Here is a 52,612-nt window from a genome sequence, read left to right on the forward strand (position 1 = left end):
CACCCTCCCTATCCCCCGATGTGCATCGTGAACGCCGGTCCGCTGTTGAGCACGCATTGGCCGCTGCCCAACGTGGCCGAGTTCATCGTGTACTGGCAACTCAGGTTGCCGCCGCGGCTGCCGGTGGCATTCGCCACGCCGGTGCCTCGCGAGCCTGCGACCCGGGTTGCCTCTCCCTGAAACTGTTCGCCGCCGATCTGTGCGTTGAAGTGGCCGCGGCCGTTCATGTCGTTCGTGACCGTGCCGGCGACGGCGCCGTAGCGCGCGGCTTCGGCGTTCGACGGGTACAGCCGCGCGTTGAAGGTCTGTGCGACCGGGCCCGGTGCCACGGCGTACGCCTGCGAGGGCGGTGCTGCGGGAGCGGGTTGTCCGAGCGGGACCACGTAGCAGCCGCTGAGGGCGATGCCCGCGAGCGCGGCGACGAGGGTGAGACGAACGAAAGTGACGGAACGCGGAATGGTCATACGCTTTTCAGTGGCCCGGGCTGATGCCCGTGCGGCGAAATGTGCCGCGTGGCGCTCGCGTGCCGTGCGCTTTTCGGGGGGGAGTACCGTCCGGCGCGCCCGGCGGTAGCCATGGTCGCTACTGCGGGCGGCGACAATGCGCGCCATGAATTTCAAGAAATTTCTGGTGCCCGTCGGTGCCGTCCTTCTCCTCGGGCTGGCGTGGCGCAGCGGCGGATGGGGCGGCGTGGCCCTGGCCGGTGGCGCGATCGTGATGTTCCTGCTGTTGCACTTCAACCGCGCGATGCAGGTGCTCAAGCGAGCCGCCGAGCGGCCGGTGGGCTATGTGGCAAGTGCCGTGATGCTCAATGCCAAGCTCAAGCCTGGGGTCACGCTGATGCACGTGATCGCGATGACGCGCGCCCTCGGCGAGCTGCGCTCGCCCAAGGACGAGCAGCCCGAGCACTACCGCTGGACCGACGGCGGCGGCTCGTACGTAGACGCCGTGTTCAATGGCGGCAAGCTGCAGAGCTGGACGATGACGCGGCCCGAAACCCCGGAAGAAGACCCGCCGGCGGCCTGAGCCACGCCTGTTGGAAGACGCGTCAGAACGGCGCGTCTTCTTCCTCGGGCGCGTCGGCCGGGGTCGTCATTGTGGGCGCGGCTGCTGCTGCGGCGGGCTTCGCCGCTTCGTCCGGCACGGCCGCCGAGAATGCCGCCTCGCCGCCGAGCGCATCGAGCAGCGCCGGCACCAGCTGGCCCAGTTCGCCCGTGGCAATGGCCACATCGGCGTCGAAGTTGTCTTCCTTCTTGCCGCCCGCGGCGCCGTCGCCCGTGCCTTCGAGGAAGGTGATCTTGCGGATCAGCAGGCCATGCGTCAGCTCGAACGACACGCGGTCGTCCCAGGTGAGCGCCAGGCGCGTCGGGCGCTTGCCGTCCGTGATGTGCTTCTGCACTTCCTCGATGTCCAGCGGATGCTTGGCGTAGCGCACCACGGCCTTGGAGTCGTCCGAGGCCTTGAGCTCGCACTCGCGGTCGATGGTGAAGCCGGCTGGCGGCTCCTGCGTCAGCAGCCAGTTGGCCATGGCGGCGGCGGGCTCGATCTGCGTGTTGATGAGGGCCACCGCGAAACCGTCGAGCGACTTCACGAGGCTGGTGACCACTTCGTCGGCGCGCGATGCGTTGCCGCTGTTGATCACGAGGCGGTTCTCGGCCTTGTCGATCCACACCGTCACGCGCGCACTGCGGGTGAAGGCCATCGGCAGCAGCTCCAGGGTGATGTCTTCCTTGAGTTCCTTCTTTTCCTTCTTGCCGGGCTTGCGGCCGGTGGTGGCTTCGATCTGAGCGCAGCGTTCGTCGAGCTTGCGGCGCACCACCGAGCCGGGGACCTGCTTGCTCTCGATCATGTATTCGACCAACCACTGGCCGTCGATGGATTCGACCAGCGGGCCATTGGCTTCGCCGCGGGGCTCGACCCAGCCGGCGGACTTTTCCTGCGAGGGGCCACAAGGCACGAAGCGCTGCTTGCCGAGCCCTTCTTCTGCCTCGGTCAGTGTCTGGGACCAGGCAGGTTCGATGCGATAGACGATGACGTTCTTGAATACGGACACGGAAACCCTTTTCCACTGGTTTGCACAACCGGGCATTGTCGGGCACCCCGCCAATCCCGCCGCCGTAAAATCGAAAGCTTTTGCGACTTCCCACCTCGCTCCCAACACCGCTTCCAAAGGAATCAGGAAATGAGCTCGATCCCCCCCTCGCTGGACGACCGTGACGGCAAGATCTGGATGGACGGCGAACTCGTGGACTGGCGCGACGCCAAGATCCACGTGCTGAGCCACACGCTGCACTACGGCTGCGGCGCCTTCGAGGGCGTGCGCGCCTACAAGACGCCCGAGGGCACCGCGATCTTCCGCCTGGCCGAGCACACCGAGCGCCTGTTCAACAGCGCCAAGATCCTGCGCATGAAGATCCCGTTCACGCAAGAACAGCTGAACGAGGCCCAGAAACAGGTGGTGCGCGAGAACAAGCTCGAAAGCTGCTACCTGCGCCCGCTGATCTGGATCGGCTCCGAGAAGCTCGGCGTGAGCCCCAAGGGCAATCGCGTCCACGCCATGGTCGCGGCCTGGTCGTGGGGCGCCTACCTCGGTGAAGAAGGCATGAAGCGCGGCATCCGCGTGAAGACTTCGAGCTATACCCGCCACCACGTCAACATCACGATGACGCAGGCCAAGACGGTGAGCAACTACACCAACTCGATCCTCGCCAACATGGAAGCGCTGGACGACGGCTACGACGAGGCGCTGCTGCTCGACGCGAGCGGCTTCGTCTCCGAAGGCGCGGGCGAGAACATCTTCGTGGTCAAGGGCGGCGTGGTCTACACGCCCGACCTGTCGGCCGGCGCGCTCAACGGCATCACGCGCAACACCATCCTGCACGTGTGCAAGGACCTGGGCCTGGAGCTGGTGCAGAAGCGCATCACGCGCGACGAGGTCTACATTGCCGACGAAGCCTTCTTCACCGGCACCGCCGCTGAAGTGACGCCCATCCGCGAACTCGACCGCGTCGAGATCGGCAACCGCGGCGACGGCGGCGCCCGTGGCCCGATCACCGAGAAAATCCAGTCTGCCTTCTTCGACATCGTGAACGGCAAGAATCCCAAGTACGCCCACTGGCTCACGAAAGTCTGAGAAAACCCATGTCCACCAATGCAGTCGTCGAACTCCTGGCCAAGGAGCTCAATCATCAAGGCGGCGTGTTCTGCCCCAGCCCCAAGGCCGACATGAAGCTCTGGAACAGCCACCCGAAGGTCTACCTCGACGTGGCGCGCACCGGCGAGGCCAAGTGCCCGTATTGCGGCACGGTGTACCGGCTGAAGGCCGGCGAGACGGTGTCGTCGCGGCACTGAGCCGCCGGCCGCCGAGCCATCCGGCCCCGGCCGTCCGATGCCTCTTCAGGCAGCCGGGCGGGTGGGGTCTTTTTCCGGGTTTTCCAGGCTCTTCAAGCGCGAGGACAGCAGTCCGCGCCATGGATCCGGGTCGTTCTTCTCCTGCGCGAGCCGCAGGTAGACCATCGAGACGAACAGCAGCGCCAGGCCGATCTGCGCGTCGCGCATGGCCGAATTCACGCTCGATGCGATCAGCGCGATCAGCGTCGCGGCCAGCGCATAGCGGCCCGCGATGTCGGGCCGCTTCCATGCCTGCCAGACGGCGGCGACCATGATGATGAGCAGGCTCAGCAGGGCAGGCAGCCCGCCTTGCGCGCCGGCCCACAGGAAGTCGTTGTGCGGCATGTTCGAGTCGGCGAGCAGCGCCGGGCCGCGCTTGTGCCACTGGTCGGTCCAGCCACCGATGCCCCAGCCGGTGAACGGTCGATCGGCGATCATGAGGCCGGTGTCGCGGTACATGTAGTAGCGGATGACCCAGCTGCCCTTGAAGACCGCGCCGGCCTGCGCCTCCTCGAGTTCCTGCACGCCGGTCTCGACCTTGTGCTGCAGCTGCGGCACCTGATAGAGCGCCGCCCCGAGCACCACAGCCCCCAGCACCAGCGCGCCCACCAGCATCTTCAGGTGATTGCGCCACTGATGGACGCAGACCACCGGAATCACCAGCAGCAGCGCGAGCACCGAGGTGCGCGAGGTCAGCGGCAGCGCCACCACCAGGCCCAGTCCGAGCATCAGCACGAAGGCGGGAATGGAGCGCAGCGGCCTGTGCGCGGCGATCTGCGCGATGCCCCATACGGCGGCCGTGGACGCCACCACGCTGAACAGCAGTGCGTTGCTGATCGACTTGTTGCCCACTTCCATCACCACCGCGCGCAGCGGCAACCAGATGTTGAAGCCGCCGACCGCGTAGAAGAAGCTGACCAGCAGGATGTTCAGCACGGCGACCAGCAGGAAGCCGCGCAGCGCCCAGATGGCCTCTTCGCGCGTGAGCGCCATCGCCATGAGCATGGTGAGGCCGATGCGGATGCCGTGGAACAGGTTGGAGCCGGTCTCGGGATAGTGCTGCCCGATGGCCAGCACGATGAAGGTCCAGGCCAGGTAGGCCATCACCGGCCACCACAGCGGGTTGGCGCGCAGCCGCGCATAGCGCTTGTCCAGGCCGCCGGCCACCAGCATGGTGAGCAGCAGCAGGATGGCCGAAAGATAGGTGACGCCGACCGGCATGAACACCACCAGCCCCCAGAACATGGCCGCGGGCCGAACGATGTGCGATCTCTGCATAGGGGCGGGATTTTAGGTGGACTGGCTTGGTACTCCCCCAGGCTTCGCGCACTTCGTGTCGCTTCTCCTTCCCCCTCGCCGGGGGCGACGCCTGCGGCCCGGCGAAGCCGGTTCCGCGGCGTCCCGCGAACGGGACCGGGACGTGCGCGACCGGGACGGGGATGTGTCAGTGACTGCGCGCGGCCACCGGCAGGCGGATCACGAAGCTCGCGCCGCCGCCCGGGCGGTCTTCGCAGCGCACCGTGCCGCCATGGCGCTCGGCGATCGACTTCACCAGCGCCAGCCCCAGGCCGACGCCGCCGTTGCGCTCGCTGGCGCCGGGCAGCCGGTAGAAGGGCTCGAAGATGCGTTCGCGCAGGGCCGTGGGCACGCCCGGGCCGCGGTCGTTGACGCGCACGGTGGCGTAGCCGTTGGCGCTGCCCAGCTCCACGGCGATCTCGCCGGCACCGTAGCGGCGGGCGTTCTCCAGCAGGTTGCGGATCGCGCGGCGCAGCAGGCGCGACACACCCGGCACGGTCAGCGTGGCGTTGTCGGTGCCTGCGGCCAGGTCGAGTTCGGCGTTCACCTGCGAGCATTCCTCGGCCGCGAGGCCGGTCAGGTCCACGGCCTCGATGGTGCCCATGTCGGCCTCGCTGGCGTCGAGGCGGCTGGCCAGCAGGATCTCGTCGATGAGCTGGTCGAGCTCGCCGATGTTGCGCGAGATCTCTTCGCGCGCCTTCGGGCTGGGGTGGTCGCCCATCAGCTCCAGGCCCATGCGGATGCGTGTGAGCGGCGAACGCAGCTCGTGCGAGGCGTTGGCCAGCAGCGACTTGTGCGAACGCACCAGCTGCTCGATGCGTTCGGCCGACGCGTTGAATCGTTTGGAGAGATCGGTCACTTCGTCCTGCCCTTCTTCGGTCACGCGCACCGAGAGATCGCCTTCGCCCCATCGCTGCACGCCGCGCTGCAGCGATTCCAGCCGCTGCGTGATGCGCCGCACGATCGGATACACGCCCAGTGCCACCGCTACCCCCACCAGCGCGATCATCCATCCCAGCCCGAACGGCGTGCGCCATGGCGCGAAGCCGGCTGAGCCCGGGAGCCGTTCGCGCGGCGCCACGCGCAGCGTGAGCGCCTTGCCGTCGCTCAGCGTCACGTCGAACTCCAGGCCCTGGCCCGGCACGCGCAGCGCGGTGCCTGCGCCGATGGGCTTGTCCTGCGCGTCGAGCACCACCACGTGGCGCGGCACCGGCGCCAGGCGCTCGCGCTCGGCCTCCGCCGCTTCGCGCACGATCCAGTTGGCCATCAGCGTGAGGATGACGACGCCACCCACCACCGCGAGCCAGATGCGGACGTAGAGGTGGCGGGAATAGAGGTTGCGCAGCATCGGGCCGGGGTCGGGTCAATCTTGCTGCTTGGCAAAGACGTAGCCCACGCCGCGCACCGTGAGGATGCGCTTCGGGTTCTTCGCGTCGACCTCGATGGCCGCGCGAATGCGGCCCATGTGCACGTCGATGGAGCGGTCGAAGGCCTCGAGTTCGCGGCCGCGCACGGCTTCCATGATCTGGTCGCGCGTGAGCACGCGGCCCGCGCGTTCGGCCATCGCCACCAGCAGGTCGAACTGGTAGGAGGTGAGGTCGGCCAGCGCGCCGGCCACCGACACGGTGCGCGCGTTGCGGTCGATCTCCAGCGTGCCGAAGCGCATCACGGTGGAGGCTTCGGCCTCGGTGGCGTTCTCGCTGCGGCGGCGCAGCACGGCGCGGATGCGCGCCAGCAGCTCGCGCGGCTCGAAGGGCTTGGGCAGGTAGTCGTCGGCGCCGATCTCCAGGCCGATGATGCGGTCCATCGGGTCGCCCTTGGCCGTCAGCATCAGCACCGACACCTTCGACAGCGGAGCAGGCAGCGCGCGGATGCGGCGGCACACTTCGAGCCCGTCGGTGTCGGGCAGCATCAGGTCGAGGATCACGAGGTCGGGCGCGTGCTGCTGCAGCTGCTCGAGTCCGCTCGCGCCGTCGCCGGCATGGTTGAACGCGAAGCCCGACTGCGTCAGGTACTCGCCCACCATCTGCGCCAGGCGGGCGTCGTCTTCGATCATCAGGAGTTGGGGGGTGCTCATGCGCTTCATGGTCGTCCAAAGGGAGCAAGCGGGCTTGAACGCTCCGTAAAGTTGGGTAAACCTCGAACACCCCTGTCAACCGGCGATGCTGCGAAAAGCATAGCGCCGACTCCAGAGGGCGTGGGCTCAGCCCCGCTCGAGCGGCCGCAACTGCAGCCGCAGCGACAGGGACGAGGACAGCGGCAGGTCAACCGGCGTGCCCGCGCCGTTTCCCGAGTGCGCCAGGTGCGCCAGCGATTCGAACAGCGCCAGCGCCTGGGCCATGGGGTTGATCTCGGCCAGCGATTTCGCCGCTTCCGAGCTCGGTGGCGTGGCTGCGGGCGCCGTGCCGCCCTCGCCGGCCAGCGACCAGTCGAGCGCCGCCACGGTGCGCTGCGTCGGCTCGTGGGCGATCACCAGCGCCACCGCCAGCAGGCCGCGGCTGTCGGTGACCGAAGCCAGTGCGCCCACCGTGGGCGTGTCGCAGCCCACCAGCAGCACCGGCTCCTGGTCGCAGGCGCACTGCACCGCCGCTTCGAGCAGGCCCGAGGCAAAGCTGTGCTCGTAGGCCGAAATCGCGTTGCTGGCCGCCATGCAGCCGGTGCCGATGGTCCAGTAGCCCACGGCCGCGTTGTGCACCGAGTTGTGGAACTTGGTGGGCGACAGCATCTTCGGATCGCTCGCGAGCGTGCTGCACATGTAGTCGTTGATCGACAGGTCGCCGTGCGCCGACGTGAACACGCAGGGCACGTCGGCCGCGTTGCGGCCCGAAGCGGCCATGGCGGCGGCCGCCACTTCGAGCGCCAGCGCCACGGTGTCGGGCGCGCGGCGGCGCTCGGCCGGGGCCAGCACCTGCGGCGAGGGGCGCTTCGCGGGCGGGTCGGCCAGCGCGCCTTCGCCGCGGAAGGCGGCGCGCGCGGCGTCCCAGCCGGGCAGCGTGGGCGTCCAGAAGGCGGGGCCTTCGATGTAGAGGGTCGGGCGGGTAGGGACGCTTGTCGTGGTTGTCATTGGATTGCCTTCTCGCGGAACACCGTGGAACCGGCTTTGCCGGGCCACTGGTGTTGCCCCCGGTCGGGGGGAGGAGAAGCGACACGAAGTGCGCGCAGCCTGGGGGCGAGCCTCATGATTCCGCCTTGCCGAAAACGAGGGAGCAGTTGTTGCCACCGAAGCCGAACGAATTGGACAGTGCATAGCGCACCTCGCCGTGCGCCGGTTCGAGCTTGATCTGCGGGCCGAAGCCTTCGTCCAGCGTGCGGGTGTTGACCGTGCCCGGCATCAGGCCGCGCTCGATGGCCAGCAGGCTGATGACAGCCTCGACGATGCCCGCCGCGCCCAGCGTGTGGCCCATGAAGCCCTTGGTCGAGCTGGCGTGCGTGCGCGCCGGGAAGCGGCGCGCCACCAGCGCGCCTTCGACCTCGTCGTTCTTCTGGCTCGCGGTGCCGTGCATGTTGATGTAGTCGATCGCTTCGGGTGGCAGGCCGGCGCGCGCCAGCGCTTCGTCGAGCGCGCGCTCGGCGCCCAGGCCCTCGGGGTGGGGCGTCGACATGTGGTGCGCGTCGCTGGCCTCGCCGTAGCCCAGCAGGTGCAGCGGTGCGGCATCGGCGCCGGCCTGCACGCGCTCGACCAGCGCGAAGCCCGCGGCCTCGCCCAGGCTGATGCCCTTGCGGGAGGCGTCGAAAGGCCGGCACGGCTCGCTCGACACCAGTTCGAGCGAGTTGAAGCCGAACAGCACGCTGCCGCACAGCGTGTCGGCCCCGCCGACCACGGCCGCGTCGGCCAGGCCCAGCCGGATCAGCCGCTCGGCCGAGGCGAACACCTTGGCGCTCGACGAGCAGGCGGTGGAAATGGTTTCGCTCGGGCCGCTGATGCCCAGCAGCTGCTGCGTGAACATGGCCAGCGAATGCGGCGTGTGCACCCTGGCGCGGCGCTGGTTGGGCGGGAACATGCCCTGTTCGTCGAGCTGCGTGTAGGCCAGTTCGGTTTCGCCGATGCTGGCGGTCGAGGTGCCCAGGATCAGCGCGACGCGCGAAGCACCGTACTTCTCGCGCGCCGCAGCCACCGCCTCGAGGAAGCCATCGGCCTGCAGGCCCAGCCACGCGAGCCGGTTGTTGCGGCAGTCCCAGTGGGCCAGCGATTCGGGCAGGCGCACTTCTTCGAGTCCATCGACGCGGCCGATCCAGGTGGGCAGCGGCGCATCGCCGAAGTCGTTGGCGCGCAGCCCGCTGCGCGACTGCGCAAGCGCGTCGGCCAGCACTTCCTTGCCGACGCCGACGGCGGAAGTCGCCGTGTAGGCGCTGATTTGGAGAGGAGAAATTCGGGACGGCACGATCTTGTAGGGGCTTGCTGGCAGACGGGTGCGCGGGAAGTGGCGCAGGAAGGGAAAAGAAAACGAATGTATAGCGCCCGCAGCCTACCAGTTGCGCGGTGCGCGCAATGTCGGCTGTTTCCTATAAGGCCCAGGCCCTATTGACGGTCCGCGGGCCTTGTGGTCGTCGTCAGCCGCGAGGCCAAAGCCACCAGCACCAGCACCGGCAGGCCGAGCATCGCGGTGGCGACGAAGAAGGTGCTGTATCCATAGGCATCGACGAAGGCGCCCGAATAGCCGGCGATGAACTTCGGCAGCAGCAGCATCAGCGAGCTGAACAGGGCGTACTGCGTGGCCGAGTAGCTGATGTTGGTGAGGCTCGACAGGTAGGCGATGAAGGCCGCCGAGGCGATGCCGCCGGCCAGGTTGTCGGCCGAGACCACCGCGATCAGCGCCGTCAGGTCGTGCCCGCGCGAGGCCAGCCAGGCGAACAGCAGGTTGCTGGCCGCGCTCAGCACCGCGCCCAGCATCAGCACCCGCATCACGCCCAGGCGCATCGACAGCACGCCGCCGACGAAGGCGCCCACCAGCGTCATGATCACGCCGTAGATCTTGCTGACCGTGGCCACCTGATCCTTGGTGAAGCCCATGTCCACGTAAAAAGGGTTGGCCATGATGCCCATCACCACGTCGCTGATGCGGTAGATGGCGATCAGCGAGAGGATCAGCGCGGCCTGCCACCTGTAGCGGCGGATGAAGTCGGCGAAGGGCTCGATGAGCACGCTGCGCAGCCACTCGGCGGCATTCTTTGCCTTGGGCAGCACGCGCGGCACCGGTTCGGGCGACAGCAGCACCGTCAGCACCCCCACCGCCATCGAAGCGGCCATCACCAGGTACGCCGTCTTCCACGCCCCGTTCTGGTACGCCGCCGCACCCGTGACCGCGGCCGCCGGCGCCACCTCGGCCCAGGCCGCGACCCACAGCACGCCCGCACCGGCCCAGATCATCGCGAGCCGGTAGCCCGTCTGGTAGGCGGCGGCCAGCGCGGCCTGCTTGCGTGTCTCGGCCGATTCGATGCGGAAGGCGTCGAGCGCGATGTCCTGCGTGGCCGAGCCGAAGGCCACCAGCAGCGCGCACCAGATCAGCGGCGTGAGCCCCTGGCGCGGGTCGTTCAGCGCCATGCCGATCAGGCCGGCGATCACCACGCACTGCGCCAGCAGCAGCCAGCCGCGCCGGCGTCCGAGCAGCGTGGTCAACGGCGGCAGCGGCAGCCGGTCGACCAGCGGCGCCCAGACCCACTTGAAGCCGTAGGCCAGCCCGACCCAGCTCAGGTAGCCGATGGTGGTGCGGTCGATGCCCGCTTCGCGCAGGCGAAAACTCAGGGTGCCCAGCACCAGCAGCAGCGGCAGCCCGGCCGAGAAGCCCAGCGCCAGCATGCGCAGGGTGGCGGGCTCCAGGTAGACCTTCAGCGCATCGCGCCAGGGCGGGGAAGAGGCGGTGGGGGTTTCTGCGGAAGGTACGGACATGAGCCTCGGATTGTCCATGAGTGCCGGGGGGGGCCTCGCCCCGGCCCTTTGTCTTCATTTGTTCCTATGATCCGGCTCCTATGTGCACACGATGCGATCGCCCTGTTTCCGCCATCTCCACAGCCTCCGCATGGAATCCCCGGCGGGCCTTCCTGCTGGCGGCCGCCGGCGCCGCCCTCAGCGGTAGGGCGCTGGCGCAGGTCAATGTCGGCAATGCCTCGGTGGCGCGCAACCTCGTGCCGGCCGACAGGATCGAGGCGGCCGGCGTGCAGCAGTACGGCCAGCTGCTCGAACAGGCGCGCGCCAAGAACGCGCTCGCGGGCGACGGCAACCCGCAGCTGCAGCGCCTGCGCGCCATCGCGAAGCGCCTCATTCCCTTCGCCACGCCCTGGAATTCGCGCGCCCGCGACTGGAAGTGGGAGGTCAACCTGATCGGCAGCAAGCAGATCAACGCCTTCTGCATGCCCGGCGGCAAGATCGCCTTCTTCACCGGCATCCTCGAACAGCTCAAGCTCACGGACGACGAGGTCGCGATGGTCATGGGCCACGAGATGGCCCACGCGCTGCGCGAGCATGCGCGTGCCCGAATGGCCAAGAGCGCGGGCACGGGCGCGGCGCTCTCCATCGGTGCGCAGCTGCTCGGGCTGGGGCAGATGGGCGACCTGGCGGCGCGCGCCGGCACGCAGCTCCTCACGCTCAAGTTCAGCCGCAGCGACGAGTCGGAGGCCGACCTCGTGGGGCTCGAACTCGCGGCACGTGCGGGCTATGACCCGAAGGCATCGGTGTCGCTGTGGCAGAAGATGGCCACGGCGTCGAAGAACCAGGGCGGGTTGAGCTTCCTCTCGACGCATCCGAGCGGGCCGGACCGCATCGCGAAGCTGGAGGCGAACCTGCCGAAGGTGGAGACGCTCTACCGCGACGCGAAGAAGAGCTGACCAAGGCTTGCCTGCATCCCCCAGCGGCGACCGGGGCGGGCCTTCAGAGCTTGAAGTCGTACTCGACCGTGATCGGCGCGTGATCGCTGAACTTGACGGTCTTGTAGATCGCCTCGGTGCGCGCCAGCGCGCCCATGGCCGGCGTGGCCAGGTGGTAGTCGAGCCGCCATCCCACGTTGTTCGCGTAGGCCTGGCCGCGGTTGCTCCACCAGGTGTAGGCCTCGGCGGTGGTGTCGGGCTTGAGCATGCGGTACACGTCCACCAGGCCCGCGCCGTCGGCGCCGGCGTCGAGCAGCTTCGTCATCCAGGCGCGCTCCTCGGGCAGGAAGCCGCTGTTCTTCTGGTTGCCGCGCCAGTTCTTCAGGTCGATCTCCTTGTGGGCGATGTTGATGTCGCCGCACAGCACGAACTCGCGCTCCTTCTTCAGCGCCACCAGGTGCGGGAAGAAGCCCTTGAGGAAGCGGAACTTGGCTTCCTGGCGCTCCTCGCCCGAGCTGCCGCTCGGGAAGTAGCAGCTGATGACGGAGAACTTGCGCTTGGGTGTGTCGAAGCGCAGTTCGAGATACCGGCCCTCGGCGTCGAACTCGGCGTCGCCCCAGCCCACCACGACCTGGCTCGGAGCGTGCTTGGTGTACACGGCGGTACCGGCGTAGCCCTTCTTCTCGGCGAAGTGGAAATGGCCCTTGAGGCCGGCCATTTCCTCGAACCGGCCCTCGACGTCGCTGGCCTGGACGCGTATCTCCTGCATGCAAATACAATCCGGCGCAAGTTCGGCCACCCAGTCGGCCACGCCTTTGGTAGCGGCCGAACGCAGGCCATTGAGATTGAGACTGGTCAGTTTGAACACAAGGAATTCCCGATGGCTGTAGATGGTGAGAAAAGCAGCGCGGTTGCACAGGACTTCGTCCAGTTCGCCCTGGATGCCGGCGTGCTGCGCTTTGGCGAATTCAAGACCAAGGCCGGCCGGATGAGCCCGTATTTCTTCAATTCGGGACTCTTCGACGACGGCGGCAAGATCGCCCGGCTCGCCGGATTCTATGCAGACCGGCTGATCGAGAGCGGGCTCGAATTCGACATGATCTTCGGCCCCGCCTACAAGGGCATCCCGCTGGGCGCCACGGTGGCCGCGGAACTCGCGCGGCGCGGACGCAACTACCCCTTTGCCTACAACCGCAAGGAAGCCAAGGCGCACGGCGAGGGCGGCAACCTCGTGGGCGCCCCGCTCAAGGGCCGCGTGCTGATCGTCGACGACGTGATGTCGGCCGGCACCGCGGTGCGCGAGTCGATTGCGGCGATCCAGGCGGCCGGCGCCACGCCGCATGCTGTGGCCATCGCGCTCGACCGGCAGGAGAAGGCGACCGAGAACGGCGTCGACGTGGACCACAGCGCCGTGCAGTACGTGCGCAACCAGCTCGGCCTGTCGGTGATCGCCATCGCCACGCTGGACGACCTGCTGAGCTACCTCTCGGGCAATGCCGCGGCCGACCTGGGCGCGCACCGCGAGCGCGTGCTGGCCTACCGCACGCGCTACGGCGCCAGCTGAGGCAAGGCCGCCCGATGCACGACGCAAGCGCCCCTGGCCTGCCGATCCGCCGGTTGGTGTCGGCCTCCCTGTTCCTGGTTGTTTCTTCGTTCTGCGGCGCGCTGCAGGCGCAGTCCCCGAAAGTGGAGGGCGCCTCCCCCGGCATCTACACCTGCACCGACGCCCGCGGCCGCACGCTGACCGCCGACCGGCCGATTGCCGAGTGCAGCGACCGCGAGCAGCGCGAGCTGAACCCGAGCGGCTCCACCCGCCGCAAGGTCGAGCCGACCTATACCGCGCGCGAACTGCAGGAGCGCGAAGACCGCGCCCGCGAGGCCGCCATCCAGGCCGCGCGCCAGACCGACGAGCGCCGCCGCGAGCGGGCCCTGCTGGTGCGCTACCCCAATGCCGCCACGCACGACCGCGAACGCGCCGAGGCGCTGTCACAGATCGACGCAGTGACGCAGGCCGCGAAGAAGCGCATCGCCGAACTCGGCGAAGACCGCAAGAAGATCGACGAGGAGCTCGAGTTCTACAAGCAGGACACGAGCAAGGCGCCGGGCGCGGTGCGCCGCAAGCTCGAAGACAACACGCAGAGCGTGGCGGTGCAGAATCGCTTCATCGGCGAGCAGGAAGAAGAGAAGAAGCGGGTGAATGCGCGCTTCGATGAAGAGCGCACGCGCTTGAAAACGCTGTGGTCGCCGCAGAACGGCGGGAATCCCAGGTAACCCCCCAGGCTTCGCGCACTTCGTGTCGCTTCGCCCGCCCCCCTTGCCGGGGCAACACCGGCGGCCCGGCGAAGCCGGTTCTGCGGTGTTCCCCGAAGGGCCTTAGCCGAGCTTCGCCTTGAGCAACTCGGTGACTTGCGCCGGATTGGCCTTGCCGCCGCTGGCCTTCATGACCTGGCCCACGAGGGCGTTGAGCGCCTTCTCCTTGCCGCCGCGGTATTCCTCGACGTTCTTGGCGTTCTTCGCGATCACCTCGTCGAGGATCCTGTCGAGCGCGCCGGTGTCGGCCATCGGCTTCAGGTCCTTGGCCTCGATGATCGCGTCGACATCGCTGCCTTCGCCGGTCCACAGCGCGTCGAACACCTGGCGCGCGGCGTTGTTCGGCAGTGTGCCGTCGGCGATGCGCTTCACCAGTTGGGCCAGCTGCTGCGCCTTCACCGGCGCGGCCTCGATGCCGATCTCGGCGGCGTTCAGGCGGCGCGCCATCTCGCCGGTGATCCAGTTGCTCGCGAGCTTGGGCGTGGCGCCCGCGTTCACGGCTTCGTCGAAGTAGGCGGCCAGCGCAGCGCTCTGCGTGAGCTGGGCGGCGTCGTATGCCGACAGGCCGTGCTCGCGCACATAGCGCTCGGCCATCGCGCGCGGCAGCTCGGGCATGGTGGCCTTCACGCGCTCGATCCAGTCGGCAGCGATGACCAGCGGCGGCAGGTCCGGGTCGGGGAAGTAACGGTAGTCGGCCGAGTCTTCCTTGGCGCGCATCGCACGCGTCTCGCCGGTGTCGGGGTTGAACAGCACGGTGGCCTGTTCGATCTTGCGGCCGTCCTCGATCTCCTCGATCTGCCAGCGGATCTCGTAGTCGATCGCCTGTTGCATGAACTTGAAGCTGTTCAGGTTCTTGATCTCGCGCCGCGTGCCTAGCTTGTCGCCGGGCTTGCGCACCGACACGTTGGCGTCGCAGCGGAAGCTGCCTTCCTGCATGTTGCCGTCGCAGATGCCGATCCAGGTGACGATCTTGTGCAGTTCCTTCGCATAGGCCACGGCCTCGGCGGTGGAGCGCATGTCGGGCTCGGTCACGATTTCAAGCAGCGGCGTGCCGGCGCGGTTCAGGTCGATGCCGCTCTGGCCGATGAAGTCCTCGTGCAGCGACTTGCCCGCGTCTTCCTCGAGGTGGGCGCGCACGAGGCGCACGGTCTTCTGCTCTTCGCCGAGGAAGAACGACACCGTGCCGCCCTGTACCACGGGAATCTCGAACTGGCTGATCTGGTAGCCCTTGGGCAGGTCGGGGTAGAAGTAGTTCTTGCGCGCAAACACGCTGCGCGGCGCGATGTGCGAGCCCAGCGCGAGGCCGAGCTTGATGGCGCGTTCGACCGCGCCCTTGTTCATCACGGGCAGCGTGCCGGGCAGCGCGAGGTCGACCGCGCAGGCCTGCGTGTTGGGCTCGGCGCCGAAGGCGGTGGAGGCGCGGCTGAAGATCTTGCTCGCGGTCGACAGCTGCGCGTGCGTTTCGAAGCCGATGATGACTTCATAGCCGCGCACCAGCGGGCCGGTCGGGCGGCCCTGTTGTTGTGCTTCGAATGTGTTCACGGTTTCGCTCATCTCAAAAGCCCTCCGGCGTGCGTGCGTGCCAGTCCGTGGCCTGCTGGAAGCGGTGCGCCGCGTTCAGCAGCTTCGCTTCGCCGAAGTAGTTGCCGATCAGCTGCAGGCCCACGGGCATGCCGCCGTCGAAGCCCGCGGGCACGCTCATGCCGGGCAGGCCGGCCAGCGATGCGGGCAGCGTGAAGATGTCGGCGAGGTAGTCGGCCACGGGGTCGCCGCCGTGCTCGCCGATCTTCCAGGCGGTGGTGGGCGCGGCGGGGCCGGCGATCACGTCGCACTGCTTGAAGGCCTGCTGGAAGTCGTCGGCGATCATGCGGCGCACTTTCTGCGCCTGCAGGTAGTAGGCGTCGTAGTAGCCGTGCGAGAGCACGTAGGTGCCGATCATGATGCGGCGCTTCACTTCGTCGCCAAAGCCTTCGGCGCGCGTCTTCTCATACATGTCGGCGAGGTCCTTGTACTGCTTCGCGCGATGGCCGAACTTCACGCCGTCGAAGCGGCTCAGGTTGCTCGAGGCCTCGGCCGCGGCCAGGATGTAGTACACGGGAATCGACAGCTCGGTGCGCGGCAGCGTGACTTCGACGCGCTTCGCTCCGAGCTTCTCGTACTGCGAGAGCGCCGCATCGATGGCCGCGCGCACGCCGGGCGCCACGCCTTCGCCGAAGAACTCCTTCGGCACACCGATGCGCAGGCCGTCGAGCGAGTCGTTCAGCGAGCGGCCGAAGTTCTCGGCGGGCTTGTCGAGCGAGGTCGAATCGCGGTCGAGATCGGGGCCGCAGAAGGCCGACAGCAGCAGCGCGCAGTCTTCGGCCGAGCGGGCCATCGGGCCGGCCTGGTCGAGGCTCGATGCGAAGGCCACCATGCCGTAGCGCGAGGCGCGGCCGTAGGTCGGCTTGATGCCGGTCACGCCGCAGAACGACGCGGGCTGGCGGATCGAGCCGCCGGTGTCGGTGCCCGTGGCCGCGGGGGCCAGGCGTGCCGCGACGGCCGCCGCGCTGGCGCCGGACGAGCCGCCCGGAATGCGCTCGCGGTTCCACGGGTTCTGCACCGGCACGGCGGTGTCGTGGCCGACGGCGGGCACGGCGACGTTCTCGTTGGCCGAGCCCATCGCGAACTCGTCGCAGCTGAGCTTGCCGAGCGTGACTGCACCAGCTTCGGCCAGGCGGCGCACCACGGTCGCGTCGAAGGGCGAGCGGTAGCCCGCGAGCATCTTCGAGCCGGCGGTGGTGGCGAAATCGGTGGTGACGAAGATGTCCTTGTGCGCGATCGGCACGCCGGCCAGTGCGGGGGCATTGCCCTTGGCGATCAGTGTGTCGGCGGCGCGGGCCTGGGCCAGCGTGACTTCTTCATTGATGTCGACAAAAGTGCCCAGCGATTCGTGCGCCTTCATGCGGCCCAGGAACGCCTGCGAGGCTTCGACGGCCGAGACCTTGCGTTCGGCCAGGGCGCGGGCCAGGGCGACCACGCCCATCTGGTGCAATTGTTCGCCACTCATTATTCGATCACCTTCGGCACGAGGAACAGGCCGGCTTCGACGGCCGGGGCGCTCTTCTGGTTGGCTTCGCGGTTGTCCGGTTCGCTCACCACGTCGTCGCGCAGGCGCAGCGTGATGTCTTCGAGCGCGGCCACGGGATGGGCCAGGGGCTCGACGCCGGTGGTGTCCACGGAACGCATACGTTCGACTAAATCGAAGAAGCCGTTGATCTGGCTGAGCATGCGCTCGCTTTCACCGGAAGCAAGCTGCAGCCTCGCCAGCGAGGCAATGCGCGCAATATCTGAAGCGGAGAGTGACATAGGTCGGGACGGCCCAAAAAAGCGGGGGTAATCGCACGCCGAAACGGGTGCTAATACAGGAATCAGAGGGGATTCGGTTATTATCCCGCCTTTGCCGCAACCCCCGCGAACACGCCGGCTTTTGCGCCAAAAACGATCAATTCACCCCGTCACACGACCCAAAAAATAGAGCGACGACCTGCCGATGCGCAGGCCGTGCTCAGAGGATTCCGCACATGTTTGGAGCTTTTCGTCGGTACTTTTCCACCGACCTTGCGATCGACCTCGGCACCGCCAACACCCTGATATTCGCTCGCAACAAGGGCATCGTGCTGGACGAACCCTCGGTTGTCGCGATCCGCCACGAAGGCGGCCCCCACGGCAAGAAGGTGATCCAGGCCGTCGGCCGCGAAGCCAAGGCCATGCTGGGCAAGGTGCCCGGCAACATCGAGGCGATCCGCCCGATGAAGGACGGCGTGATCGCCGACTTCGTGATCACCGAGCAGATGATCAAGCAGTTCATCAAGATGGTGCACCCGCGCACGCTGCTCACGCCGAGCCCGCGCATCATCATCTGCGTGCCCTGCGGCTCCACCCAGGTCGAGCGCCGCGCCATCAAGGACGCGGCCGAGGCGGCAGGCGCCACCTCCGTCTACCTCATCGAGGAACCCATGGCTGCAGCCATCGGCGCTGGCCTGCCCGTCAGCGAAGCCTCGGGCTCGATGGTGGTGGACATCGGCGGCGGTACCACCGAGGTGGGCGTCATCAGCCTGGGCGGCATGGTCTACAAGGGCTCCGTGCGCGTGGGCGGCGACCGCTTCGACGAAGCCATCATCAACTACATCCGCCGCAACTACGGCATGCTGATCGGCGAGCCGACGGCCGAAGTCATCAAGAAGAACATCGGCTCGGCCTTCCCGGGCTCCGAAGTCAAGGAGATGGAAGTCAAGGGCCGCAACCTGTCCGAAGGCGTGCCACGCAGCTTCACCATCAGCAGCAACGAAGTGCTGGAAGCCCTGACCGATCCGCTCAACAACATCGTCTCGGCCGTGAAGAACGCGCTGGAACAGACGCCGCCCGAGCTGGGCGCCGACATCGCCGAGCGCGGCATGATGCTGACCGGCGGCGGCGCGCTGCTGCGCGACCTCGACCGCCTGCTGGCCGAGGAAACCGGCCTGCCGGTGCTGGTGGCCGAAGACCCGCTGACCTGCGTGGTGCGCGGCTGCGGCATCGCGCTGGAACGCATGGACCGTCTCGGCAGCATCTTCACGAGCGAGTAAAACGCGAAAGCCATCATCGGCCGGCCTCTGCTTGCGCAGGCCGGCTTTTTGTTATTTGATTCCGCACCACCGCCGGGTCTGAATTCATGCCTCTGGGCACGCTCGATCGCACAGCGCCACCCCTGTTCAACCAGGGGCAGTCGGCACTCAGCAAGCTGATCTTCTTCGGCGCGCTCGCCCTGTTCCTCATGGTGGCCGATTCACGCTTCCGCATCGTGCAGCCGATCCGTGCAGGTATCGGCGCGGTGCTCTACCCGGTGCAATGGGTGGCGATGAAGCCGGTGCAGGCCGTGCTCGGCGGCGGGCGCTACCTCGAAGACTTGCAGACCGCCCAGCGCAACGAGGAAGACGCGCGCAAGGCGCTGATGATGCAGGCCGAACGCGCCGCCCAGGCCGACACGCTGACGCAGGACAACGCCCGCCTGCGCGAACTGCTCGAACTGCGCCAGACCACCACGACGCCGGGCCGCGCGGCGGAGGTGCTCTACGACGCGGCCGACCCCTACACCCGCAAGATCGTCATCGACCAGGGCATGACCCAGGGCGTGGCGCCCGGCTCGCCGGTGATCGACGCGCGCGGCGTGCTCGGCCAGGTCACGCAGGTGCTGCCCTTCACGAGCGAGGTCACGCTGGTGATCGACCGCGACCTTTCCATTCCCGTGCAGAACACCCGTACCGGCGTGCGCAGCGTGGCCTTCGGCGACGCCTCGGCCCACGGTGGCGGGCTGGAGCTGCGCTTCATGGCCGCCAACGCCGACCTGCAGGAGGGCGACCTGCTCTCCACCAGCGGCGTCGACGGCATCTACCCGGCCGGCCTGCCGGTGGCGAAGATCGAGCGCATCGAGCGCCGCGCCGACTCCGCCTTCGCCCGCATCTACTGCGTGCCGCTGGCCCACGTGACGGCCGCGCGCTACGTGCTGGTGCTCGAACCCACCGGTGCCCCGATGGCGCCGCCGCCCGCGCCCGCGGCGGCCACGCAGCGCAAGCGGCCTGAAGGCAAGCCCGGCGCGGGCAAGAACGAGAAGAAGCCGGGAGCGCGCCAATGATCAAGCGTCCCGGCCAGCAGCAGCTCCTGCTGCCCGTCAGCCCCGTCTTCATGTGGTCGAGCCTCATCGTGGCGCTGCTCGTCAACATGATTCCCATTGGCCGCGCCGTCTGGATGCCCGACCTGCTGGCGCTGGTGATCGTGTTCTGGGGCGTGCACCAGCCCGCACGCGTGGGCGTCGGCGCGGCCTTCGTGTTCGGGCTGTGCATGGACGTGCACCAGGCCTCGATGCTGGGCCAGCACGCGCTGGCCTATACGACGCTGGGCTTCTTTGCGATCACCATCCACCGGCGCCTGCTCTGGTACCCGGTGGCGTCGCAGGCGCTGCAGGTGCTGCCGCTGTTCGCGCTGTCGCAGCTGATCGAGGTCATCACGCGGATGGTCGGCGGCGGCGTGTTCCCGGGCTGGACGGTGCTGGTCTCGCCTGCCATCGAGGCTGCGCTCTGGCCACTGGTCACCGCCTTGCTGCTCGCACCACAGCGCCGCACCCCGGAACCCGACGAGAACCGTCCGCTATGAGCTCTCCCCCAGGCTTCGCGCACTTCGTGTCGCTTCGCCAACCCCCTCGCCGGGGGCAACACCAGCGGCCGGGCAAAGCCCGTTCCGCGGTGTTTCGCGATGAATCCGCGCCGCTTCCGTTCGGCTCGGGAGGCGCATTTGCCATCGCACCTGTGCGCGCCTAAGCTCCCTCCGCCATGACCGAAATCCGCAACGTAGCCGCCGACCTTGCGCGCTTCAAGCGCCGCGTGATCGTCATCGGTCTTGCAGTGCTGTTTGCCTTCGGCCTGCTGTGCGCGCGGCTGGTGTACCTGCAGGTCGTGCGCCACGAAGACCTGGCCGAGCAGGCCGAGAGCAACCGCACGGCCATCGTGCCGGTGGTGCCCAACCGGGGGCTGATCCTCGACCGCAACGGCATCGTGCTGGCCTCCAACTACTCGGCCTACACGCTGGAGATCACGCCCTCGAAGGTGGGCGACGTCGAGGAGACCATCGACAGCCTGACGCAGGTGCTCGAAGTCTCGCCGCGCGACCGCCGCCGCTTCAAGCGCCTGCGCGAGGATTCGCGCAGCTTCGACTCCATTCCGATCCGCACCCGCCTGAGCGACGAGGAAGTCGCGCGCTTCGCGGCGCAGCGCTACCGCTTTCCGGGCGTGGAGATCAAGGCGCGCCTGTTCCGCAACTACCCGCAGGGGGAGCTGGCCTCGCACGTGCTCGGCTACATCGGCCGCATCAACCAGCGCGAGAAGACCGCGATGGAAGACTGGGACGAGGAAGACCAGGCCAACTACAAGGGCACCGACTACATCGGCAAGCTCGGCATCGAGCAGAGCTACGAGAAGACGCTGCACGGCCAGACCGGCGTGGAGCAAATGGAAACCTCGGCCGGTGGGCGCGCCGTGCGCCGGCTCGCGAGCCACCCCGCCACGCCGGGCAACACGGTGATGCTGTCGCTCGACATCAAGCTGCAGAAGCTGGTGGAAGACATGTTCGGCGACCGCCGCGGCGCGCTGGTGGCCATCGACCCCAAGACCGGCGAGGTGCTGGCCTTCGTAAGCAAGCCCACCTTCGACCCGAACCTGTTCGTCGAAGGCATCGACAACGAAAGCTGGGCGGCGCTGACCGAGTCCATCGACAAGCCGCTGCTGAACCGCGCGCTGCGCGGCACCTACCCGCCCGGCTCGACCTACAAGCCCTTCATGGCGCTCGCCGCGCTGCAGACGGGCAAGCGCGGGCCCAGCGTGGTGATCAACGACCCGGGCTATTTCAACTTCGGCGGCCACCGCTTCGGCAGCCCTGAAGGCAACATCGGGGGCGTCGACATGCGCCGCTCGATCCAGCTGTCGAGCAACATCTACTACTACTCGTTGGCCAACGAGATGGGCGTGGACCTGATCCACGACTTCATGAAGCCGCTGGGCTTCGGCCAGATCACCGGCATCGACCTGGGCGGCGAAGTGCGCGGTGTGCTGCCGAGCACCGAGTGGAAGCGCAACACCTACAAGCGGCCCGAGCAGAAAAAATGGTACGCGGGAGAGACCATCTCGCTGGGCATCGGCCAGGGCTACAACGCCTTCACGATGCTGCAGCTCGCGCAGGCCACGTCCATCGTGGCCGACGGGGGCATGAAGCACAAGCCGCACCTCGTGCTGGCCACGCGCAACACGGTGAGCGGGCAGGTGGTTCCGCTGCCCCAGCCCCCGGCGGAAAACCTCGGCTTCGCGGCAGCCAACGTGGCGGTGGTCCGTGAGGGCCTGACCAGCGTGGTCACCAGCGGCACCGCGCGCGGTGTGTTCGCGGGCGCGGGCTACCAGGCGGCCGGCAAGACAGGCACGGCGCAGGCGGTGACGCAGGCGCAGAACACCAAGTACAACGCGCGCGCACTCGAAGAGCATCAGCGCGACCATGCGCTGTTCATGGCCTTCGCACCGGTGAACGATCCGAAGATCGCGGTCGCGGTGATCGTGGAAAACGCGGGTTGGGGCGCCGGCGCCGCGGCGCCCATTGCGCGCCGCGTGTTCGACTACTGGTTGATGGACCAATACCCGAGCGAAGCCGACATGGCCGCGATCAAGATCGGCAAGGCCGCCGCGCCGATGGGCAAGCCGCGCGTGGCGAGCGAAGTGGCATGGCCTGCCGCTGCGGCGACTCCCGCAGCCGCGCCCTGATCTCCTGCTCCCTCTCCCCTTGGGGAGAGGGTTGGGGTGAGGGTGAGCGGCAATGAAGCCCGCACGATGTTGCAAGGCCGGCTGCCCTCACCCTGGCCCTCTCCCAGAGGGAGAGGGGACAAGACGTCAGACCACGGTGCCGGTGACTTCACCCAGGCCGATGCGCACCGCACCGTCACGTTCGCACCAGCCACGCATCACCAGCGTATCCCCGTCCTCCAGGAACGTGCGCTTCTCGCCGTTCGGCAGCGTGATCGGTTGCTTGCCGCCCAGCGTCAGCTCGATCAGCGAGCCGGCTTCGTCGGCCTTGGGGCCCGACAGCGTGCCCGATCCCAGCAGGTCGCCCGGTTGCAGGTTGCAGCCGTTCACCGTGTGGTGCGCGACCAGCTGCGCGGCTGTCCAGTAGGCGGCCTCCGTGGTGTTGCCGCGCGTGAGGCGCACGGGCGCGACGCCCTCGGCGTGCATCTTCGCGGTCTGCAGCAGCACTTCGAGCGTGATGTCGAGCGCGCCGCTCTCGCGGTTCGACGCCGAGTCGAGGTACGGCAGCGGCTGCGGGTCTCCGGCGGGACGCTCGAATTTCGCGCGGAAGGGCGCCAGCGCCTCCATCGTCACGATCCAGGGCGACAGCGTGCTCGCGAAGTTCTTCGAGAGGAAGGGGCCGAGCGGCTGGTATTCCCAGGCCTGCAGGTCGCGTGCCGACCAGTCGTTGAGCAGTGTCACGCCGAACAGGTGTTCCTCGGCATCGGCGATGGCGATGGGCTCGCCCTGGGCGTTGCCGCGGCTCACCAGGAAGCCCAGCTCCAGCTCGTAGTCCAGCCGCTTCGACGGGCCGAAGCTCGGCTCGGCTGCGTCGGGCGCCTTGGTCTGGCCCTGCGGGCGCTTGAAGACCTGGCCGCTCACGCCGATGGACGATGCGCGGCCGTGATACCCGATAGGCACCCACTTGTAGTTGGGCATCAGCGGCTGGTCGGGACGGAACAGCTTGCCGATGGTGGTCGCGTGATGGATGCCGGTATAGAAGTCGGTGTAGTCGCCGATGCGGCAGGGCACGGTCATCTCGGCCTCGGCTTGCGCGAGCAGCGCCTTCGACCACGCGGCCTGCTTGTCGCTGCCTTCCGCAAGGCCGGCGGAGATCGCTGCGCGCAGGGCTTGGCGGTCCTTCACGCTGGCGTTCATCAGCGCGTTCATGTCGTCGGTGTCGACGAGGCCCGCCGCGCGCAGGTCCAGCACCTGGTCGCCGATGGCGACGCCGATGCGGAAGGCTTCATTGCTGCCGGCGAAGCGGAAGCGGCCGAAGGGCAGGTTCTGGATCGGGAAGTCGCAGCCGGCCTCGTTGGCCGATGCGACCCAGCTGCGCAGCTTCGGGTCATGGGTGGCGTTCAGTGCGGTCATGGATGTCTTTCTGCTCGATGTCTGTTTGTCTGTCTGATCAGTCTGCGGTCATGCCGGCCTTCTTGGCCACGTCACCCAGGCGCTGGTATTCGGTCTCGGTCAGCGTCGCCAGCTCATGCGGCGTCGAGCCGCGCGGCGAGAAGCCGGCCTGCGCCAGCTTGGCCTTCACGTCGGGCATCGCGAGCGCCTCGACGAAGGCTTCGTTCAGCGCCTTCACGACCGATGCCGGCAGCTTCGCCGGCCCGTACACGCCGAACCACGGCTCCAGCGCGTAGCCCTTCAGGCCCGCCTCGGCCATCGTCGGCACGTCGGGCAGCGAGGGCGAGCGGCTCGGCCCCGCCACCGCCAGCGCGCGCAGCTTGCCAGCCTGGATGTGCGGCAGCGAGGCCGGCAGGTTGTCGAACATCACGCCGATGTTGTTGCCCAGCATGTCGGTGATGGCCGGGCCGCTGCCTTTGTAGGCCACGTGCACGAACTCGGTGCCGGTCATCTGCGCGAACATCACGCCGGCCAGGTTCATCGAGGTGCCGGCGCCCGCGGTGGCGTAGGGCAGGCCGGGGTTCTTCTTCGCGGCCGCGATCAGCTCGGGCACCGACTTCACGGCCGAGGCCGCCGGCACTTCGAGCACGATGGTCGAGGTGCCCAGCAGGCTGATGGCGGTGAAGTCCTTGCGCGGATCGAAGGCCATCGACTTGTAGATGTGCGGGTTCAGCGCATTGGTCGAGATCGCGCCGAAGCCAATGGTGTAGCCATCTGGCGGGGCCTTGGCCACCGCGTCCATGCCGATGTTGCCGCCCGCGCCGCCGCGGTTGTCGATCAGCACCGGCTGGCCCAGTTTTTCCGACACCTTCTGGCCCACGGTGCGTGCCACCAGGTCGGTGGTGCCGCCGGGTGTATAGGGCACGATGAAGCGGATGGGCTTCGAGGGGTAGTCGGCGGCCTGCGCGAACAGGGGCGCGGCCAGCAATGCCACGGCCGCAGCGCGGCGCGTGAGGGTGAACGGTGTCTTCGTCATGCCTTGAACTGGTCCTTGAGGCCGGCCCAGCAATCGGCGTAGTCCGTGTCGAGCGCCGGGCTCTTCAGCGCGAAGTTCGTCGGCACGAAGCGATAGCGGCTCTCGAACATGAAGGCCAGCGTGTTGTCGAGCTTGTGCGGCTTGAGGTCGGCGTGCGTGGCTTTGTCGAAGGCTTCCTCGTCGGGGCCGTGCGGCACCATGCAGTTGTGCAGGCTCGCGCCGCCGGGCTTGAAGCCGCCCGGCTTGGCGTCGTACTCGCCCAGCACCAGGCCCATGAACTCGCTCATCAGGTTGCGGTGGAACCACGGCGGGCGGAAGGTGTTCTCCATCACCATCCAGCGCGGCGGGAAGATCACGAAGTCGCAGTTGGCGGTGCCGGGCGTGTCGCTCGGCGAGGTCAGCACGGTGAAGATCGACGGATCGGGATGGTCGAAGCTGATCGAGCCGATCACCATGAAGTGCGCCGTGTCGTACTTCACCGGCGAGAGGTTGCCGTGCCAGGCGACCACGTTGAAGGGCGACTGCTTCATCGGCGCCTGCCAGAAGCGGCCGCCGAACTTCTTGACGATCTCGTAGCCGCCTTCCTCGGTCTCGAAGGCCGCCACCGGCGCCTGGAAGTCGCGCGCGTTGGCCAGGCCGTTCGAGCCGATCGGGCCGAGTTCGGGCAGGCGGAAGTGCGCGCCGTAGTTCTCGCAGACGTAGCCGCGCGAGAGGCCGTCAGGCAACGCCACCTTGAAGGCCATGCCGCGCGGCAGCAGCGCGATCTCGCCGGGCTTCACGTCGAGCACGCCGAGTTCGGTGGTGATGACGAGGCGGCCCTGCTGCGGCACCACCAGCATCTCGCCGTCGGCGTTGACGAAGGCGCGGCGCTCCATCGAGCGGCCCGCGAGGTACATCAGCGAGCCGATGCCGACCTGCGATTCGGCGTCGCCATTGGCCGCGATGGTGCGCATGCCGTCGATGAAGTCGGCCTTGGCCGCCGCTTCGTCCAGCGGCTGCGGGTGCCAGCGCAGCGGCTCCGGCGGCAGCGCGACCTCGCGGTCGGCGCCGGTGCTCCACAGCGGCTGCGCGTACGGCTGGTAGCGGCCCGACACCACCGACGGCTGGCGGCGATACAGCCAGGTGCGACGGTTCTCGTGGCGCGGCGCGGTGAAGGCGGTGCCCGAGATCAGCTCGGTGTAGAGGTCGAAGGGGCCGCGCTGCGGGCTGTTGCGGCCCTGCGGCAGCGCGCCGGGCACGGCCTCGGAGGCATATTCGTTGCCGAAGCCGCTCTGGTAGCGCCGTTCGGGGGACCGGGTTGCTTGGGTCATGTGCTTGCTCTTTCGGGAGTCGCGATGAGGTTGGAATGCGGTGGTGCTCAGCCCGCGCGGGCCGCGTCGAAGGCTTCGCGCAGCACGGCCAGCGAACCGACGTGGTTGGCCAGCACGAGTACGAGGCGCGCGTTGAAGGCGTGGCTCTCCTCGGTCGAGAGCCCCTGGTGCGCCTCGATGAGCGCTTCGTAGAAATCGTCGGGGGCGTCGAGGTTCGGCGCGGTGATCAGGTGTTGTTGCTGCATGGTGTTCTTCACGCCTTTGCGAGTGCGCGGTCGATGGCCGCGCGGATGTCCGCCGCCGCGGGCTGGCGCCAGCGCGCGCACACATGCTGGTCGGGCCGCAGCAGGTACACGGTGCCGGGCCGGGCGTCGTAGCGCTGCGCGGCGAGTTCGCTGCCCCGGGCGCCGTCCTCGACGCGCACCACGTGCAGCGGCAGGTCGCTGGCCTTGAGCTCGCCCAGGCTGCGCTCGGCCGCCTCGCCCTCGCCGAAAACCAGCGCGGTGAATTGCGAGACGTGGCATTCGCGCAGCAGCCAGCCGGTGCTGCCGTCCGCATGCACCACCGGCGCGTCGGCCGCCGCGGCGCCTGGCACCATCGCGCCCGAGAAGGTGTCGGCATCGGCCGTGTTCAAAGGCGAATCGCGCAGCACCGTGGCCACCGACAGCCGTCCGCTGTTGACCAGCGTGCGTGCAAAGGCGTGGCGCTTCGTCAGCTCCAGCACCGCGTCGCGGAACAGGCGGCTCACCTCGCTCTTGGGCGTGATGAAGTCGGTGGCACGGGTGGAGTTGCGGATGTTCTCGTCGGCCGCGTATTCGCGCTCGCTGGCGTAGCTGTCGAGCAGCGTGTCGGGCGCGTGGCCCTGCACCACGGCCGCGAGCTTCCAGCCCAGGTTGTCCGCATCCTGCACGCCCGAATTGGCGCCGCGTGCGCCGAAGGGCGACACGCCGTGCGCCGAGTCGCCCGCGAACAGCACGCGGCCTTGGCGGAAGTGCTCCATGCGCTGGCAGGCAAAGGTGTAGACGCTGGCCCAGCCGATCTGGAACTGCACACCCTCGAAGCCGATGCTGTCGAGCAGCGCGCGCACGCGCGGCGTGATGTTCTCGGGCTTGCGTTCTTCCACCGGGTCGGCGTCCCAGCCGAGCTGGAAGTCGATGCGCCACATGCCGTCGGCCTGCTTGTGCAGCAGCACGCTCTGGCCCGGATGGAACGACGGGTCGAACCAGAAGCGGCGCTCGGTCGGCAGGTGCGCGTCCATCGTGATGTCGGCGATCAGGAAGCGGTCGCGGAACACGCGGCCCTTGGCTTCCAGGCCCAGCAGCTGGCGCAGGTTGGAGCGCGAGCCGTCGCAGGCGGCGACGTAGCCGGCCTGCAGTTGGTAGCTGCCTTCGGGCGTCTCCACGGTGAGCACCGCGCCGTCGCCGCGCTGCGCGATGCCGGTGACCTTGTTGTTCCAGCGCAGGTCGATCAGCGGCAGCGTGGCCGCGCGTTCGACGAGGTAGCCTTCGATGTAGTACTGCTGCAGGTTGATGAAGGCCGGGCGCTCGTGGCCGGGCTCGGGCAGCAGGTCGAAGCGGTAGACCTGCTCGTCGTGGAAGAACACCTTCCCCACGTTCCACGATACGCCCTTGTCGACCATGCGGTCGCCGCAGCCGAGGCGGTCGAACACTTCGAGCGTGCGCTTGGCGAAGCAGATGGCGCGCGAGCCGCTGGACAGGGTGTTGTCGTTGTCCAGCAGCACCACGGGCACCTGCCGCAGCGCGAGGTCGACGGCGAGCGCGAGGCCGACGGGGCCGGCGCCGACGATCACCACGGGGTGATGGGCGGGTGTGGCAGCGTCCTGGTCGGCGTGGCGGCGGTAGTCGAAGCGCAGACTTTGATAGTCGATCACGTGTTGTCTCCGTGTCTTTTGTCTTGCTCCTTCCCCCGTTGGGGGAAGGTCGGGATGGGGGCTCGACGGCGCTCGAAACTGGCGCTCTGCCTGCCCCCACCCCAGCCCTCCCCCAGCGGGGGAGGGAGCAATGCGGGATCAGCCTTCGAGGGCCTTCCACATGTCAATGTCGCGCTGCGCCGTCCACACGCGCGGGTCTGCATGGCCCGAGGCTTCGTCGTACGCCCGGCTCACGTCGAACGGCATGCAGTGGTCGAAGATCACCCACTGGCTGTATTTGGGCTTGAGCTTTGCGTACGTGTCCTTGTAGACCGTGTTCAGGTCGCGCCCGGCCTTCACGCCCTCCTGCACGCTGGCGTACACGTCGGAGATGAAGTTGCGCGTGCCCGTCAGGCCCTCGGCCACCTCGGCCGGCGTGGTCAGCGCGGCGCCGCGGCCCGGCACCAGCGCCACGGGCTTGAGCGCGGCGATGTTGTCCAGCGTCTGCGGCCAGTCCTTGAAATAGGCGTCGCCGGCGTACGGGGTGGCGCCGAACTCGACCAGGTCGCCCGACAGCAGCGTGCGCTCCTGCGGCAGCCAGACGACGGTGTCGCCCTTGGTGTGGCCGCGGCCCAGCTGGATCAGTTGCACTTCGAGCTTGCCGAGCCACAGCGTCATCTTGCCGGTGAAGGTCATGGTGGGCCAGGTCAGGCCCGGCGGCACGGTCTCGACGTTCTGGAACAGGCGCGGGAAGCGGCCGATCTCGCTGGCCTTGTCTTCCTCGCCGCGCTCCACGATCAGGTCGCGCGTGTCCTGGCTGGCCAGGATGTGCTCGGCACCGTAACCCGCTGCGCCCAGCACGCGCACCGCGTGATAGTGCGTGAGCACCACGTACCTGATGGGCTTGTCGGTCACTTCGCGGATGCGGCGCACCACGTCGGCCGCCATGGCGGGCGTGGCCTGGGTGTCGGCCACCAGCACGCAGTCGTCGCCGATGACGATGCCGGTGTTCGGGTCGCCCTCGGCGGTGTAGGCCCAGGCATGTTCCGAGATCTGGCTGAAGGTGACCTTTTTCTCTTCCATGTCGGCCTGGCTGGCGAATTTCTTGGCTTGGCTCATCGGGTGTCTCCGTCGGTGGGTGGGTCTTTGATTCGTTTAAAGCAAACGAATTCGCGGTTAACGAATTTCCGCAGTGTAAACCGCGGATCAGTTAATGTCTAATCCCTTCTTCATGAACGAACGACCAGAAGGCGAGGCCGGCCATGGCAGCCAATGACACCGACCGCGCCCAGCGCGGCATCCAGAGCATCGAAGTCGGCGGCCAGCTGCTGCGCGCGCTGGTGCACCACGGCCGGCCCATGGCGCTGAAGGACCTTGCGCGCGAGGCCGACATGACGGCCGCCAAGGCGCATCCGTACATGGTCAGCTTCGGGCGCCTGGGCCTGATCGAGCAGGACCGCGCCAGCGGCCACTATCTGCTTGGCCCGCTCGCCTTGCAACTGGGCCTCATCAGCCTGCAGCAGGCCGACCCGGTGCACATCGCCACCCCGCTGATCGGCCAGCTCGCGCAGCAGACCGGCCACACCGTGGCGCTGGCCGTGTGGGGCGCGCGCGGCGCGACCATCGTGCGCACGGCCGAGTCGCCGTCGCCGGTGCACGTGAACATGCGGCACGGCACGGTGTTCTCGCTGACCAACACGGCTTCGGGCCGGGTGTTCGCCGCCTACCTCGATGCCGACGCGGTGCGCCAGCTGCTCGAGGAAGAGCGCCAGCGCCGGGGCCAGCGCAAGGGGGCAGAGCCGAACCCGCCCGCCGGCATGCCGCCGGTGCAGCCTCTGCCGTCGTGGAGCGATTTCGAGCGCCAGCTGCAGGAAGTGCGCACGCACGGCATCAGCCGCTCCGACGGCGAGGTCATCCAGGGTGTCAGCGCCATGGCCGCGCCCGTCTTCGACCACACCGGTGCCATCGTGCTGGCCCTGACCGCCATCGGCCCGGCGGGCATCTTCGATACCGCGTGGGATGGCGAGATTTCCCGTGCGCTCAAGGCTTGCGCGGGCACGGTGTCGCAGCGGCTGGGCGCCACCCCCGCGCCGGCCACCCCGGGCTGAAGGTTCAGCCCTTCCTGCCGCCCAGCAGCACCAGCGCGCCGCCCACCACGATGGCGGCCACGCCGGCCCAGGCCGGGAGGTTGACGGTCTGCTTCTCCTTCATCGAGAGCTCCAGCGGGCCCAGCTTGGCCTGATGAGTTTCCTTGGTGAAGCTGAAGCTGCCGAGGCCCAGGACGGCAATGCCGCCCACGATCAGCAGGATGCCGACGATGCGTGTCGCGTTCATGGGATCGATCCTCCGTCCATCAGGTTGTGACTACCGGGGCGCCTGCGGCGATTGCTGCTGCAGCTGCCCCACCCACTGCACCACCTCGGCCACCGCGGCATCGCTGGCTGCAATCAGTGCCTTCACGCCGCCGGGCGCGTCGGCGCTGGGCGCGGGGCGGCGCACGGTGAACACGCGCTGGCCCAGCACGCGGTCGCCGCCGGCCGTGCTGCGGACCAGCGTGGCGCGCAGGCGCACCAGGCCGACGCTGGCGCTTGCCGAGTCGAAGTACTGGCTGAATTCGTCGAGCGAGATGCGCAGCATGTCTGGCACCTCGCCCTTGCTGCGCGAGATGGTGGCGCTTTCTGCCGGGCCGAGCACGGTGCGGCGTTCGGCCAGCGTGTCGCTGAGCCGCTGGCGCAGCAGTTGCGCCGGCGGCAGGCTCCAGCGCGACTGGCCGTAGGGGCGCAGCTCGTTGGCGTCGGCGTAGCCCAGCCGGTAGAGGATCTGCGTGCCATCCAGGCGCGTGTTGCTGTCGAACTCGGCCAGCGCCAGCGTGGGGAGAGGGGCGGCGGAGGAGGGCGCGGCCGCGGCAGGCGCCGCCAGGCCGGGGCCAAAGTCGTAGAGCGTGGCGCGCGTGGGCTTGTCGGGCAGCGCGCCGCAGCCGGCGGCCAGCAGCACGCAGCCCAGGACGGCGGCAGCCGGGTTCATCAAGGAGCGAATGGCGTTCATGGTCGATGGTCCTCCCTCAATCAGGGCCGTGTCGCGGCCGGCGCGCTGAAACCCGGTTCGCCCGGACCCGCGGCCGCACCGCCGTTGCCGAACAGTAGCGATTGCGGGTTGTCGTTGATGCTGTCCGCCGCGCGGCCCAGCCGGCGCACGGCGTGCGAGGTGTCGTCGGCTACGCGGTTCACGCGCGGCAGTGTGGCCGCGTTGAACGAATCGACCGCCTGCGCCAGCGCCTTGGTGCCCTCGCTCAGCCGTTCGACGGGGCCTTCGGGTGCGTTCAGCCGGCCCACGGTGGTGTTGAAGTTGTTGGCCACGCGCGAGACGTCGCCGGCCGCCTTCTTCACCGAGGCCATCGTGTCCGGCAACTTGGTCAGCGCAGGGTTCAGGCCGGTCTTCACCGTGTTGTCCAGCGTCTTCAGCAGCGTGTTGGCGCTGGCCGAGGCGGCCGCGATGCTCTCCAGCGCGTCGGCCGCACGCTTCTGGTTGGGGTCGCTCAGCAGCGTGTTGGCGCGCTTCGTCACTTCCTCGACCTGGTTGATGATGGCTTCGCCGCGGTCCTGCAGCTGCGCCAGTATCGACGGCTTGAGCGGGATGCGCGGCGGGTTGTCGTCGTCCGGCTTCAGCGCCACGTTCGACTCGCCCTTGTCGTCCAGCGCGATGAAGGCCAGGCCGGTCACGCCCTGGTAGCTCAGCGTGGCGAAGCTGGAGGTGGTGAGCGGCACCCGCTCGTCGACCGAGATGCGCACGCGCACATTGCCCTTGACCTTGGGGTCGAAGTCGATCGACGTCACCTTGCCCACCGCGATGCCGCGGTAGCGCACCGTCGCCTGCGGCTGCAGGCCGCTCACGGCGTCGCGCGTGGAGAGCTCGTAGATGTTGCGCACGGTGTTGTCGCGCGTGAACCAGATCACCAGCGCGACGAGCGCGGCGATCAGGCCGAGCACGAAGGCGCCGGCGGCGAGGGCGTGGGCCTTGTTTTCCATGGTGTGTCTGCCTTTCAGCGTTCGCCCGCGCTGGCGGGCTGCGATGGTGCATCGGCGGGCTTGTCGTGCAGCGCCTCCAGGGCGCGCTGGCCGCGCCCGCCGAGAAAGTATTCGTGGATGAAGGGGTGCGGATACGCGATGACCTCGCGCGCCGTGCCGGTGACGATCACCTTCTGGTCGGCCAGCACCGCGATGCGGGTGCTCAGGTCGAACAGCGTGTCCAGATCGTGCGTGACCATCACCACCGTGAGGCCCAGCTCGCGGTGCAGGCCGCGCAGCAGGTCGCAGAAGCTGTCGGAGGCCTCGGGGTCGAGGCCGGCCGTGGGCTCGTCGAGCAGCAGCAGCGGCGGGTCCATGATGAGCGCGCGCGCCAGCGCCACGCGCTTGATCATGCCGCCCGACAGGTCCGCCGGGCTCTTGTTCGCATGCTGCGGACCCAGGCCCACCATCTGCAGCTTCACCAGCGCCGCGTGGCGGATCAGCTCGTCGGGCAGCAGCTTCAGCTCGCGCAGCGGAAAGGCGATGTTCTCCAGCACGCTGAAGGCCGAGAACAGCGCGCCGTGCTGGAACAGCATGCCCACGTTGGCCGCGCCCGAGGCGCTGAGCTCGCCGGGCTCCTGGCCCAGCACCTCGACATGGCCGCGCGTGGGTTTTTCGAGCCCGAGGATCTGGCGCAGCAGCACCGTCTTGCCCGTGCCCGAGCCGCCGACCAGCGAGAGCACCTCGCCGCGGTCGATGTGCAGCTGCAGGTCGCGGTGCACCACCTGTTCGCCATCGGCGCTCTGGAACGCCGTCCACAGGCCACGGATGTCCACCACGGTGGTGTCGGTGTCGGGGCGCACGGGCATGCTCATGGTTTCACGCCCTCATGCACGGAAGCCGATGCCCTTGAAGAGCACGGCGAACAACGCGTCGACCAGGATCACCGCGGTGATCGAGGTGACCACCGACGAAGTGGTGCCGCGCCCGAGGCTTTCGGTGTTGGGCTTGACCTTCATGCCGAAGTAGCAGCCGATCAGCGCGATCAGGATGCCGAACACCGCCGACTTGGCCGTGGCCAGCCAGAGGTTCGAGATCGGCACCGCGCGCGGCAACGCCGAGAGAAAGTAGGCCGGCGAGATGTCCAGCGCCGCGTCGGCCGCCAGCATGCCGCCTGCCAGCGCGGCCATCGAGGTCCACAGGCTGATCAGCGGCATGGCGATGGCCAGCGCCAGCACGCGCGGCATCACGAGGCGAAAGCCGTGCGGAATGCCCATCACGCGCATCGCGTCGAGCTCTTCCGTCACGCGCATCACGCCGATCTGCGCCGTGATGGCCGAACCCGAGCGCCCGGCGATCAGCACGGCCGCCAGCACCGGCCCGAGCTCGCGCACCAGCGACAGCCCGAGGATGTTCACCACGAAAGTCTCTGCGCCATATTGGCGCAGCTGCTGCGAGATCAGGTAGGCCAGCACCACGCCGATCAGCAGCCCGACCAGCGCCGTGATGTGCAGCGCCGTGGCGCCGAACTGGTAGAGGTGCCCCGAGAAATCGCGCCACGGCCCGCGGTGCGGCGCGCGGATCAGCTTGCCGATGTCGAGCGCGAGCTGGCCAATGAGTTCCGTCAGGTCGCGCATGACGAACATCGCGCGCGGCCCGAGGTGCGTGAACGCGCGGACGCGGTCGTTCAGCGAAGGCCCGGGTTCGGCCGGCGTCGGCACGGTGTACTGCGCCACCTGGTCGAGCACCGCCTTGTGCTGCGGCGACATCTCGAGCGTCGCGGGCCATTGGTGGTGCCAGTGCTCCCACAGCAGCTGCGCGCCGATGTGGTCGAGCTGTTCGATGGGGCGCAGGTCCCAGGCGCGGTCGTCCGCGGTCGGGGCGGCTGCCAGGTCTTTCGCCAGTGCCTGCCAGGCCGGCTTGGACGACATTGCCAGCGTGGTCCAGCAGCCGCTGGCCACCGTCCATTGGCGGCCGTCCTGCTCCCGCCGCCCGACGCGGGGCCGCGCGCCGTCGGCGGCGGGAGCGTCGGCAGGCGATGTGGCAGGGGACATAGGGCGGATGAGAGGGAAAGTTAACAGGTGCAGGGCTGGATGCGCGCATCGTAACCGGGTGCATCCGTGCGCCATGTGTCGCAGACCCCTCGTTTGCGTAGGGCGCGACGCCGTTTTTCGGTTTCCTTTTTCACGATTCGCGACGGCCTCCGGCCCGGCCGCGGCCCGCTCATGCCGCGAAGCCCGCCGCCAGCGCCTCGCGCAGCCACGCCACGAAGGCCGTCACTGCCTGCGGCACGTGCGTGGCATAGGGCCGGATGGCATACAGCCGCTCGCCGAACGCGCCCACCGAACGCCATTGCGGCAGCACCTGCTGCAGCTTGCCCGACTGCAGCGCCGATTGGGCGCTGAAGTCCGGCACCAGCGCGATGCCCAGGCCGCCGAGGGCGGCGTCGCGCAGCGCCTCGCTGTTGTTGGCCACCAGCGGGCCCGAGACCGGCACCGTGATGCGCGGCGCCGCGGCCTTGCCCTTCTGCGGCGCGCGGGCCTCGAAATGCCAGGTCGGCGTTTCCTGCGCGCGCGGGTAGTGCAGGCAGTCGTGGCCGGCCAGCGCCTGCGGCTCGCGCGGCGTGCCGCGGCGGCGCAGGTAGGCGCGGCTGGCCACCAGCACCGAGCGGGTCTCGCACAGCGTCCAGGCCACGTGCGTGTCCGGCGGCGCGGCCGTGTGGCGGATGGCCAGATCGAAGCCTTCCATCGCGAGCGAGCTGAGCCGGTCCGACAGGTCGAGCTCGATGCGCACCTCCGGCTGCGCGCGCAGGAAGTCAGCCAGCCGGGGCACCAGCTGCTGGCGCGCGAAAGCCACCGGCGCCGTCACCCGCACCAGCCCGCGCGGCACGCCCGCGAGGTCGCGCACGCCGGCGAAGCTGTGGGCGATCTGCTCGAAGGGGCCGCGCATGTCCTCCACCAGCCGCTGGCCGGCCTCGGTGAGCCGCACGCTGCGCGTGGTGCGCTGCACCAATGGCGCACCGGCCGCGCGCTCCAGCTCGGCGATGCGCTGGCTCATGGCCGCCTTGCTCACGCCCAGGCGCAGCGCCGCCGCCGTGAAGCTGCCCTGCTGCGCCAGCACCGTGAGCCAGTGCAGGTGCGTCCAGAGCGCTTCGATATTTTGGGGTTTCATGTATCCATTGTTCAGCAGGATGAACAATAAGTTCAAGCTTCGCGTCTAGGCGCGCGCCGAGGTGCTGCCTAAACTGGCCGCACCCGCCCTCATTCTTCTGCGTCAGCGAAAGCCTTCTCCATGCCCACCTCCATCGATCATTTCATCGGCGGCAAGCCCGCCGCCAACACCTCCGGCCGTACCCAGGACGTGACCAACCCCGCCACCGGCGCCGTGACCGGCAAGGTCGGCCTGGCCGACGCCGCGCAGGTCTCGGCTGCCGTGGCCGCCGCGCAGGCCGCCTTCCCGGCCTGGGCCGACACGCCACCGATCCGCCGCGCGCGCGTCATGTTCAAGTTCCTGCAACTGCTCAACGAGCACAAGGACGAGCTGGCCCACCTCATCACCGCCGAGCACGGCAAGGTGTTTACCGACGCGCAGGGCGAGGTCTCGCGCGGCATCGACATCGTCGAGTTCGCCTGCGGCATTCCGCAGCTGCTCAAGGGCGACTTCACCGACCAGGTGAGCACCGGCATCGACAACTGGACGCTGCGCCAGCCGCTGGGCGTGGTCGCCGGCATCACGCCCTTCAACTTCCCGGTGATGGTGCCGATGTGGATGTTCCCGGTGGCGATTGCCGCCGGCAACACCTTCGTGCTCAAGCCCAGCCCGACCGACCCGAGCGCATCGCTGCGCATGGCCGAGCTGCTGAAGGAAGCCGGCCTGCCCGACGGCGTGTTCAACGTCGTGCAGGGCGACAAGGCGGCGGTGGATGCGCTGCTCGAGCACCCCGACGTCAAGGCCATCAGCTTCGTGGGCTCCACGCCGATTGCCAACTACATCTACGAGACCGGCGCCCGCCACGGCAAGCGCGTGCAGGCCCTGGGCGGCGCGAAGAACCACATGGTGGTCATGCCCGACGCCGACATCGACCAGGCGGTGGACGCGCTGATCGGCGCGGGCTACGGCTCGGCCGGCGAGCGCTGCATGGCCATCTCGGTGGCGGTGCTGGTGGGCGACGTGGCGGACAAGCTGCTGCCCAAGCTGATCGAGCGCACGAAGACGCTGAAGGTGCTCGATGGCGAGAACCTCGCGGCCGAGATGGGCCCGATCGTCACGCGCGCCGCGCATGAGCGCATCACCGGCTACATCGATCTGGGCCAGAAGGAAGGCGCGAAGCTGCTGGTCGACGGCCGCGAGTTCGACGGCAACAAGGCCGGCGCAGGCTGCGGCGATGGCTTCTGGATGGGCGGCACGCTGTTCGACCACGTCACCCCCGAGATGCGCATCTACAAGGAAGAGATCTTCGGCCCGGTGCTCGGCTGCGTGCGCGTGGCCAACTTCAAGGACGCGGTCGACCTGATCAACGCGCACGAGTTCGGCAACGGCGTGAGCTGCTTCACCCGCGACGGCAACGTGGCGCGCGAGTTCGGCCGCCGCATCCAGGTGGGCATGGTGGGCATCAACGTGCCGATCCCGGTGCCGATGGCCTGGCACGGCTTCGGCGGCTGGAAGCGCTCGCTGTTCGGCGACATGCACGCCTATGGCGAAGAGGGCGTGCGCTTCTACACCAAGCAGAAGTCGATCATGCAGCGCTGGCCCGAGAGCATCGGCAAGGGCGCCGAGTTCGTGATGCCGACGGCAAAATAGGCTCACCCCCGACTCTCGCGCACTTCGTGTCGCTCGCATCCCCCCTCAAGGGGGCGCTCCCGGCGGCCCGGCGGAGCCGGTTCCGCGGGAGCACTGGTACTGGCAAATGGCAACGGCGCGGTGGGGCGCCGTGGGCAAATAAGAACGAGCAGAAGGAGACAACCAATTGAGCGACACCACCTTCGACTACATCATCATCGGCGCCGGCACTGCCGGCTCGCTCATGGCGAACCGGCTCAGTGCCGACAAGAGCAAGCGCGTGCTGCTCATCGAGGCCGGCCGCAAGGACGACTACCACTGGATCCACATTCCGGTCGGCTACCTCTACTGCATCGGCAACCCGCGCACCGACTGGCTCTACAGCACCGAGCCCGACGCCGGCCTCAACGGCCGCGTGCTGCGCTACCCGCGCGGCAAGACGCTGGGCGGCTGCTCCAGCATCAACGGCATGATCTACATGCGCGGCCAGTCGCGTGACTACGAGCATTGGGCCGACCTCACCGGCGACGACGGCTGGCGCTGGCAAAACGTGCTGCCGGCCTTCAGGAAGCACGAGGACTTCTACCTCGGCGCCGACGAGATGCACGGCGCGGGCGGCGAATGGCGGGTGGAGAAGCAGCGCCTGCGCTGGGACATCCTCGACGCCTTTGCCGAAGCTGCGGTGCAGGCCGGCGTGCCGCACTCCACCGATTTCAATCGCGGCAGCAACGAGGGCGTGGGCTACTTCCAGGTCAACCAGAAGAACGGCTGGCGCTGGAACACCGCCAAGGCCTTCCTGCGCCCGACCTGCTACGGCCGGCCCAACTTCGAACTCTGGACCGGCGCGCAGGTCTCGCGCCTGCTGTTCGAGACGCTGCCCGACGGCACGCGTCGCTGCACGGGCGCGGAAGTGTGGAACGGCAGCGAGATGACCACCGCGACCGCGTCGCGCGAGGTTGTGTTGAGCGCAGGCTCCATCGGCTCGCCGCAGATCCTGCAGCTCTCGGGTGTCGGCCCGGCCGAGCTGCTGCGCCAGCACGGCATCGACGTGGTGCTCGATGCCCCTGGCGTCGGCGCCAATCTGCAGGATCACCTGCAGATCCGCGCGGTCTACAAGATCGCCGGCGCGCCCACGCTCAACGTGATGGCCTCGTCGATGGTCGGCAAGGCAAAGATCGGCCTCGAATACCTGCTCAAGCGCAGCGGCCCGATGAGCATGGCGCCCTCGCAGCTGGGCGCCTTCACGCGCAGCTCGCCCGAGCACGAATGGCCCAACCTGCAGTACCACGTGCAGCCGCTGTCGCTCGACGCCTTCGGCGATCCGCTGCACAGCTTTCCGGCCTTCACCGCGAGCGTGTGCAACCTCAACCCCACGAGCCGGGGCTCGGTGCGCATCAAGAGCAAGCGCTTCGAGGACGCACCGGCCATCGCGCCCAACTACCTGAGCACCGACGAAGACCGCAAGGTGGCAGCCGACTCGCTGCGCGTGACGCGCCGCATCGCCGAGCAGCCCGCACTGGCCAAGTACAACCCGCAGGAATGGAAGCCCGGCGTGCAGTACCAGAGCGACGAAGATCTCGCGCGGCTGGCCGGCGACATCGCCACCACCATCTTCCATCCGGTCGGCACCACGAAGATGGGCGCCGAGGGCGACCCGATGGCCGTGCTCGATTCGCGGCTGCGCGTGCGCGGCGTGCAGGGCCTGCGCGTGGTCGATGCCGGCGCGATGCCGACCATCACCAGCGGCAACACCAACAGCCCGACATTGATGATGGCCGAGAAGGCAGCAGGCTGGATCGTCGAAGACAACCGCTGAGGTCGCGCGCAGGGTGACAACGTGAAAGGCGCAGGCATTTTGTTCAAGATTTGCCGCGCCGTTTAGCCGACAGTGCGTTGTCCGGCGAGGCAATTCCGCTTTCGCTGCCCAACAACCCTGCCCTGGAAAGAAGCATGTCCGACATCAAGACGACCCCCGCGACAGGTGCCTCGCGGCGACGTATTCTGGCCGGCGCGGCCGGCATCGCGACCGTGTCCGCCCTCGGTGCTTCGAGCGCGGCTGCCGCGCAAAAGCACGCTGACCACACGAAAGGATCCCCCACCATGAGCTTTGTCACCACCAAGGACGGCACGAACATCTTCTACAAGGACTGGGGACCGCGCAACGCGCAGCCCATCGTCTTTCATCACGGCTGGCCCCTGAGCGCCGACGACTGGGACACGCAGATGCTGTTCTTCATCGGCAAGGGCTACCGCGTGATCGCGCACGATCGCCGCGGCCACGGCCGCTCCTCGCAGACCGCGGGCGGGCACGAGATGGACACCTACGCGTCGGACGTGGCGGCGCTGACCGACGCGCTGGACCTGAAGGACGCCGTGCACATCGGCCATTCGACGGGCGGCGGCGAGGTGGCGCGCTACGTGGCGCGCGCCAAACCGGGCCGCGTGGCCAAGGCCGTGCTGGTGGGCGCCGTGCCGCCCATCATGCTCAAGACAGCGGCCAACCCCGGCGGCCTGCCGATGGAGGTGTTCGACGGCTTCAGGGCCGCGCTCACGGCCAACCGCACGCAGTTTTTCATCGACATACCCACCGGCCCGTTCTACGGCTTCAACCGGCCGGGCGCGAAGGTCTCGCAGGGCCTCATCGACCGCTGGTGGCTGCAGGGCATGATGGGCGCGGCCAATGCGCACTACGAGTGCATCAAGGCCTTCTCCGAGACCGACTTCACCGAAGACCTGAAGAAGATCGACGTGCCGGTGCTCGTGATGCACGGCACCGACGATCAGGTCGTGCCCTATGCGAATTCGGGGCCGCTCGCAGCCAAGCTGCTCAAGCGCGGCACGCTGAAGAGCTACGAGGGCTACCCCCACGGCATGCTGTCCACGCATGCGGACGTGATCAACCCCGACCTGCTGGCGTTCGTGAAGAGCTGAGGCCGGGCGCGCCGCGGTGTGCGAACACCGCGGCGTGTCGCATCAACGCTCGATGGTCTTGTTCCAGCGCGCGTTCCACGCCGGCCGGTTCGCGTTGATGCTTTCCCAGTCGATGGTGACGGCGGTCTTCATCCACTTGTTGATGTCCGCCACCTGCGCCGCGCCTTCGCCCACGGCCGGGGCCTTGGGGTTGGTCGGGATCTGCGCGCCGTACTGCAGCACGTTGGCCTGAGCCACGGGGCTCAGCAAAAACTCGGCGAGCTTCTGCGACAGCTCGGGCTCGCTGTTGTTGGCGATCACGCACTGGCCGACCATGAGCACCACGGCGCCTTCCTTGGGCGGTGCGTACTCGACCGGAATGCCCTTGGTCTTGAGCGCGGCCACGGCCGTGGGCGTGAGCGGGAAGATTGCCGCTTCGCCGGTCTGCACCATCTCCGAGAGCTTGGCCGAGCTGGGGATGTACTCCAGCACGTTCGGCCCGATGGTGGTGGGCCAGGCCTTGAAGCCGGGCTCCACGTTCTTGTCGTTGCCGCCCTGGATGCGGTTGAACATCAGGAAGCCGTGCAGCCCGAAGGACGAGGACGACATCGACTGGAACACCACCTTGCCCTTGTACTTCGGGTCGGCCAGGTCCATCCACGAGGTGGGCGGCGCCCAGCCCTTTTCCTTGAACATCTTGGCGTTGTAGGCGAGGCCGGTCATGCCCAGGCTCACGCCGCTGGCCATGTCGTCCTTGAAGCGCGCGGCCGGGTAGATCTCGCTGAGGGACTGGCTGGGCTTCTGCTTCTGGCACAGGCCCATGCCGATGGCGCGCACCATGATGCCGTCGTCCAGGAACATCACGTGCATCTGCGGCTTGTCCTTGTTGGCCTGCGCCTTCGCGAGGATGTCGGAGGAGGTGCCGGGCACCACCACCACCTTCGCGCCGTAGGCCTTCTCGAAGGCGGGGAACACGTACTGCGTGTACGCCTTCTCCATGGTGCCGCCGTTCATGCCGATGTAGATGGTCTTGGTCTGCGCGCTGGCGATGCCCGCGGCTGCGAGCAGCGCGGCGAGGAGGAAGGGGGACTTGGCGGTGCGGGACATGGTGATGCTCTCCAATCAGTTCAGGTGGGGGAAGCGGCGAGGGATGGGGAAACGGGTTCTTCGTCGAAGCGCTCGATGGCGAAGGCGTCGATGGGCGTGTCGCTTCGGCCGTCGCGCGCCAGCTCGGCCAGCACTTCGCCGGCGGCCGGGCCGATCTGGAAGCCCGCACCCGCGAAGCCGAAGCCGTGGAACAGCCCCGGTGTGGTGCGGCTCGGTCCGAGCACTGGTTCGCGGTCGGGCAGGTAGCCTTCGGTGCCGCCCCAGGTGCGGATGATGTGCGCGTGGCGCAGCGCGGGCAGCAGCTCGACGGCCTGCCGCGCGAGCACGGCGATGGCGTCGCTTTCGGCGCGAGCGCGTTCGGCATCGAGCGTGATGCCCGTGCCGCCGCCCATCACGAGGTTGCCGCGAGCCACCTGCCGGCAGTAGATGCCGCCGCCTTCCACGCCGAGGCTCCATTGCATGAAGTGCGGCACCGGCTCGGTCACTGCCATCATGGGGCTGCGCGAGAACATCGGCGGCTTCTCGCCGAACTGCGCCGCGATGGCGCCGGCCCATGCGCCCGCGCAGTTGAGCAGCAGGGGCGCCTGCACTTCGAGCGCGTTGCCGCTGCGCACCATGAACGTGGCGCCGTCGTGCGCGACCTCGTCGACCTTATGCCGCTCGAAGACCAGCGCACCCGCGCGCTGCGCCGCCAGCGCGAAGGCCGGCGACACGAGACGCGGATTGGCCTGCCCGTCTTCCGCGCACAGCGAGCCGCCCACGGCGCGAGTGCCGAGCCAGGGGCATTGCTGTCGCAGGCGCGTGGCGGAGATCAGTTCGAGGCCCAGGTCGAAGTCGCTGCTCATCGCGCGATAGCGCTCCAGCGAGGCCATGTCGGCTTCGCTGCGCGCGATCTTGAAATGGCCCGAGCGGACGTATTCGCCGTCGGTGCCCAGCAGCTCGGGCAGCCGGCCCCAGATGCGGTGCGCGCGCTGCGTCAGCGGCAACTGGCTCAGGGAGCGGCCCTGCCGGCGCACGCCGCCGAAGTTCACGCCGCTGGAGCGCGAGCCGCAGAGGTCGCGCTCGAGAAGCACCACGCTGGCGCCCATGCGGCGCAAGGCCAGCGCGGCGGAGGAGCCGACGATGCCGCCACCGATGATGGCGACGTCGGTTTGCAACTTCTTGATCGAGCTCATTCAATAACCTCCGCGCTTCGCGCTGCGGTGCGCGCTTGCTTGGGGCGGCCCGGCGCGGCGCTCATGCGTCGGCCCCCTCGGCGGGCACGAGCCGGATCGGGATCGGCTTGATCGGCGCCTGCCCGCGCAGGCGGCCGACCTGCTGCAGCGGCTGCTGCGTCGCATGCGCGAGGATCTCGGCCGCGGCCACGCCGCACATGCGGCCCTGGCAGCGGCCCATGCCGACGCGCGACAGGGCCTTGAGCCGGTTCAGCTCGTCGGCACCGGCCGTGGCGACGGTCTGGCGCAAGGTGCCCGCCGTGACGTTTTCGCAGCGGCAGATCACGAGCTCGTCGGGCGCATGCGCGGCCCAGTCCTGCGGTACCGGGAAGGCGCGTTCGAGGCCCCGGCGGAAGCCAGCGAGCTTGTGCAGCCTGCGTTCGAGTTCGGCTGCGCGTGCCGTATCGACCGCCACGCCGTTGTCCGCCAGCAGCGCCAGCGCCGCTCGTTCGCCCGCCCACTCGGCCGCGTCCGCGCCCATGATGCCGGCGCCGTCGCCCGCGAGGTACACGCCCTCGACGCTGGAGCGCCCAGCCGCATCGCGCACCGGCAGGTGCGCGCGGTGCAGCGGCGCGTAGTCGAAGCGGCAGCCCAGCAGGTCGGCCAGCTGTGTTTCGGAGCGCAGCGCGTAGCCGAAGCCGACGGCGTCGCAGGCCAGCGTGCGTTCTCCGGCACCGTCCTGCCAGGCCACGCCGGTCACGCGGCTTTGCTGTTCGTCGCCGAGCACGCGCAACGGACGCACGCCGCTGTGCAAGGCCACGCCGTGCGCGCGCAGCCAGCCGACGTAGTACACGCCCTTCGCGAACACCGCGGGCTGGGTCAGCATCGCAGGTGTGGCCGCGAGCTGGTCGGCAAGGCGCGCGGTGTCGAGCACCGCGGCCACCTTCACGCCGGCCTTCGCATATTGATAAGCCACGAGGTACAGCAATGGCCCCGTGCCCATGAACACCACGCGCTGCCCGATGGCGCAGCCCTGGAACTTGAGCGCCACTTGCGCGCCGCCCAGCGTGTAGACGCCGGGCAGCGTCCAGCCCGGCACCGGCAGCACGCGGTCGGTGGCGCCCGTCGCCGCGATCAGGTGGCTGTAGGGCACGCGGCGGTTGCTGCGCGTGGGGTTGTGCATCACGTCGAGCCGATGGTCCTGGGCGTTCCACACCAGGCTGTCGCCCAGATGCTCGATGCGGCCCTGCAGCGCGTCGAAGGCCGCGTGCACGGCATCGGCGCGCTTCGACTCGAAACCATAGAGCGTTCGCGCCGTGCGCTGCGCGAGGCCGGCTGGCGGGCGGCGGTAGATCTGCCCGCCGGCGCGCGGCGCCTCGTCGATCACCACGGGCCGCAGGCCATGCGCCACCAGTGTCTGCGTGGCGCGCACACCGGCCGGGCCGGCGCCGACGATCACGGGGCGGATTGCGTCTGCCTTCGTCATGCGCCGTTCTTTCCGGTGACCAGCGCCATGCCCGGCGCGATGAAGGTCGAGCAGGCGCGCAGCCGCTCGCCTTCGTCCGTGGCAATCCAGCAGTCCTGGCAGGCGCCCATCATGCAGAAGCCCGCGCGCGGAAGGCCGCTGAATTCGTTGCGCCGCAGCTGGTCGCATTGCGTGAGCACGGCAGTCAGCACGGTGTCGCCGGCCAGCGCGCTCGCGGGCGCGCCATCGAGGGTGAAGGGCACGGCTTCGCGCCCGCTTTTCTCGGCCACGCGGTGAAGCAGGGCGTGTGCAGTCATGGTCATCTATCTGCGCCCCACCAGCACGCGGTCGAGTCCGTAGACACGGTCGAGCAGCACCATTGCGAAGGCCGTGACGGCCACCATCAGCGCCGACACCGCGGCCATCAGCGGATCGATCGACTCGGTCGCGTACATGTACATGCGCACCGGCAGCGTCACCGTGCTCGGTGCGGTCACGAAGATCGACATCGTCACTTCGTCGAAGCTGTTGATGAACGACAGCATCCAGCCGCCCGTGACACCCGGCAGGATCATCGGCAGCGTGATGCGGCGGAACACCGTGGCCTGGCTCGCGCCCAGCGACAGCGCGGCCTGCTCGGCGCTGCGGTCGAAGCCCACCAGCGCCGCCACCACCAGCCGCAGCGTGTAGGGCGTGACGATGAGCGCATGCGCCATCACCAGCCAGCCGAAGCTGCCGGTGCCGCCGACCAGCGCGAACAGCCGCAGCAGCGCCACGCCCAGCACCAGGTGCGGCACGATCAGCGGCGAGAGGAACAGGCCGTTGAGGAAGTCGCGCCCCGGAAACGCGTAGCGCGTGATCGCCATGCCGGCCGGCACCGCGAGCAGCGTGGCGATGGTGGCCGAGCTCAGTGCGAGCCACAGGCTGTTCCAGAACGACTGCATGAAGTCGGGGTGCGCGAACACCGCCTTGAACCAGCGCAGCGAGAAGCTGGTGGTCGGAATGGTCAGCGTGTTCTCGGGCGTGAACGCCACGATGCACACGACCACCAGCGGCGCCAGCATGAAGGTGATGACGAGCGCGTTGAACGCGAGGGCGATGGGGCCGTTTCTTTTCATCCCAATGCCTTCTTGTAGCGGCCTTCGACCAGGCGGTTGTAGCTGAGCATGACCACGAGGTTGGCCACCAGCAGCACCAGCGCCACGGCCGCGCCCAGCGGCCAGTTGAGTTCGCTCAGGTATTCATCGTAGACGATGGTCGCGACCATCTTCAGCCGGCGCCCGCCGAGCAAGCCGGGAATCGCGAACGAACTCGCGGCCAGGCCGAACACGATCAGGCTGCCCGAGAGAATGCCCGGCATCACCTGCGGCAGCACGATGCGCCGCAGCGTGGTGAAGGGCGTGGCATTGAGCGAGAGCGCCGCGTTCTCCACGCCGGGGTCGAGCTTTTGCAGCGAGGTCCACACCGGGATCACCATGAAGGGCAGCATCACGTGCACCAGCGCGATGATCACCGCCGTGTTGGTGTAGAGGATCTTCACGGGCCCGACGCCCAGCAATTGCAGCAGTGCGTTCACCGCGCCCTCGGGCCCGAGCAGCATGCTCCAGCCGAAGGCGCGCACCACCACCGACACGAGCAGCGGTGCGAGCACCACCAGCAGCAGCACCGAGCGCCATGGGTTGCGCATGCGGCTCAGCACGTAGGCCTCGGGTGCGCCGACGAGCACGCAGATCAGCGTGACCAGGCCCGAGACCCAGAAGGTGCGCCAGAAGATGCCGAGGTAGTACGAGTCGGAGAACACCAGCGCGTAGTGCGCCAGCGTGAACTCGCCGGACTTCGGGCCGGTGGCCGGGTCGTACACGTTGAACGACAGCACGGCCGTGAGTGCGAGCGGCACCAGCAGCAGCGCGCTGAACAGCAGCAGCGCGGGGCCGGAGAGCCACCAGGGCGTGGCCTTGTTCTGCAAGGTGCTCATGCCATCACGGCCTTCGCGGTGGCGTCCGCGGGCAGCAGCCGCATGCAGTGCGCCGGCCAGTCGATGCCGGTGCGGGCGCCTTCTTCGAGCGCATCGCGCCCATCGTTGGGGCTCAGCACCGTGAGGTCGCCGATGGGCGTGGCCACGCGGTAGAGCCACTGACTGCCGAGGAAGAAGCGTTCCTGCACCTCGCCGTCGAGCCGGCCCCGGCTCGTCGGCACGAGTTGCAGCTTCTCGGGCCGCACGCTCAGCAGCGCGGCCGTGTCGACGCCGAAGCCCGTGTCGTCCACGTCGAGCGAGAGCGCGCCGACTTCGACGCAGGTGCGCGCGGCGCCGCTGCCGGACACGCGGCAATCGAGCAGGTTGGCCTTGCCGACAAAGGTGGAGATGAAGCGCGTGCTCGGATGTTCGTACACGCGCTGCGGATGGTCGATCTGCGTGGCGCAGCCGCCTTCCATCACCACCACGCGGTCGCTGATCGACATGGCCTCGCTCTGGTCGTGCGTGACCATCACCGTGGTGGTGCCGACCTTGCGCTGGATCTGCCGCAGCTCGAACTGCATCTCCTCGCGCAGCTTGGCGTCGAGGTTGGACAGCGGCTCGTCGAGCAGCAGCACCGGCGGCTCGATCACCAGCGCGCGCGACAGCGCCACGCGCTGCCGCTGGCCGCCCGAGAGTTCGCGCGGATAGCGCGTGGCATGCGCTTCGAGGTGCACCAGCGCCAGCGCCTGCTTCACGCGTTCGGCGCGCTCGGCCTTGGGCATCTTGCGCATCTCGAGGCCGAAGCTCACGTTGTCGGCCACCGTCATGTGCGGAAACAGGGCATAGGTCTGGAACACGATGCCCAGCCCGCGCGTGTTGGCCTTGGCGTGCGTGATGTCCTTGCCCGCGAGCTCGATGCGGCCGCTGCTCACGGCCTCGAAGCCCGCAATCATCTGCAGCGTGGTGGTCTTGCCGCAGCCCGAAGGGCCGAGCAGCGAGACGAACTCGCCCTTTTCTACCGTGAGGTTCATGGCCGACACCGCGCGGGCGGAGCCATAGAACTTGGTCACGTCGGTGAGCCGGAGGAATGACATGGGAAAGCCTTTCTGTCGGTGGCAAAAGGGGCGTGCGACACCTTGGTGCGTGCCATGGACCACTTGCCGATTTCAATTCACTCTATTGCAATGAATGCGCCAGTTCGCTTCGGGTATTCCATTAATCAGAATCTTTATTCAATTTATTCCGTTCAATGGAATATGATTGCCTTAATCGATAGATTGAATTCCACAGGAGCAAGGTATGGAAACCCCATCGGCGGCCAGCGGCGGCGTGCCACGCGTCTTCTCGGTGATCCGCGCGCTCGGCGCGGTGCAGGGCGAGGGCGGCCGCGTGACCCAGATCGCACGTTCCGTGGGCCTCACGCAGGCCACCACGCACCGTTTGCTGCAGTCGCTCATGGCCGAGGGCATGGTCGAGCAGGACGAGCGCAGCAAGCTCTATCGGTTGAGCATCGATTTCTTCGCGCTCGCAGCGAGCGCGGGCAACCCGGGCGACCTGCGCTCCATTTGCCGGCCGGTGCTCTTGCGGTTGTGCGCGAGCCTGGGCGACAGCATCTTTCTATTGGCGCGCAGTGGCTTCGACGCGGTGTGCCTTGACCGCAGCGAAGGGCCGTTCCCGATTCGCTCGTTTACAGGCGACATCGGCGGGCGCATCGCGCTGGGCGTGGGGCAGGGCGCGCTGGCGATCCTGGCCTTCCTGCCCGAGGCCGAGCGCGAAGAGGTGATCCGCTTCAACCTCTCACGCGTGCGCGAGTACGGCGTGTACGACGAGGTGTACCTGCGCACCGAGATCGAGCGCGTGCGGCAGGCGGGCTATGCGGGGCGCAACACGGGCCTGCTCGAAGGCATGGCGGGCGTGGCCGTGCCGATCCTCGACCGCGAGGGGCGTGCCGTGGCGGCACTGAGCGTGGGCACGATTGCCGACCGGCTCAATGCAGACCGCATGCCGACGGTGGTCGAACTGCTCAAGCGCGAGGCCGCGGCCATCGGGCCGAAGATCAATCCGTTCGATGCGACGTTGAGGAGGCCCGCGCAGAGCCTGGCAAGCTCGCCGGCTGGGCAGCGCATCAGCCTGCCCGAGGCTCCGGCCTGAAGTCAGAGGCCGAAGAGCAAGACGACGACCATGACGGCCGCGCCCAGTGCGAAGTAGCCCACGACAAGCATCGTCGCCACAAAAAGCGCAAGGTAGATCGCGCGCCGCAGCACGCTCGGTGTCGAAGGAACGCAGCGCCAATAAATGACGGCCGCCCACAGAACGAGCACCACCTCTATGGCGTGGGCCATGATCACTTCGGCTTCGCCCGAGCGGAACATCGTCTTGCCAAGCACCGAGCCGATGATCCCCAGGATCGGGATCGCCACGGTCCAGGCGGCAACATTCAGCCCGAGACGCCAGCCGGGCTTCATCGGATCGCCTCACCTTTGAAGAAGTGCAGCGGCATGGGCTCTTCCCAGCCGGGCGTCTGGTAGCCCGCGACTCTGAGCTCGGGAACGTAGCCCATCACGCTTTTGAGAAGCGCGGCGAGATACGAGCTGCTGTTGTATTCGCCGGGGTTCATCCTGTCGCCCCGCAGCCGTGCAGGGAAGCTGTAGGGCGACACGTAGCTAGAAAAATTCAGGGCCCGCTTTATCAGTTCCTGAGAGAACGTCTCGGGACTCATGCCATTGGGCGCCGCCAATGGAATCTTGACCACGACACCCGGGGGCAGCGAATTTGTGTACATGTTGGTTCTGATCCGCAGCACGTTGCGCAGGCCCGCTTCCGCCATTGTGGGTTGCCCGTCAATGACGGTGATGCCGTTGTATGCGTCGTCAATGATGAGCGAAATGTGCAAGCTTGGATGCGGCTTGCCAACTTTGCCTATGGGTGCTGCGGCGATGCGCCCATAGAGCGTGAAGGTCGGTGCCGAATGCTGGATTCGACCGACCGAGATTGCTTCTGTCGTCACTGTTACTCCCTTTTTTAGTTCTTGACGCTGAGGCGTCGCGGGCATCATATCGAGCGGAAATTTCAGCTTTCCTCGTGTCCGCGCGAGGAGTCCCATTCATGAACAACCCCTCGATCCTCTACCCCGTATTCGCCCTCGCCGGCCTCACTGGCCTGGTGCTGCTGCTCATCCCCATCGTGCGCATCCGTGCCGTGCGGCGCCGCGAGGTCCGGGGCATCGATTTCAAGCTGGGCGAATCGGCTGCCGTGCCCGACGCCGTGCGTATCCCGAATCGCAACTACATGAACCTGTTGGAGCTGCCGGTGCTGTTCTATGTGGTGTGCCTGCTCTTCTACGTGGCGGCGCTTCCCACGCCCGCGGCGATCTGGCTGGCCTGGGTGTACGTCGGCCTGCGCGCGCTGCACAGCGTGGTGCACCTGACCTACAACCACGTGATCCACCGGCTGGTGCTGTTCGCCGCGAGCAACGGCATGCTGGTGGTGCTGTGGGTGATGGCTGCCGCCCGGTTGGTGCGCTAGCCATGAACGTGCGAGTTCATTCCTGAAACGCATCAGGTCCTTCCATATTTTCACTAGGCAAGCGCGCGGGATTCGCAGATATTGGCCGGGTCCTCCTTTCTCCTCCTTCCCGGAGCGCGTCCATGTCCGAAGCCAACACCTCCCCCTCCGTCCCCACCGAAGTCGAGCAGCTGCTGCAGCGCCTGGGCGTGCCCCCCGAGGCCCACACCGGGGGCACGCTGACGGTGCGCTCGCCCGTCAGCGGCGAGGTCATCGCACAGGTGCCGCAGACCACGCCGGCCGAGGCCACCGCTGCCATCGGCCACGCGCACGAAGCCTTCAAGGCCTGGCGCAGCGTGCCGGCCCCGCGCCGCGGCGAGCTGGTGCGCCTGCTCGGCGAAGAGCTGCGCGCCGCCAAGGGCGACCTCGGGCGCCTCGTCACGCTGGAGGCCGGCAAGATCCCGTCCGAAGGCGCGGGCGAAGTGCAGGAAATGATCGACATCTGCGACTTCGCGGTCGGCCTCTCGCGCCAGCTCTACGGCCTCACGCTGGCCACCGAGCGCGCCGAGCACCGCATGATGGAAACCTGGCATCCGCTGGGCGTGTGCGGCGTGATCTCGGCCTTCAACTTCCCGGTGGCCGTGTGGTCGTGGAACGCGGCGCTGGCGCTGGTGTGCGGCGACTCGGTGGTGTGGAAGCCTTCCGAGAAGACGCCGCTGACCGCGCTGGCCGTGCATGCCATCGCGAAGCGCGCCGTCGCGCGCTTCGGCGATGCGCCCGAGGGCCTGCTCGGCCTGCTGCTGGGCCAGCGTGACATCGGCGAGGTGCTGGTCGATGACCATCGCGTGCCGATCCTCTCGGCCACCGGCTCGACGGCAATGGGCCGCCAGGTGGGACCGAAGCTGGCCGCGCGCTTCGCCCGCGCGATTCTCGAACTCGGCGGCAACAACGCGGCCATCGTCACGCCCTCGGCCGACCTCGACCTCACGCTGCGCGGCATCGCGTTCGCTGCCATGGGCACGGCCGGCCAGCGCTGCACCACGCTGCGCCGCCTGTTCGTGCACGACAGCGTGTACGACGCGCTGGTGCCCAAGCTTGCGAAGGTTTATGGCAACGTGCAGGTGGGCGATCCGCGCGAGGCCGGCACGCTGGTCGGCCCGCTGATCGACCGCGCAGCCTTCGACGGCATGCAGAAGGCGCTCGGCGAAAGCCGCGAGGCCGGCGCCACGGTGCACGGCGGCCAGCGCGTCGAAGGCCTCGGCACCAAGGACGCGTACTACGTGCGCCCCGCGCTGGTCGAGCTGAAGACGCACGACGGCCCGGTGCTGCGCGAGACCTTCGCGCCCATCCTCTACGTGGTGCGCTACAGCTCGCTCGATGAGGCCATCGAATGGCACAACGCGGTGGGCGCGGGCCTGTCGTCGTCGATCTTCACGCTGAACGTGCGCGAGGCCGAGCGCTTCATGTCGAGCGCGGGCTCGGACTGCGGCATTGCCAACGTCAACATCGGCCCGAGCGGCGCGGAAATCGGCGGCGCCTTCGGTGGCGAGAAGGAAACCGGCGGCGGCCGCGAAGCCGGCTCCGACAGCTGGAAGGCGTACATGCGCCGCGCGACGAACACCATCAACTACTCGACGGCATTGCCCCTGGCGCAGGGCGTGACCTTCGACATCGGAGAGTAAGACTCACCCCAGGCTTCGCGCACTTCGGGTCGCTGCGCCAACCCCCTTTGGGGGGCGGCATCTGCGGCCCGGCGAAGCTGGTTCCGCGATGTCCCGCGAATCAAGAATAACCACCAGGAGACAGAAGACATGAGGACGAGATTCAAGACCATCGCCGCCGCAGCATCGCTCGCGTTCGCATTGGGCGCCGCCGCGCAAACCGCCGGCGGCACGCTCGACAGGATCAAGGCCAGCGGCAAGGTGGTGCTCGGCGTGCGCGAAGCCTCGCCGCCGATGGCCTACATGCTGGGCGCGGGCGAGAAGTACGTGGGCTACCACGTCGAGCTGTGCGAGCGCGTGCTGAAGGACATCGTGCCGCAGGCGAAGCTCGAATACATGGCCGTGACCGCGCAGAACACCATCCCCCTGGTGCAGAACGGCACGCTCGACATCGGCTGCGGCCCCACCACCAACAACACCGCGCGCCAGCAGCAGGTGGCGTTCGCGCTCACCACGTACGTGAGCGAAGTGCGCATGGCGACCAAGGTCGACTCGGGCATCGCCAACCTCGACCAGCTCGCGGGCCGCAACGTGTCGGCATCGACCGGCACCACCGCCGTGCAGCTGCTGCGCAAGCGCGAGCGCGCGCAGAATGTCTCGTACAACACGATGCTCGGCAAGGACCACCTCGAGAGCTTTCTGCTGATGGAGTCGGGCCGCGCCGACGCCTTCGTGCTCGACGACAACCTGCTGGCCGGGATCATCGCGAACTCCAAGAACCCCGCGGCCTACCGCATCGTGGGCGAGCCGCTGGGCTCGGAGCCGATCGCGCTGCTGTTCCGCAAGGACGACCCGGCCTTCAAGGCCGCGGTGGACGATTCGCTGCGCCGCATGATGAAGAGCGGCGACCTGGAGAAGATCTACGCCAAGTGGTTCGTGGCGGCCATCCCGCCGAAGAACACGAGCCTGAACCTGCCGATGAGCACGGCGCTCAAGCAGCTGATGCTCGAACCCAACGACAAGCCACTGGAGGCCTACGCCAAGTGACCACGGACACTGTCGTCTTCTCGCCGGCGCAGCGCGTGCGCGCCATCGGCGTCTCGGAAATCCTGCGCATCACCGACCACGCCAACGCGCTCAAGCGCGCGGGCCGTCCGGTGATCGTGCTGGGCGCGGGCGAGCCCGACTTCGACACGCCGCAGAATGTGCGCGACGCGGCGGTGCGCGCCATCGGGCGGGGCGACACGCGCTACACGGTGCTCGACGGCAGCCCGGCGATGAAGGCGGCAGTGCAGCTGAAGTTCAAGCGCGACAACGCGCTCGACTTTGCACTCGACGAGATCAGCGTGAGCGCAGGCGCCAAGCAGGTGATCTTCAACGCGCTGATGGCCAGCCTGGACCCGGGCGATGAAGTCATCCTGCCCGCGCCGTACTGGACCTCGTACGCCGACATCGTGCAGATCTGCGGCGGTGTGCCGGTGCCGGTGGCGTGCACCGAGGCGAATGGCTTCCGGCTCGATGCCGCGCAGCTCGAGGCGGCGATCACGCCGCGCACGCGCTGGCTGTTCGTCAATTCGCCGTCGAACCCGAGCGGCGCGGCCTACAGCGCGGCGCAGCTGAAGCCGCTGTGCGAGGTGCTGCTGCGGCATCCGCAGGTGTGGGTGCTGGCCGACGACATCTACGAACACATCCTCTACGACGGACTGGCATTCGCGACGCCGGTGGCGGTGGAGCCGCGCCTGCGCGAACGCACGCTGACCGTCAACGGCGTATCGAAGGCCTATGCGATGACCGGCTGGCGCGTGGGCTACGGCGCGGGGCCGCGCGCGCTGGTCGCGGCGATGGCCGTGGTGCAGAGCCAGACGACCTCGTGCCCTTCGTCGATCAGCCAGGCCGCGGCCATCGAGGCGCTGACCGGGCCGCAGGAGATCGTGGCCGAGCGCTGCGCCGACTTCCCGGCGCGGCGCGACTTCGTGGTGGCCGCGCTGAACCGCGCGCCGGGGCTGCATTGCCGCGTGCCCGAAGGCGCGTTCTATACCTTCGCCAGCTGCGCCGGCGCGCTCGGCAAGCGCACGCGCGGCGGCACGCTGCTGCAGACGGACAGCGACTTCTGCCGCTACCTGCTGCAGGAGTTCGAGGTGGCGGTGGTGCCGGGCAGCGTGTTCGGGCTGGCGCCGTATTTCCGCATCTCGTATGCGACGTCGATGGCGCAGCTGGAAGAGGCATGCCAGCGCATCGCTGCTGCATGCGAAGCCCTCGAATGACCCCGCATTTCTCCCTTCCCCGCTGGGGGAGGGCAGGGGTGGGGGCAGGCGGCATGTCAATTGCCGTCGGCTCATCCCACGCCGCTGGGCCCCAAACCCCCCAAAACC

At 68.3% G+C, this 52,612-nt stretch carries 52 protein-coding genes; 19 read left to right on the forward strand and 33 right to left on the reverse strand.

Annotation, left to right across the window (positions count from 1 at the left end; genetic code table 11):
* Positions 1-8: 8 nt before the first annotated feature.
* On the reverse strand, positions 9-464 hold the full coding sequence (locus ACCC97_RS17860; RefSeq protein WP_007836795.1) for a hypothetical protein: 456 nt from the start codon (positions 462-464) through the stop codon (positions 9-11).
* Between the two features lie 136 nt (positions 465-600).
* Here ACCC97_RS17860 and ACCC97_RS17865 point away from each other — a divergent pair, with 136 nt between their 5' ends.
* Positions 601-1,026, forward strand: a complete 426-nt coding sequence (locus ACCC97_RS17865) for a hypothetical protein (RefSeq protein WP_007836797.1) — start codon at positions 601-603, stop codon at positions 1,024-1,026.
* Positions 1,027-1,048: 22 nt separating this feature from the next.
* Here ACCC97_RS17865 and ACCC97_RS17870 read toward each other — a convergent pair whose 3' ends face one another.
* On the reverse strand, positions 1,049-2,053 hold the full coding sequence (locus ACCC97_RS17870) for a recombination-associated protein RdgC (protein WP_007836799.1): 1,005 nt from the start codon (positions 2,051-2,053) through the stop codon (positions 1,049-1,051).
* Positions 2,054-2,182: 129 nt separating this feature from the next.
* Here ACCC97_RS17870 and ACCC97_RS17875 point away from each other — a divergent pair, with 129 nt between their 5' ends.
* On the forward strand, positions 2,183-3,133 hold the full coding sequence (locus ACCC97_RS17875) for a branched-chain amino acid transaminase (protein ID WP_007836800.1): 951 nt from the start codon (positions 2,183-2,185) through the stop codon (positions 3,131-3,133).
* A gap of 8 nt (positions 3,134-3,141) precedes the next feature.
* Positions 3,142-3,351, forward strand: a complete 210-nt coding sequence (locus ACCC97_RS17880; RefSeq protein ID WP_007836801.1) for a zinc-finger domain-containing protein — start codon at positions 3,142-3,144, stop codon at positions 3,349-3,351.
* Positions 3,352-3,396: 45 nt separating this feature from the next.
* Here the strand turns inward: ACCC97_RS17880 and ACCC97_RS17885 are convergent, their stop codons facing one another.
* The 6 genes from ACCC97_RS17885 to ACCC97_RS17910 all read right to left on the reverse strand — a co-directional run bounded on the left by ACCC97_RS17885 (position 3,397) and on the right by ACCC97_RS17910 (position 10,591).
* On the reverse strand, positions 3,397-4,668 hold the full coding sequence (locus ACCC97_RS17885) for an O-antigen ligase family protein (protein WP_413334166.1): 1,272 nt from the start codon (positions 4,666-4,668) through the stop codon (positions 3,397-3,399).
* A gap of 166 nt (positions 4,669-4,834) precedes the next feature.
* Complete coding sequence (locus tag ACCC97_RS17890) at positions 4,835-6,034, reverse strand: ATP-binding protein (protein WP_413334167.1); 1,200 nt, start codon at positions 6,032-6,034, stop codon at positions 4,835-4,837.
* Between the two features lie 15 nt (positions 6,035-6,049).
* Positions 6,050-6,772, reverse strand: coding sequence for a response regulator transcription factor (locus tag ACCC97_RS17895; protein ID WP_007838761.1), 723 nt, complete (start codon positions 6,770-6,772; stop codon positions 6,050-6,052).
* 117 nt (positions 6,773-6,889) lie between these two features.
* A complete protein-coding gene (locus ACCC97_RS17900) occupies positions 6,890-7,750 on the reverse strand; it encodes a beta-ketoacyl synthase chain length factor (RefSeq protein ID WP_413334169.1) in 861 nt (286 codons plus the stop codon).
* 112 nt (positions 7,751-7,862) lie between these two features.
* Positions 7,863-9,068, reverse strand: coding sequence for a beta-ketoacyl-[acyl-carrier-protein] synthase family protein (locus tag ACCC97_RS17905; protein ID WP_007838018.1), 1,206 nt, complete (start codon positions 9,066-9,068; stop codon positions 7,863-7,865).
* A gap of 137 nt (positions 9,069-9,205) precedes the next feature.
* Positions 9,206-10,591 carry an AmpG family muropeptide MFS transporter gene (locus tag ACCC97_RS17910; RefSeq protein WP_042674259.1) on the reverse strand — a complete coding sequence of 462 codons (1,386 nt, stop codon included), beginning with the start codon at positions 10,589-10,591 and terminating at the stop codon, positions 9,206-9,208.
* A gap of 62 nt (positions 10,592-10,653) precedes the next feature.
* Between ACCC97_RS17910 and ACCC97_RS17915 the strand changes: the two genes are divergently transcribed.
* Positions 10,654-11,508 (forward strand): M48 family metallopeptidase, encoded by an 855-nt coding sequence (locus ACCC97_RS17915; protein WP_413334171.1) that lies wholly within the window; start codon positions 10,654-10,656, stop codon positions 11,506-11,508.
* Between the two features lie 43 nt (positions 11,509-11,551).
* Here the strand turns inward: ACCC97_RS17915 and ACCC97_RS17920 are convergent, their stop codons facing one another.
* Positions 11,552-12,355: an exodeoxyribonuclease III gene (locus tag ACCC97_RS17920; RefSeq protein WP_007838032.1), complete on the reverse strand. Its 804-nt coding sequence runs from the start codon at positions 12,353-12,355 to the stop codon at positions 11,552-11,554.
* Between the two features lie 12 nt (positions 12,356-12,367).
* On the opposite strand from ACCC97_RS17920, the gene pyrE reads away from it, so the two are divergent.
* Both pyrE and ACCC97_RS17930 read left to right on the forward strand, forming a co-directional pair.
* On the forward strand, positions 12,368-13,051 hold the full coding sequence (gene pyrE / locus ACCC97_RS17925; RefSeq protein ID WP_007838033.1) for an orotate phosphoribosyltransferase: 684 nt from the start codon (positions 12,368-12,370) through the stop codon (positions 13,049-13,051).
* A 14-nt stretch (positions 13,052-13,065) separates the two neighbouring features.
* On the forward strand, positions 13,066-13,758 hold the full coding sequence (locus ACCC97_RS17930) for a DUF4124 domain-containing protein (RefSeq protein WP_007838034.1): 693 nt from the start codon (positions 13,066-13,068) through the stop codon (positions 13,756-13,758).
* A gap of 102 nt (positions 13,759-13,860) precedes the next feature.
* On the opposite strand, the gene gatB is transcribed toward ACCC97_RS17930, so the two are convergent.
* Genes gatB through gatC form a run of 3 tightly spaced genes read right to left on the reverse strand, consistent with a single transcriptional unit; the run spans position 13,861 to position 17,142 of the window.
* Positions 13,861-15,351, reverse strand: a complete 1,491-nt coding sequence (gene gatB, locus ACCC97_RS17935) for an Asp-tRNA(Asn)/Glu-tRNA(Gln) amidotransferase subunit GatB (RefSeq protein ID WP_007833429.1) — start codon at positions 15,349-15,351, stop codon at positions 13,861-13,863.
* Position 15,352: 1 nt separating this feature from the next.
* Positions 15,353-16,843 (reverse strand): Asp-tRNA(Asn)/Glu-tRNA(Gln) amidotransferase subunit GatA, encoded by a 1,491-nt coding sequence (gene gatA, locus ACCC97_RS17940; protein WP_413334174.1) that lies wholly within the window; start codon positions 16,841-16,843, stop codon positions 15,353-15,355.
* The gene (gene gatC / locus ACCC97_RS17945; protein WP_413334176.1) at positions 16,843-17,142 is read right to left on the reverse strand and encodes an Asp-tRNA(Asn)/Glu-tRNA(Gln) amidotransferase subunit GatC; all 300 of its coding nucleotides are present in this window, start codon (positions 17,140-17,142) and stop codon (positions 16,843-16,845) included. The genes gatA and gatC overlap by 1 nt, the downstream gene beginning before the upstream one ends.
* 215 nt (positions 17,143-17,357) lie before the next feature.
* Here gatC and ACCC97_RS17950 point away from each other — a divergent pair, with 215 nt between their 5' ends.
* From ACCC97_RS17950 to mrdA, 4 genes are all read left to right on the forward strand, one after another.
* Positions 17,358-18,401: a rod shape-determining protein gene (locus ACCC97_RS17950; RefSeq protein ID WP_007833435.1), complete on the forward strand. Its 1,044-nt coding sequence runs from the start codon at positions 17,358-17,360 to the stop codon at positions 18,399-18,401.
* An 86-nt stretch (positions 18,402-18,487) separates the two neighbouring features.
* Positions 18,488-19,447 carry a rod shape-determining protein MreC gene (mreC, locus tag ACCC97_RS17955; protein ID WP_007833437.1) on the forward strand — a complete coding sequence of 320 codons (960 nt, stop codon included), beginning with the start codon at positions 18,488-18,490 and terminating at the stop codon, positions 19,445-19,447.
* Complete coding sequence (gene mreD / locus ACCC97_RS17960) at positions 19,444-19,965, forward strand: rod shape-determining protein MreD (protein WP_007833440.1); 522 nt, start codon at positions 19,444-19,446, stop codon at positions 19,963-19,965. Before mreC ends, mreD begins: the two co-directional genes overlap by 4 nt.
* A gap of 176 nt (positions 19,966-20,141) precedes the next feature.
* Complete coding sequence (gene mrdA / locus ACCC97_RS17965) at positions 20,142-22,112, forward strand: penicillin-binding protein 2 (RefSeq protein WP_007833442.1); 1,971 nt, start codon at positions 20,142-20,144, stop codon at positions 22,110-22,112.
* A gap of 126 nt (positions 22,113-22,238) precedes the next feature.
* On the opposite strand, the gene fahA is transcribed toward mrdA, so the two are convergent.
* From fahA to ACCC97_RS17995, 6 genes are all read right to left on the reverse strand, one after another.
* A complete protein-coding gene (fahA, locus tag ACCC97_RS17970) occupies positions 22,239-23,504 on the reverse strand; it encodes a fumarylacetoacetase (protein ID WP_413334178.1) in 1,266 nt (421 codons plus the stop codon).
* Positions 23,505-23,541: 37 nt separating this feature from the next.
* Complete coding sequence (locus ACCC97_RS17975) at positions 23,542-24,519, reverse strand: Bug family tripartite tricarboxylate transporter substrate binding protein (RefSeq protein ID WP_413334180.1); 978 nt, start codon at positions 24,517-24,519, stop codon at positions 23,542-23,544.
* Positions 24,516-25,829, reverse strand: a complete 1,314-nt coding sequence (gene hmgA, locus ACCC97_RS17980) for a homogentisate 1,2-dioxygenase (RefSeq protein WP_413334182.1) — start codon at positions 25,827-25,829, stop codon at positions 24,516-24,518. Before hmgA ends, ACCC97_RS17975 begins: the two co-directional genes overlap by 4 nt.
* A gap of 47 nt (positions 25,830-25,876) precedes the next feature.
* Positions 25,877-26,074: a DUF2783 domain-containing protein gene (locus tag ACCC97_RS17985; RefSeq protein WP_007833460.1), complete on the reverse strand. Its 198-nt coding sequence runs from the start codon at positions 26,072-26,074 to the stop codon at positions 25,877-25,879.
* A gap of 8 nt (positions 26,075-26,082) precedes the next feature.
* Positions 26,083-27,720, reverse strand: a complete 1,638-nt coding sequence (locus ACCC97_RS17990; protein ID WP_413334184.1) for an FAD-dependent oxidoreductase — start codon at positions 27,718-27,720, stop codon at positions 26,083-26,085.
* 138 nt (positions 27,721-27,858) lie between these two features.
* Entirely contained in the window at positions 27,859-28,818 is a 960-nt protein-coding gene (locus ACCC97_RS17995; protein WP_413334186.1) for an MBL fold metallo-hydrolase, read from the reverse strand.
* A 143-nt stretch (positions 28,819-28,961) separates the two neighbouring features.
* On the opposite strand from ACCC97_RS17995, the gene ACCC97_RS18000 reads away from it, so the two are divergent.
* A complete protein-coding gene (locus ACCC97_RS18000; protein WP_007833466.1) occupies positions 28,962-29,807 on the forward strand; it encodes an IclR family transcriptional regulator in 846 nt (281 codons plus the stop codon).
* A 4-nt stretch (positions 29,808-29,811) separates the two neighbouring features.
* On the opposite strand, the gene ACCC97_RS18005 is transcribed toward ACCC97_RS18000, so the two are convergent.
* From ACCC97_RS18005 to ACCC97_RS18030, 6 genes are all read right to left on the reverse strand, one after another.
* Entirely contained in the window at positions 29,812-30,033 is a 222-nt protein-coding gene (locus ACCC97_RS18005) for a hypothetical protein (protein ID WP_007833468.1), read from the reverse strand.
* Positions 30,034-30,063: 30 nt separating this feature from the next.
* Entirely contained in the window at positions 30,064-30,744 is a 681-nt protein-coding gene (locus ACCC97_RS18010) for an ABC-type transport auxiliary lipoprotein family protein (RefSeq protein WP_413334189.1), read from the reverse strand.
* A gap of 20 nt (positions 30,745-30,764) precedes the next feature.
* A complete protein-coding gene (locus ACCC97_RS18015; protein WP_007833473.1) occupies positions 30,765-31,724 on the reverse strand; it encodes an MlaD family protein in 960 nt (319 codons plus the stop codon).
* 14 nt (positions 31,725-31,738) lie between these two features.
* Positions 31,739-32,578 carry an ABC transporter ATP-binding protein gene (locus tag ACCC97_RS18020; protein WP_007833475.1) on the reverse strand — a complete coding sequence of 280 codons (840 nt, stop codon included), beginning with the start codon at positions 32,576-32,578 and terminating at the stop codon, positions 31,739-31,741.
* 12 nt (positions 32,579-32,590) lie between these two features.
* Positions 32,591-33,757 carry an MlaE family ABC transporter permease gene (locus ACCC97_RS18025; RefSeq protein WP_007833477.1) on the reverse strand — a complete coding sequence of 389 codons (1,167 nt, stop codon included), beginning with the start codon at positions 33,755-33,757 and terminating at the stop codon, positions 32,591-32,593.
* Between the two features lie 169 nt (positions 33,758-33,926).
* Positions 33,927-34,874, reverse strand: a complete 948-nt coding sequence (locus ACCC97_RS18030) for a LysR family transcriptional regulator (protein ID WP_007833492.1) — start codon at positions 34,872-34,874, stop codon at positions 33,927-33,929.
* Between the two features lie 120 nt (positions 34,875-34,994).
* Here ACCC97_RS18030 and ACCC97_RS18035 point away from each other — a divergent pair, with 120 nt between their 5' ends.
* The 3 genes from ACCC97_RS18035 to ACCC97_RS18045 all read left to right on the forward strand — a co-directional run bounded on the left by ACCC97_RS18035 (position 34,995) and on the right by ACCC97_RS18045 (position 39,413).
* Positions 34,995-36,503 carry a CoA-acylating methylmalonate-semialdehyde dehydrogenase gene (locus ACCC97_RS18035; protein ID WP_007833493.1) on the forward strand — a complete coding sequence of 503 codons (1,509 nt, stop codon included), beginning with the start codon at positions 34,995-34,997 and terminating at the stop codon, positions 36,501-36,503.
* A 166-nt stretch (positions 36,504-36,669) separates the two neighbouring features.
* Positions 36,670-38,298, forward strand: coding sequence for a GMC family oxidoreductase (locus tag ACCC97_RS18040; RefSeq protein WP_007833494.1), 1,629 nt, complete (start codon positions 36,670-36,672; stop codon positions 38,296-38,298).
* A 284-nt stretch (positions 38,299-38,582) separates the two neighbouring features.
* Positions 38,583-39,413: an alpha/beta fold hydrolase gene (locus ACCC97_RS18045; RefSeq protein WP_007833495.1), complete on the forward strand. Its 831-nt coding sequence runs from the start codon at positions 38,583-38,585 to the stop codon at positions 39,411-39,413.
* A gap of 42 nt (positions 39,414-39,455) precedes the next feature.
* Here the strand turns inward: ACCC97_RS18045 and ACCC97_RS18050 are convergent, their stop codons facing one another.
* The 7 genes from ACCC97_RS18050 to ACCC97_RS18080 all read right to left on the reverse strand — a co-directional run bounded on the left by ACCC97_RS18050 (position 39,456) and on the right by ACCC97_RS18080 (position 46,169).
* Positions 39,456-40,499 (reverse strand): ABC transporter substrate-binding protein, encoded by a 1,044-nt coding sequence (locus ACCC97_RS18050; protein ID WP_413312295.1) that lies wholly within the window; start codon positions 40,497-40,499, stop codon positions 39,456-39,458.
* A 20-nt stretch (positions 40,500-40,519) separates the two neighbouring features.
* On the reverse strand, positions 40,520-41,674 hold the full coding sequence (locus ACCC97_RS18055) for an NAD(P)/FAD-dependent oxidoreductase (RefSeq protein ID WP_007833500.1): 1,155 nt from the start codon (positions 41,672-41,674) through the stop codon (positions 40,520-40,522).
* A 61-nt stretch (positions 41,675-41,735) separates the two neighbouring features.
* Positions 41,736-43,139 carry an FAD-dependent oxidoreductase gene (locus ACCC97_RS18060; RefSeq protein ID WP_413334192.1) on the reverse strand — a complete coding sequence of 468 codons (1,404 nt, stop codon included), beginning with the start codon at positions 43,137-43,139 and terminating at the stop codon, positions 41,736-41,738.
* Positions 43,136-43,441 carry a (2Fe-2S)-binding protein gene (locus ACCC97_RS18065; protein ID WP_007833505.1) on the reverse strand — a complete coding sequence of 102 codons (306 nt, stop codon included), beginning with the start codon at positions 43,439-43,441 and terminating at the stop codon, positions 43,136-43,138. Before ACCC97_RS18065 ends, ACCC97_RS18060 begins: the two co-directional genes overlap by 4 nt.
* Positions 43,442-44,236, reverse strand: coding sequence for an ABC transporter permease (locus tag ACCC97_RS18070; protein ID WP_007833510.1), 795 nt, complete (start codon positions 44,234-44,236; stop codon positions 43,442-43,444). It abuts the gene before it with no gap.
* Positions 44,233-45,093: an ABC transporter permease gene (locus ACCC97_RS18075; RefSeq protein WP_413334194.1), complete on the reverse strand. Its 861-nt coding sequence runs from the start codon at positions 45,091-45,093 to the stop codon at positions 44,233-44,235. The genes ACCC97_RS18070 and ACCC97_RS18075 overlap by 4 nt, the downstream gene beginning before the upstream one ends.
* Positions 45,090-46,169: an ABC transporter ATP-binding protein gene (locus ACCC97_RS18080; protein ID WP_007833514.1), complete on the reverse strand. Its 1,080-nt coding sequence runs from the start codon at positions 46,167-46,169 to the stop codon at positions 45,090-45,092. The genes ACCC97_RS18075 and ACCC97_RS18080 overlap by 4 nt, the downstream gene beginning before the upstream one ends.
* A 205-nt stretch (positions 46,170-46,374) precedes the next feature.
* Between ACCC97_RS18080 and ACCC97_RS18085 the strand changes: the two genes are divergently transcribed.
* On the forward strand, positions 46,375-47,226 hold the full coding sequence (locus ACCC97_RS18085) for an IclR family transcriptional regulator (RefSeq protein ID WP_413334196.1): 852 nt from the start codon (positions 46,375-46,377) through the stop codon (positions 47,224-47,226).
* 2 nt (positions 47,227-47,228) lie between these two features.
* On the opposite strand, the gene ACCC97_RS18090 is transcribed toward ACCC97_RS18085, so the two are convergent.
* Together ACCC97_RS18090 and ACCC97_RS18095 are read right to left on the reverse strand one after the other, a co-directional pair.
* Entirely contained in the window at positions 47,229-47,540 is a 312-nt protein-coding gene (locus tag ACCC97_RS18090; protein ID WP_007833524.1) for a hypothetical protein, read from the reverse strand.
* Positions 47,537-48,082, reverse strand: coding sequence for a hypothetical protein (locus tag ACCC97_RS18095; RefSeq protein WP_413334199.1), 546 nt, complete (start codon positions 48,080-48,082; stop codon positions 47,537-47,539). Before ACCC97_RS18095 ends, ACCC97_RS18090 begins: the two co-directional genes overlap by 4 nt.
* A 98-nt stretch (positions 48,083-48,180) precedes the next feature.
* Here ACCC97_RS18095 and ACCC97_RS18100 point away from each other — a divergent pair, with 98 nt between their 5' ends.
* From ACCC97_RS18100 to ACCC97_RS18115, 4 genes are all read left to right on the forward strand, one after another.
* Positions 48,181-48,600, forward strand: a complete 420-nt coding sequence (locus ACCC97_RS18100; RefSeq protein ID WP_007833526.1) for an MAPEG family protein — start codon at positions 48,181-48,183, stop codon at positions 48,598-48,600.
* A 122-nt stretch (positions 48,601-48,722) separates the two neighbouring features.
* Positions 48,723-50,261 carry an aldehyde dehydrogenase family protein gene (locus ACCC97_RS18105; RefSeq protein ID WP_413334201.1) on the forward strand — a complete coding sequence of 513 codons (1,539 nt, stop codon included), beginning with the start codon at positions 48,723-48,725 and terminating at the stop codon, positions 50,259-50,261.
* Positions 50,262-50,390: 129 nt separating this feature from the next.
* Positions 50,391-51,287 (forward strand): amino acid ABC transporter substrate-binding protein, encoded by an 897-nt coding sequence (locus ACCC97_RS18110; protein ID WP_413334203.1) that lies wholly within the window; start codon positions 50,391-50,393, stop codon positions 51,285-51,287.
* Positions 51,284-52,504: a pyridoxal phosphate-dependent aminotransferase gene (locus ACCC97_RS18115; protein ID WP_413334205.1), complete on the forward strand. Its 1,221-nt coding sequence runs from the start codon at positions 51,284-51,286 to the stop codon at positions 52,502-52,504. The genes ACCC97_RS18110 and ACCC97_RS18115 overlap by 4 nt, the downstream gene beginning before the upstream one ends.
* Positions 52,505-52,612: the final 108 nt, after the last annotated feature.

It is taken from the genome of Variovorax sp. Varisp85 (assembly GCF_047304045.1).
Classification (GTDB): domain Bacteria; phylum Pseudomonadota; class Gammaproteobacteria; order Burkholderiales; family Burkholderiaceae_C; genus Variovorax.

Excerpts from the sequence above, each read along its gene's own strand:
- gatB (WP_007833429.1), bottom strand. The coding sequence starts at position 15,351 with ATGAGCGAAACCGTGAACACATTCGAAGCACAACAACAGGGCCGCCCG.
- mrdA (WP_007833442.1), top strand. The coding sequence starts at position 20,142 with ATGACCGAAATCCGCAACGTAGCCGCCGACCTTGCGCGCTTCAAGCGC.
- ACCC97_RS17860 (WP_007836795.1), bottom strand. The coding sequence starts at position 464 with ATGACCATTCCGCGTTCCGTCACTTTCGTTCGTCTCACCCTCGTCGCC.
- ACCC97_RS18060 (WP_413334192.1), bottom strand. The coding sequence starts at position 43,139 with ATGACGAAGGCAGACGCAATCCGCCCCGTGATCGTCGGCGCCGGCCCG.
- ACCC97_RS18020 (WP_007833475.1), bottom strand. The coding sequence starts at position 32,578 with ATGAGCATGCCCGTGCGCCCCGACACCGACACCACCGTGGTGGACATC.
- ACCC97_RS17890 (WP_413334167.1), bottom strand. The coding sequence starts at position 6,034 with ATGCTGCGCAACCTCTATTCCCGCCACCTCTACGTCCGCATCTGGCTC.
- ACCC97_RS18110 (WP_413334203.1), top strand. The coding sequence starts at position 50,391 with ATGAGGACGAGATTCAAGACCATCGCCGCCGCAGCATCGCTCGCGTTC.
- ACCC97_RS18030 (WP_007833492.1), bottom strand. The coding sequence starts at position 34,874 with ATGAAACCCCAAAATATCGAAGCGCTCTGGACGCACCTGCACTGGCTC.
- ACCC97_RS18105 (WP_413334201.1), top strand. The coding sequence starts at position 48,723 with ATGTCCGAAGCCAACACCTCCCCCTCCGTCCCCACCGAAGTCGAGCAG.
- ACCC97_RS18075 (WP_413334194.1), bottom strand. The coding sequence starts at position 45,093 with ATGAGCACCTTGCAGAACAAGGCCACGCCCTGGTGGCTCTCCGGCCCC.
- ACCC97_RS18050 (WP_413312295.1), bottom strand. The coding sequence starts at position 40,499 with ATGTCCCGCACCGCCAAGTCCCCCTTCCTCCTCGCCGCGCTGCTCGCA.
- ACCC97_RS17915 (WP_413334171.1), top strand. The coding sequence starts at position 10,654 with ATGTGCACACGATGCGATCGCCCTGTTTCCGCCATCTCCACAGCCTCC.
- ACCC97_RS17975 (WP_413334180.1), bottom strand. The coding sequence starts at position 24,519 with ATGACGAAGACACCGTTCACCCTCACGCGCCGCGCTGCGGCCGTGGCA.
- ACCC97_RS18025 (WP_007833477.1), bottom strand. The coding sequence starts at position 33,757 with ATGTCCCCTGCCACATCGCCTGCCGACGCTCCCGCCGCCGACGGCGCG.
- ACCC97_RS17865 (WP_007836797.1), top strand. The coding sequence starts at position 601 with ATGCGCGCCATGAATTTCAAGAAATTTCTGGTGCCCGTCGGTGCCGTC.
- ACCC97_RS17910 (WP_042674259.1), bottom strand. The coding sequence starts at position 10,591 with ATGGACAATCCGAGGCTCATGTCCGTACCTTCCGCAGAAACCCCCACC.
- gatA (WP_413334174.1), bottom strand. The coding sequence starts at position 16,843 with ATGAGTGGCGAACAATTGCACCAGATGGGCGTGGTCGCCCTGGCCCGC.
- ACCC97_RS17985 (WP_007833460.1), bottom strand. The coding sequence starts at position 26,074 with ATGCAGCAACAACACCTGATCACCGCGCCGAACCTCGACGCCCCCGAC.
- ACCC97_RS17950 (WP_007833435.1), top strand. The coding sequence starts at position 17,358 with ATGTTTGGAGCTTTTCGTCGGTACTTTTCCACCGACCTTGCGATCGAC.
- pyrE (WP_007838033.1), top strand. The coding sequence starts at position 12,368 with ATGGCTGTAGATGGTGAGAAAAGCAGCGCGGTTGCACAGGACTTCGTC.
- ACCC97_RS17885 (WP_413334166.1), bottom strand. The coding sequence starts at position 4,668 with ATGCAGAGATCGCACATCGTTCGGCCCGCGGCCATGTTCTGGGGGCTG.
- ACCC97_RS18035 (WP_007833493.1), top strand. The coding sequence starts at position 34,995 with ATGCCCACCTCCATCGATCATTTCATCGGCGGCAAGCCCGCCGCCAAC.
- ACCC97_RS18055 (WP_007833500.1), bottom strand. The coding sequence starts at position 41,674 with ATGAGCTCGATCAAGAAGTTGCAAACCGACGTCGCCATCATCGGTGGC.
- ACCC97_RS17900 (WP_413334169.1), bottom strand. The coding sequence starts at position 7,750 with ATGACAACCACGACAAGCGTCCCTACCCGCCCGACCCTCTACATCGAA.
- ACCC97_RS18085 (WP_413334196.1), top strand. The coding sequence starts at position 46,375 with ATGGAAACCCCATCGGCGGCCAGCGGCGGCGTGCCACGCGTCTTCTCG.
- ACCC97_RS17875 (WP_007836800.1), top strand. The coding sequence starts at position 2,183 with ATGAGCTCGATCCCCCCCTCGCTGGACGACCGTGACGGCAAGATCTGG.
- ACCC97_RS18090 (WP_007833524.1), bottom strand. The coding sequence starts at position 47,540 with ATGAAGCCCGGCTGGCGTCTCGGGCTGAATGTTGCCGCCTGGACCGTG.
- ACCC97_RS18065 (WP_007833505.1), bottom strand. The coding sequence starts at position 43,441 with ATGACCATGACTGCACACGCCCTGCTTCACCGCGTGGCCGAGAAAAGC.
- ACCC97_RS17930 (WP_007838034.1), top strand. The coding sequence starts at position 13,066 with ATGCACGACGCAAGCGCCCCTGGCCTGCCGATCCGCCGGTTGGTGTCG.
- ACCC97_RS17995 (WP_413334186.1), bottom strand. The coding sequence starts at position 28,818 with ATGAGCCAAGCCAAGAAATTCGCCAGCCAGGCCGACATGGAAGAGAAA.
- ACCC97_RS18045 (WP_007833495.1), top strand. The coding sequence starts at position 38,583 with ATGAGCTTTGTCACCACCAAGGACGGCACGAACATCTTCTACAAGGAC.
- mreC (WP_007833437.1), top strand. The coding sequence starts at position 18,488 with ATGCCTCTGGGCACGCTCGATCGCACAGCGCCACCCCTGTTCAACCAG.
- ACCC97_RS17895 (WP_007838761.1), bottom strand. The coding sequence starts at position 6,772 with ATGAAGCGCATGAGCACCCCCCAACTCCTGATGATCGAAGACGACGCC.
- gatC (WP_413334176.1), bottom strand. The coding sequence starts at position 17,142 with ATGTCACTCTCCGCTTCAGATATTGCGCGCATTGCCTCGCTGGCGAGG.
- ACCC97_RS18005 (WP_007833468.1), bottom strand. The coding sequence starts at position 30,033 with ATGAACGCGACACGCATCGTCGGCATCCTGCTGATCGTGGGCGGCATT.
- ACCC97_RS18100 (WP_007833526.1), top strand. The coding sequence starts at position 48,181 with ATGAACAACCCCTCGATCCTCTACCCCGTATTCGCCCTCGCCGGCCTC.
- ACCC97_RS17880 (WP_007836801.1), top strand. The coding sequence starts at position 3,142 with ATGTCCACCAATGCAGTCGTCGAACTCCTGGCCAAGGAGCTCAATCAT.
- ACCC97_RS18000 (WP_007833466.1), top strand. The coding sequence starts at position 28,962 with ATGGCAGCCAATGACACCGACCGCGCCCAGCGCGGCATCCAGAGCATC.
- ACCC97_RS18070 (WP_007833510.1), bottom strand. The coding sequence starts at position 44,236 with ATGAAAAGAAACGGCCCCATCGCCCTCGCGTTCAACGCGCTCGTCATC.
- ACCC97_RS18010 (WP_413334189.1), bottom strand. The coding sequence starts at position 30,744 with ATGAACGCCATTCGCTCCTTGATGAACCCGGCTGCCGCCGTCCTGGGC.
- ACCC97_RS18015 (WP_007833473.1), bottom strand. The coding sequence starts at position 31,724 with ATGGAAAACAAGGCCCACGCCCTCGCCGCCGGCGCCTTCGTGCTCGGC.
- mreD (WP_007833440.1), top strand. The coding sequence starts at position 19,444 with ATGATCAAGCGTCCCGGCCAGCAGCAGCTCCTGCTGCCCGTCAGCCCC.
- fahA (WP_413334178.1), bottom strand. The coding sequence starts at position 23,504 with ATGACCGCACTGAACGCCACCCATGACCCGAAGCTGCGCAGCTGGGTC.
- ACCC97_RS18080 (WP_007833514.1), bottom strand. The coding sequence starts at position 46,169 with ATGTCATTCCTCCGGCTCACCGACGTGACCAAGTTCTATGGCTCCGCC.
- hmgA (WP_413334182.1), bottom strand. The coding sequence starts at position 25,829 with ATGACCCAAGCAACCCGGTCCCCCGAACGGCGCTACCAGAGCGGCTTC.